This window comes from Catenibacterium sp. AM22-6LB (assembly GCF_003435615.1).
GTDB lineage: Bacteria > Bacillota_I > Bacilli_A > Erysipelotrichales > Coprobacillaceae > Catenibacterium > Catenibacterium mitsuoka_A.
The window spans coordinates 1-55429 of record NZ_QTUM01000003.1 but is presented as its reverse complement, the minus strand read 5'-3'; the positions used below and the strand labels follow the sequence as shown (position 1 = coordinate 55429).

Here is a 55429-nt window from a genome sequence, read left to right as displayed (position 1 = left end):
AAATGATTCAAAAGGGTGAAATACCTGATAATGAGATTACTCGTTTATTAAGTAATAAGGGATTTAATTTAAGTCTTATTAAACAGGCTTATTCTTTGACTACTATTAGAAGAGATGTCCCTTTTGATTCAGGTATGTTATCTCTTGATGAAAATCATTATAACGGAATCACTGATTATGAATTAGAATTTGAAGTGAATGACGAAGAAAAAGGACTTAAACAATTTGAAGAATTATGTCAAACATATCATCTACAGTATAAAGAAAACTGTGCAAGTAAGATTGCGAGAGTTCTAAGCGCATTAAAAGCAGGCCTATAAGCCTGCTTTATTATTACGATGATAGTCTTCCACAAGTGTAGATGCGCTGAATTGTGGACAGTTGTCAAACTTCTGACATTCTGCCAGCTTTCTTAATTCTCTTGGAATAAATGCGCGAATTTCTTCTGCATTATAACCTACCTGGAAACGTCTTTCATCAATCATAATAGGACGTTTTAAAATAGATGGATTCTTCTGAATAAAATGAATTAATTCATTGGTAGACATATCTTCAATGTCTACTTTATTCTCTTTGATGATCTTAGAACGTTTAGAAATGATATCATCCGTACCATTCTCGCTACGTTCTAATAGTTCACGTAGTTCATCTTCTCTTAATATTGTAGAAAAGATATTCTTTTCTACATAAGGAATATCATGTTCTTTGAGCCATGCTTTGACTTTTCTGCATGATGCACAACTTGGTGCGGTGTAGATTCTAATCATGATTTCACCTCTTTCTTTTGTTTATTATACATCATTTTCGTAGGTTGTGTATGTTTATTGGTTGCATTCACATAATTTTGTATTATAATGGAAGAGGCAATGAACAGAAATAAGTAGTTTTTTATACTATGGATAGAGAGCTCATGGATGGTGGAAATGAGTCATAGATACTAAATGAATTGGGTTCTGGGAGCTTTTCTAGCATGAGTTAGAAACGTCTGCTGTCGTTACCAGCACAAATACACATTGGTGGCACGTCCTTTGGACGTGCCTTTTTTATTTAGGAGGATGTAATTATGAAAAGAATGCTAAGTGGTATTAAACCTACAGGACGTGTTACTTTAGGTAACTACATTGGCGCTATTAAGCCATTTGTACAGTTCCAGAATGAATATGAAATGATTATCTTTGTCGCTAATCTTCATTCAATGACTATTTACCAGGAACCTAAGGATTTAAGAAAGAATACAAAAGATTTAATCGCATTATATATTGCAGCTGGATTAGATCCTGAACAGGTAACTTTATTCCTACAGAGTGATGTCTTAGAACATGCTCAGCTTGGATGGTATTTAGGATGCATGGTCTCTATGGGTGAATTATCACGTATGACTCAATATAAATCAAAGAAACTTGAAGCAGAAGAAAAAGGCGGACATATTGGTGCTGGTATCTTCAACTACCCTTCTTTAATGAATGCGGACATCTTAATGTATGATCCAGATTATGTACCTGTAGGAGAAGACCAAAAACAGCATGTAGAACTTGCTAGAAATGTAGCAGAACGTTTTAATAGCCGTTATAGTGATACTTTCAAGCTTCCTGAACCTATCATTCCTAAAGTAGGTGGACGTATTATGGACTTACAGGATCCTACTAAAAAGATGAGTAAATCATCACCTAATGGTAAAGGATGTATTTATGTATTAGATCCAATTAATGTATCTAAGAAGAAGATCTTATCTGCAGTGACTGATAGTGATTCACATGTGAAGTTTGACCCAGAAAATAAGCCTGGTATTTCTAACCTACTTGAAATCTATTCTATTATTTCAGGTAAAACTATTGAAGAACTTGAAACAATGTATGAAGGTAAGGGTTATGGAGATTTCAAGAAGGATCTTGCAGAAGTTGTCGGAGATGAACTTCAGAGAATTCAGGATCGTTATAATGAAATCCTAGACGGTGATTATCTTGATAAGATTCTTGAAGCAGGAGCAGAAAAAGCAAGAAGAATCGCAAGAAAGAAACTTGCAAAGGTTGAAAGAAAGATTGGTATTACAATTAAGAAAAAATAAAACAATGGCTCGCGCCATTGTTTTTTATTTAATGATGAAGAAATATGCAAGTACTAATAGTCCTAATACAATTCTATACCATCCAAATACCTTGAAGTCATGCTTCTTGATATAGCTCATTAAGAACTTGATGATTAAAATTGATGATACAAATGCGACTAGCATACCAAGTCCTAATACTGCAAGCTGTGAAGCTGTAAATGCAAGACCAAACTTAACTAGTTTTAATAAGCTTGCGCCAAACATAACAGGAATAGCTAAGAAGAATGTGAATTCTGCAGCAACTGTACGACTAACACCTAACATTAATCCACCAAGGATTGTCGCACCAGAACGAGATGTACCTGGGAAAATAGCTGCAATTAACTGGAACATACCAATTAAGAAAGCAGTTTTACCATTGATAGCTTTTAAAGAGTTAATCTTAGGTCTTAATGATGCATTTCTATTTTCAATTACGATAAATCCAATACCAAAGATAATTAATGCTAGAGCGACACATGGTGGATTATAGAATAATGCTTCAAATACATCATCAAATAATAATCCTACTACTGCAGCTGGGATACATGCAAAGATGATCTTAAGCCATAAGTCAAAGATATCTCTATCTACATATTTAAAGAAACCTTTTACCATTGGATTTGTATTCTTCTTAAATGGCCAGATCTGATTCCAATAGATAACTACTACTGCAAGAATAGCACCTAACTGAATTACAACCTGGAACATAGAATAGAAATCTTTAGAAACATCTAATTTCACAAATTCATTTAATAAAATCATATGTCCAGTACTACTGATAGGTAACCACTCAGTGATACCTTCTACAATACCAAACAAAATAGTTTTTAAATAGAGTAACATATTAATCTCCTTTTTTATTGTCTTTTTGATTATGGCACAATTCTCATTATTTTCAAGGTTTTAAGCATAAAAAAAAGACTTTCTCGGATGAGAAAGCCTATTTTACTGCAACGACTTCAACTTCTAGCAAAGCACCTTTAGGAAGTTTAGCAACTTCTACAGCACTTCTTGCTGGATAAGGTTCTTCAAAGTATTCAGCATAGATACCATTCATAGTTGCAAAATCATTAATATTATCTAAGAATACAGTTGTTTTCACAACATTCTTGAATGTAAGATTCTGACTTTCAAGTAAACCTTTTACATTATCTAATGCACGTCTAGTCTGTGCTTCGATACCTTCTGGCATCACGCCTGTTTCAGGATCTAATGGAATCTGTCCTGAGAAGAAGATCATATTGCCAATATCAATTCCCTGGCTATATGGTCCAATAGCACCTGGTGCTTTGTCTGTTTTTACTACTTTAGTCATTTGTACATCCTCCTAATGCCCTCATTATAACATTCTTATACACTAAAGTGAAACATAAGATATTGTCATAAAGGGTAGAATTTGCTACAATATTTAAGCGGAGGCATACAAGAATTATGAAAGATTTTATCAAGAAATTTGCACGTGAAATCAGTGTTTTTGGATTAGTACTTGTTGTATTCCTTGGATTATTTATTTATCGTCAGGCAACATATGCAACATATACAACTTTATCAAACACTAAGTTTGAACAGAAGATTGAAAACAAGGATAGTTTCATTCTTGTTGCAGGTAATAGTTCTGATAATACTATGAAGTCTTTCCAGGAAGTAATGACTACTTACCAGACAAAGAATAGAAAAAATAAAATTTATTATGTTGATACAAAAGGAAAGTCTTCTAATTACCTTACCAAGAAATTAAATGTCAATGTCTCTACACCTTGTACATTTATTATTAAAAAAGGTAAAGTGACTGCAAAATATCCAGGTGCTCTACAGTACTACTATTTCAAAGATTTTATAAATGCAAACCTATAAAAGAGATTGCCCGAAAGGCAATCTTTTTACTTGTAAAGTTTTTTATTAATATATATATGAAGTTTATATTTTGTATAATCTCCATAATTAATGGAGGTATGGATATGAAATATGCTTATATTAGAGTTTCTACTAAAGACCAGAATATTGATAGACAGGTAGAAGCAATGAAAGAGGCTGGTATTGATAAGAGTAAGATGTTTATTGATAAGCAGTCAGGTAAAGATTTTGAACGTAAGAATTATAAGAAGATGTTAAGAAAGCTGAAGGCAGGTGATGAAGTGTATATTAAGTCTATTGACCGACTTGGTAGAAATTATGATGAGATTATTGAACAATGGAGAATACTGACAAAAGATAAGGATGTAGATGTGAGTGTATTAGATTTTCCACTTCTTGATACAAAAAATAAGATCAATGGCTTAACAGGAAAGTTTATTGCAGATCTTGTATTACAGATACTGTCCTATGTTGCCCAGATAGAAAGAGAAAATATTAGACAAAGACAAGCTGAAGGTATTAGAATCGCAAAAGAAAAAGGTGTGAAGTTTGGTAGACCAGTCATGGATATTCCAGAAAATTTTGATTCTATTTATCAGCTTTGGGAGAATAATTTAATTAGTTTAAGAGAAGCAGGAAGAATGCTGGAAATAAGTCATACGACATTCCAGAGACTTGCAAAAAGATATAATAATAAAGATGTCAGCCGTTAAGCTGACATCTTTTTACTTCTTGAATTCTATTTCATTAAGTGGTACATCATTTTTTAACTTATGGTTACAATTAGGACATCTCTGTTCTACACCAGTCACAAAACTTCTAGACTTTGTAAAAATATCAACATGACCACATGAGTCACAACGACATCTTTTCATTAAAGTAAAATTATAAGCCATAAGTAAGATATAAAGCACAACAGTCCCAATAGTTCCAGGTAAACCCCATGACATAAAGAAGCTGACTAATATACCAATAATTAATAAGAAGTTAGAACCGATTTCTATTCTTCTAATTGTTTTCGCATATTGATTTCTACTTTTCATATATTCTCTCCACTCTTGGTGAAATGAGACAGATGATTTCATAAGGGATTGTATTGATTTCTTTAGCCATTTTCGCAAGTGAGATATGTTCTCCAAAGATTTCCACATCATCCCCAGGTTTTACATTTTCATCTACCTTCACCATGCACTGATCCATACATACTCTTCCTACTACAGGATAGTAATGACCATTAATATAGACTTCTCTACCCTGATTAGCACGTGTAAATCCATCTGCATAACCAATTGGTAAAGTCGCAATATATTGGTCCTCATCAGCTGTATAAGTCATACCATAACCAATCTTTTCACCTTTAGGTACAACTTTAACCATAGCAACTTTTGTATAAAGACTCATAGCTTGTTTTAAATCACTATTTTCTTCACCACGTGGATCTACACCATACATCGCAATACCAATACGTGTCAAATTACCATAGTCTGAATGATGGAACATCATAGCAGCTGAGTTATCACAATGAATATATTTAAAACGGTTATTACCTACAATAGATTTAAATAAAGCCAATTGTTTTTCATATTCATCATCTTGAGAGAAATCATCTGCTGTCGCAAAATGAGTAAAGATTCCTTCTACATCAATTTTAGAAGAATCAATCATTTCCATAGCCTTTTCAAATTCTTTTTCTGTCTTAAAACCAATTCTGTTCATTCCTGAATCAATGCTTAAATGAACCTTAACAGGAGCATCATAGTGATGCATCTCATTAATCTTATTTAAGTAATCAAAAGAGAATAATGCAAGGCTGATATTCTTCTTAATCGCAATATCTAAGTCTTCTAGTGGTATTGCACCTAATACTAGAATATCCTGCTTTACACCTAAGTCTCTTAAGTCTACAGCTTCTTTTAAAGTAGCTACTGCAAACATCTGAATAATAGATTCATCCTTTAAAACAGAAGCAACTTCCTTATAGCCATGTCCATACGCATTTGCTTTAATGATAGCCACCATAGGCTTTTTAGTTTTTTTATATAATGTTTCTACATTTTCTTTAATATAATCTAAACGTACTTTTGCATACGTATCACGATAACGTGTCATTTTATATTCCTCTTTTCCTCAAGTAAAAAGTATAAACTAGAGATTTATACTTTTCAAGAACTGTTTGAAAAAGCAGCACTCACGTGCTGCTTAAAAGTCTGATAAGTGACCATCTTTTCTATCGACACGATAACGGTAACGGCATAATTCCAGCATTGGAAGATCAGAATTAGAATCAGAATAACCATAAGAATGATCATAATCTATTTCTAAATCATGTTCCTTCATATACTGATTAATTCTAGTCACCTTTGCTTTACCTTTACAGTTCTCACCAATAATACGAGATGTATAATGTCCATCCTTTATTTGTGTCTTTGTACCCATTAACTCATCACAAGGAAGTGTATTAAAGCGCATATAAGCTTCAGCACTGGCAGTGACAAGGAATACTAAACATCCTTCTTCCTGTCTCTTCTTCATCTCTTCAACCATATGAGGGTAATAAGTAGGTACGATATCCTTTTCATAACAGTCTTTGATTTCTTCTTCAGTGAGTAAATCTAAAGGGAAATGAACCCATGATTTCATTGATTCCATAGAACAGATATGTAATACATAACCAATTCCATATGGAATAAGTGGAAGAAAACGGAATACTGATAAAGGATACTTCTTTAAAGTATAAGACAATAGCTTCCTAATAGAATCACCATGAGCTATTGTATAATCAAAATCAAAAAATGCACACTTCTGTTTCATCAAGCAATCTCCAATGCGACTTCCATCATTGCAGTAAATGTCTTTTCTCTTTCTTGGGCAGTAGTTTCTGGTTCATCATTGACTAAAGAATCAGAGATTGTAAGTAGCGTTAAAGCATTCTTACCTAAATAAGCAGCTGTTGCAAATAATGCATAAGATTCCATTTCTACTGCTAGCACACCCATTCTAGACCATTTTTCTACAGAAGTGGTATCTGCATGATAGAAAATATCAGATGCTAATACATTACCTACATGGTAGTTGATCTTCTTGTCTTTTGCGAGTGTAACAGCTTTTTCTAATAATGAATAAGAAGAAATAGCTGAGAAAGTACCTGGTAATTCATATTGATGGGCAAAGTTAGAGTCTGTACATGAACCCTGAGCAATAATCACATCTCTAATATGTACATTCTTCTGCATAGAACCTGCACTACCGATACGAATGATGTTTTCTACGTCATATTGTGTGAATAATTCATAAGAATAGATACCAATAGAAGGCATACCCATTCCTGAACCCATAATAGAAATCTTCTTTCCTTTATAAGTTCCTGTATAACCAAACATATTTCTTACAGCGTTGAACTGTACAACATCTTCTAAATATGTTTCTGCCAGATATTTTGCACGTAATGGGTCTCCTGGCATTAAGACTGTTTTTGCGATATCACCTTTTTTTGCTTCATTGTGTGGTGTTGCCATAATTCGATCTCCTTTTATAATAATTTTTTAGATTTGGTTTCTTACCTAATATGATTGCTTTTTTGAGTACCTTATATTCTTTACTAGAATAACCTGCTTTCGCAAATGACTCTGTCATTATGACAGGAGCCTGGTTATCACTCAAACCATCATATAATGCGATATCTTTCTTATAGGCTAAAATATGTGTATCAATATCAATCATATGCAGCTGGATGTTTTCATCATCCTTGAAATCATCTATTAATATTCTACAATTTCCACAGGACTTAAGTCCATAGACTTTTACAGAATATATATTCTTTTTACATGATGTACTACTTAACAGTAAACCTACGATTATTAAAATCTTGAGTAGGTTTCTTTCCATTCGTGACACGTTCAATATCTTTTGCGAGTATTTCTTCATCATCTGTTTCATATCCTAGTAAGGCAAAATAACCTTTCACATAAATAAATGGACCTAAACCATAATATTCATCATCAAAATCCTTTAAAGAATTGATTGCTTGATTATAATGGTCTGTTGTTTTTGTATCATCCATATCATACATCTTGATTGTAATATTCTTATAACGTTTCTTTAAATAAGGTATCGCATTTTTCTTAAAAGCGATACATTCAGAACATGTCTTAACTGAATAAAATTCAATAGTGACAGGTTTAGGTAATGCAACCTTCTTTTGTGTACATCCTGTTACTAATAATAAACTTAATAGACATACGATCCATTTCTTCAAATACATCACTCCTCTAATACATCAGCGCATTCTTTTAAATATTTGATGATAGGTAACTGTTGTGGACAAACACCCTCACATTGCCCACATTCTATACATTCAGATGCTTTCGCACTCTTTTGAACAGTGCTTTCATAACGATCCTTGGCTTTATCCTTCATACTATAGATCTTATACCAATTCATTGCCTTGAAAATATCTGGTATTTCAATACCCATTGGGCATCCCGGTGTACAATAACGACATGCAGTACATGGAATAGATTCAATGGCATCTAATGCCTTTTGTGCTTCCTTAATCGTATTTTGTTCTTCTTTACTTAACGGTTTAAAATCTTTCATATAAGAAATATTATCTAGTACCTGTTCCATTGTACTCATTCCACTAAGTACTGTAATAATACCATCTAGCGATGCCACATAACGTACAGCCCATGATGCAATAGACATATGAGGATTCGCATTATGTAGTATTTCTCTGACTGATTCAGGTGGTGAGGCCAGTGTACCACCCTTAATAGGTTCCATTACAACAATAGATTTCTGATGCTTTCTCGCAATTTCATAATTGGCACGTGATGTAATAGCTGGGTTTTCCCAGTCTGCATAGTTTAATTGTAATTGTACAAATTCTACATCAGGATGCTTAGTGAGTAATTCATCTAATAATTGTGGTGTCCCATGGAAAGAGAAACCATAATGTTTAATAAGTCCCTTTGCTTTTGCATCCTTCACAAAGTCCCATATATGATACTGATCATATAAAGCCACATTGGCATCAGATAATGCATGTAGAAGATAATAATCAAAATATCCTGCACCAGTTCTCTCTAAGCTGACCTTTAATTGTGCCTGACAGCTTTCTTCATCATGACACATCATCTTTGCATTGATTTTAGACGCTAGTGTATAACAATCTCTAGGATAACGTTCTACAAGTGCCTTTCTAGTTGCTTCCTCTGATCCTTCATAAACATAAGCTGTATCAAAATAAGTCAGTCCAGCATCCATAAAGGCATCTACCATTTTCTTTGTTTCTTCAATATCAATTTGTCCATGAGTGCGTGGTAGACGCATCATACCAAAACCAAGCTTTGGTGTATGTTCTCCAAAATAAGTCATGTTCTCAACTCCTTTACTCTATTTTATCACAAAAAGCTTCCCAACTAGGAAGCTCTTTTCGTAAATATAAATGCAACACCTATATCTTTATTTTCAGCATGAATATCATAGCCATACATATTCGCAATTTTTGCGACAATAGAAAGACCTAAACCAAACTGTCCTTTCACCCCTTTAACATAAGGGTTGAAAAGATCCTCTTTCTTATCTTCATCAATAGGATCCCCATCATTATAAATAATGAGTGTATCTTTCTTTAATGTAATCATAATCACAGATTTCATATAACGTGATGCATTATCAATAATATTTTCTATCGCTACACGCCAATGTTCTTCATTACCAATAAAAGCCACATCATCTAAGTCTGTTTCTATATGGATATGCTGCATTGCTTCCATTTGCATGACGATATGTTCAATTAAGTCTTTGATAGGGAAAGGTTTTAATTCACTTTCTTCAGCACTTAAGTAATCTAATCTATTTAAATAGAGTAAGGATTTTACTTTATGTTCTAAACGATCCGCATTTTCTAGGATAATATCCATAGAACTGTCCTTATCACCATATGGGTAGATATCATCCTTCACACTCTGTCCATATGTCTTAATAAGTGCAATAGGTGTTTTTAGGTCATGAGAAATATTATGAATCATTTCTTCTTTGACTTTTTCCTGCTTCATGAGTTCATCTTTCATTGTGACAATCGCATTTCCTACAACACCTATTTCATCTTGTCGATCCATAACTAGAGTCGCTTCTTCACGATTTGCGATAGAATCCACATATGTTTTAATCTTCTTTAAAGGACGAATAAGAGAAATAACCCATAAGACGAGTACTAATGCGAAAATAGTGAGTACTGCATAAAGAATATAAATAATACGATTACGGATATCTGTGATCAGCTTATCTGAATAAGAATTAGACATAATAGAAATCAAATACTCATTATCTACCTTCATAATACGATAATAATAAGTTTCTCTTGCATAAGTCCCTTTACTTTCTATAGTATTATGTCTACTACTATTCACAACCTTCTCTAAATCACGTCCAAATAAATAGTTATATAGTAATGTCAATGTAGTGGCATCTCCATGAAGATTACTAAATGTAAAGGCATTTTCTGTAGGATCATAAACAATTGTATAGATTGCCTTCTCTTTATTATTAGAAGGCATAAAGTCATATTCTACAGAATCTCTTTGTGATGTCTCTAGCTTTTCATACATCTGATCATCAATAATATCATGCACATTAGAATCTACAATAGGCATTACAACAGCCACTAACATGATAGCTAAACCAAGTATTACTACAAGAAGCTGTTTTAATAAAGAAAAAGATTTAAACATTAGTCTAGTCTATAGCCAAAACCATAGATTGTCTTAATATTGATATTTGGCATCTTCTTTCTTAAACGTCTTAAAGTATCATCTACAACACGGTCACTGCCAAAATAGTTTTCATCCCAGACACGTGTTAAGACCTGTTCACGAGAAATCGCAATACCTTTATTTTTCATAAAATAAAGAAGCAATTCATATTCTTTAGTAGTCAGATCTATTTCATGGTCATTTTCTAATACTTTACGTTTAGATTCATCCACCATATAACCATCAATATCAATCATTTCAGTATCTTTATAGACACGCTTTAAAACGTTATGAATACGAAGAATCACTTCCTTCATATTAAATGGTTTTGTGATATATTCATCACAGCCCTTTTCTAAGCCAATGATTCGGTCAAAGTCCTGGTCTCTTGCAGACATAAAGACAATAGGCATATCAGGACGCTTTGATTTAATAGCTGTCAACAAATCAAATCCACTATTCTTATCAAGCATAATATCTACTAACCATAAATGTACATCATCATCACAATGCATTAAAGCTTCATCATAAGTATAGAAAGAAGTACATTCATATCCTTCTTTTTCTAAATATGTTCTTACTATATCATTCAAGTGTTTCTCATCATCAATAATATTAATTTTGTATTTCAAGAGACTCACCTCCCATATTTCATTATAAAGTGAAAATATTGCCACGAAAGTGGCAATATTTTGTTAGATTATGTGATTATTTAACGGCATAGCCTTTTTCTTTAATAAGATTTACTACCTTAAGTACATTCTCATGACAAATTTCATCTGTCTGTGCTTCAACCATGACACGAATTAATGGTTCTGTACCAGATTCTCTTACTAAAATACGACCATCATCACCTAATGTTTCTGTCACTTCTTCAATTGCTTTCTTAATATCTTCATCATTTAATACTGTAGCTTTATCACTTACACGTACATTGATTAATAACTGTGGATAAATAGTTACTGGTTCAGTTAACTGAGCTAATGTCTTTTTATTTTCAATACATGTTTCAAGAATCTTTAATGATGTTAAGATACCATCACCAGTTGTTGCATGTTTAGAGAAAATAATATGACCAGACTGTTCTCCACCAATCACGTTACCATTAGTGACCATATTTTCATATACATACTTATCACCAACAGCAGTTTTAGCATAACCAATACCAATCTTATCTAAAGCCTTATAAAGACCAATATTACTCATGATTGTAGTAACGATTGTGTTATTCGCTAATTCATTGTTTTTCTTTAATTCCTGACCACATACATAAAGAATTAAGTCACCATCTACAACTCTACCAAATTCATCTACAGCTAAACATCTATCAGCATCACCATCAAATGCGAAACCAATATCTAAACCTTTTTCACGTACAAAGTTCTGTAATGCTTCCATATGTGTAGAACCACAATCAGTATTGATGTTTACTCCATCTGGATGATCATTGATAACATATGTTTCAGCTCCTAATGCATCAAATACTGCTTTTGCGATATTAGATGAAGCACCATTCGCACAATCTAAACCAACACGGACATTTCTAAATGCACGTTTAGGAATACTCATTAAGTAACCAATATATCTATTTCTACCCATAGAATAATCAAATGCACGACCAATTTCATCTTTAGTTGCATATGGAAGTTCATCAGTTAAACCATCAATATACATTTCAATCTGCTTTTCTACTTCAGCATCAAACTTCTGACCCTTATCATTGATTAACTTAATACCGTTATCATAATAAGGGTTATGTGATGCAGAAATCATGATACCACAATCAAATCCATCAGTTCTTACAATATAAGATACTGAAGGAGTTGTAGTTACATGAAGAAGATATGCATCTGCACCACTTGCAGTTAAACCTGCAACTAATGCATATTCAAACATATAGCTTGAACGTCTTGTATCCTTACCAATAACGATTTTTGCTTTATGGTTACGGTTATAATACCAACCTAAATAACGACCTACTTTAAAAGCATGTTCTACTGTTAAAGTCTTATTTGCTTCTCCTCTAAAACCATCTGTTCCGAAATATTTACCCATTTTTTTGTCCTCTCTATTTCTTTTCAATAAACATAGTCACATCTACAGTTGTCTGTGACATCTTATTTATCTTGTCATTCCCCTGTAACGCAATACCGGATAATGTTGTTGATCCTGATAAATTAGAAACATCTACCTGACAAGTAATATAGTTAATATCACTAATATCAGTACGCTTACCATAAATAGTTACAGTAGAGCTAGATAATTTATAATTTGTCATTTGATAGCCATCCTGCAATTGGCCAACAAATTCTGGTTTAACTGGCACTTCCTTAGAATAAGAATCTACATGACAACTAACATTGACCTTTTCTGGTGCGATTGTACATTGTACTTCATTGCCATCGGCATCATATGCTTTAATTTCACATGCCTGCTGGAATGCTTTTGTCTTGCCTTCTACATCAATAAGCGCCTGGACCTTATCAATCTTATCCAGATTATTTTGTGTCGCTGTTATTGTAACACGTTTTGTAGATATTGTATCGACTGAAACGCTATATTTTTCATTTAATTTATCTTGGTTAATAAACTTATATCCTAAATCAAACTTCGCATCTACTTTAGGTAGAATCTTAATAGTCACTGTCTCAGGAATCAACATAACAGTCAAATCACTATCAAAATTTCTTGTTTTTAAAGTCACATGATGTGTTCCTTCATTATATTCAGATAAATCACAATAAACCTCATAATTACTAGTCAATTTAGTTGTATAGATATCCATAGAAGGACCAATTAATCCTATTTCTACTGTTGCAGGAAGTCCTGATACCTCATAACCTTCCTTTAAACCTTCTACCTGTACAGGTACTTTCTTTAAAGTTGCCCCTGCAGTAGTAGAATTCATGACATCTCCACCAGAGAATGAAACAAATAAAAATATTGCAAGCACAAACGAAAGAATACGTACAGAGTGCTTATTGGCAAGAAGCTTATCTAATAGCTTATTAAAGTAGTTATAACCTGAAGAAAACTTCTCTACTGTTTTAGTATAAGTCTGTTCTCTTTCTTCTTTTTTAGCTTCTGTCTTCTCTTTATCAGACTTTTCTTCTTTCATAAACTGTAAGAAAAAATCCGTAGTAGAATCCGTCTGTTTCTTTTTCTTAGGATCACTCATGGTCTTCACCACCTTCATCATACCAGTTCAACTCTGCAATCAATTTAGAACGTAACTCATTTAAGTTAATTCTTGTAAGTTCACCATTAGCTGCAAAGCTAACATTTCCTGTCTCTTCTGACACAACCACTGTCAAAGAATCAGTGATTTCACTAATACCAATGGCCGCTCTATGTCTTGCTCCATACTGTGAAGGAATTTCCTTATTAGTAGGAGGATAGAAACAGGCAGAAGCCACAATCATATCATTCTTAATAATAGTAGCCCCATCATGAAGAGGTGTACCTTCATAGAAGATTGTAGTAAGAAGTTCTGCTTTAATAGAAGCAGACACTTTAACACCTGTATTAATGAAGTCCTGTAAAGACTGACGACGCTCAAATGTAATTAATGCACCTGTTTTATCCTTAGACATAGTTGTAATAGATTCAACAAGTTCATCCATAGCACGTTCTCTTTCATCATCAGATAAACGATGCTGTACTTCATTTTTAGTTTGTCCCATCTTCTCTAATAAAACACGTATTTCTGGTTGGAAAATGACTACAATAGCCAATACTCCCCATGTAATGACTGCATCTACAATAGTACCAAGAGTCACAAGTCCTAGAACACTCGTAATAGCCTTAACAAGAAGAACTACAATAACTCCTTTAAATAACTGCATAGTACGCATGTTTGTCTTAAACATCATGATACCATAGTATAATAAAACCCATACTGCCAATAAATCAATAGCCGATTTTACAAACTTCCAAATTATTGGTAATTCCGACGTAATAATATTAATCATAACATCAACCTCACTTACAAATATTATAGCAGTTTTAGAAATTAATGAAAACAAACATTGATGTGTTACACTTATACTAATTTGTAAAGTAAGCCTTTTCAAAACAAGAAAAAGGGTGTAAAATACGTGACTAGGAGGCAGATTATGAATAACAAGATTATTATTGAAACTTCAGCTAGACATATTCATTTAAGTCAGGCTGATTTAGAAACTTTATTTGGTGAAGGTTATGAATTAACTAAGAAGAAGGATCTTTCTCAGCCAGGTCAGTTTGCATGTGTTGAAAAAGTAAAGGTAGTAGGAACTAGAGGAGAAAAAGCTATGTCTGTTCTTGGTCCTGTTAGAGATTATACTCAAATTGAATTAGCTCTTACTGATGCAAGATCATTAGGTTTAGAAGCACCTGTAAGAGGTTCTGGTGACCTTGCTGGTAGTGGTGCTTGTAAATTAGTTGGTCCTAAGGGTGAAGTTGAATTAACTGAAGGCGTTATTGCTGCAAAACGTCATATCCACTTCTCTCCAGAAGATGCAAAAGCTATGGGTATTAAGGATCGTCAGATTGTTAAAGTAGAAGTTGAAACAAATGGTCGTTCATTAGTATTTGGTGATGTTATGTGCCGTGTTAAAGATACTTATGCTACATTCATGCATATTGATACTGATGAATCAAATGCTGCTGGTGGACCTAAAGAAGGTACAATTATTGTAGACTAATATTAAAGGAGAAGCGTACTTCACTTCTCCTTTTTATTTTGTTGCATAGTTTTCAATTCTCTTGATCTTTTGTGAGAATAATTCTATTTCATGATTATCAAAATTCTCAAAGATATTCACATGATGTTCTTTAGGAATAACAGGTCTATTCTTATTCATCAGTGCAAGAACCATCTTTTCCTGAATACTTAAATCAGGATAATAAATAGCCCCACCTAGTCCTGCCATTGTCGTTACATTCTTTAAAATAGAATAATCAAATTCTTTTGTAATATAGCTCATGAATTCAGTATGGAATAAAGCTGTAATATAAATAGAATAATGCTTTTTAATCAGTAATCCCTGATTCTTTTTAATAAAATCCACCATTTTTGGATCAAGCGCACCATAATAAACAGGAACACCTAATACAATCGTATCTGTCTTTTCTAAGACAGCCATATCTAATTCATCTAGGTTCATTAATGTACATGTATGATCAAGATATGTATTAATGACACGTGCTATTTTAGCTGTTGCGCCATGTTTTGATGTATAGAGTATTGTAATCATCATCACCACTCCCCTTTACATAATTCTAAACTAAAAAAAACAAATAAAAAAGTGCCGAAGCACTTTTTTAATATTATTTATTTACTGCATCTTTAAGTGTAGAACTTGCTTTAAAAGCTGGTACCTTGCTTGCAGCGATTTCGATTGTTTCACGAGTTCTAGGATTAATACCAGTTCTCGCTTTTCTTTCTCTGACTTCAAAAGTTCCAAGACCTTTTAAAGCAACCTTATCACCTTCAACAAGTGCTTCTGATACTGCACTCACTAACGCATTGATTGCACGTTCTGCATCTGCTTTAGTTAATGAAGCACCTTCTGCAACCTTTTCTACTAATTCATTTTTCTTCATGAATAGATACTTCCTTTCTTTTTGACTTGTTCCATTATACCATCTTCAAACGGTCACGTATACACTTATAACAAATATTGATTATAGAGTAAACCATAACGCAAATAGACAATATTAAAGAATGAAACTGTATCAATAAAGCCAGAAATAGAAGACTGTGTATAATCACTTTCTTCACCATTAAGATGATAGTAGTAATCTACTTCAGGATTTGCATAATCCTCATTCATAGTCACAATCAAAATACGTGCCTTCTGTTTCTTAATACGTGTAATAAGTGAATCAATCAATTCTTTTCTAGCACGTACTGTCACAATAATAACCAAGTCATTTTCTTCAATGAGATCAAGTCTCTGTACTTCATCTCCTCTATTCGCAAAAGCATAGAGGAATTTTTCAAGTTTCAACATCTTTAACTGGAAATCCTGACAGGCAATACGTGAGAACTGATAACCAATCATAAATACCTGAGGCGCATCATGAATAAGTTCACAAATATGATCAATATCTTTAATATCTATTTGTGCCTGTCCTAATTCTAATGATTTCTTTGTATCATCATATACCTTATTAACAAGATATTGAGGATCCTTCTTAATCTTAAAATCATCATCCATAGAGAAATGAATTTCATCATGGGCAATCTCTAACGCAATTGCCATTTCTTTCTTAAATGTCGCAAAGTTACGACAATTTAAGTCTTTACAAAATCTAGAAATAGTTGCAGGAGATGTAAAACATAGTTCTGCAAGATCGTTAATTGAAATACTAGGAATCTGTTCAAGATGTGTAAGTATTGTTTTCGCTATACTATAATACATATCCTGTCCAGATGAAAAGTTTACATATGTCATAAGAAGATATAGAATATCTGTCTCGTTATAATCTCTAAATGGTTGATCCATAATTACTCCTTTCCTTTTAAATAGTCCTGACGACCTATTTCATAAAGATCATGTCCTTCACTATCAATGACTACAGTGAGTGGAAGATCTTCTACTACTAAACGACGTACTGCTTCAGGACCAAGATCTTCATAAGCAATGATTTCACATGATTTGATACATGAGGCAATAATTGCGCCTGCCCCACCAATCGCACCAAAATAAACACCTTTATATTGTTTCATTGCTTCTTTTACATCATTATTTCTTCTGCCTTTACCAATCATTCCTCTTAATCCCTTTGACAACATTGTAGGAGAATAAGCATCCATACGATAAGAGGTTGTAGGTCCACAACTGCCAATAATATGACCTGGCTTAGTAGGTGTTGGACCAACAAAGTAAATGACTTGATCATAAGGATCAAATGGTAATGGTTCATTATTTTTTATTGCTTCTACAAAACGTTTATGTGCTGCATCACGCCCTGTATAAATAGTACCGCTTAATAATACCTGATCACCTGCATGAAGTGATTCAACCTTTTCAATAGTAAGAGGTGTTTCTAATTTAATCATAATGTCACCTCCTGATGACGTGATACATGACAGCATATAGCTACTGCGCAAGGTAAGCCGGCAATATGTGTTGGACATGTTTCTACATGTAAGGCAAGTGCTGTTGTCTTACCACCAAAACCTGCTGGTCCAATACCCGTTGCATTCACCTTTTCCAACATTTCTTCTTCTAATGCACGATAACGAGGATCTGGATGATGTTCTTCAATCTTCTTAATCATTGCCTTTTTCGCAAGATAAGTAACATAATCAAATGTACCACCTATGCCAACACCTATCACGATTGGGGGACATGGGTTAGGACCTGCATCTTCTACAACCTTTAAAATAAAGTCCTTAACGCCTTCAATTCCATCACTTGGTTTAAGCATTTTAACCTGACACATATTTTCACTGCCAAATCCTTTAGGTGCTACAGTGATTTTAAGTTTATCACCAGGAACGATATCATAATGAATGATTGCTGGCGTATTATCTTTTGTATTGATACGGTCAAAGACAGGATCATCGACAACACTCTTTCTTAAGTATCCTTCAGTATATCCCTGTCTGACACCTTCATTAATGGCTTCTGTAAGGTTGCCATCCACATAGACTTCCTGACCTATTTCCACAAAAATACAGGCCATTCCTGTATCCTGGCAGATTGGTTCCTGGTTACTCGCTGCAATGTCCGCATTTTCCTTTAATATTTCTAATGTGTGTTTAGAAACAGGAGAATCTTCTGTAGATATAGCTTCTAATAAACGGTTATAAACATCTGTAGGAAGATGACAAGCACCTTTAATACATAACTCTTTAATTGTTTCTGTAATTGTTTCTGATTCAATTATTCTCATATGATCACCTATACCAATTTCTTCTTCATCGACTTGAGATCTGGACAAAACAAACTATAGTAACGTAAGCTCATAAGCTGTACTGCAGTTAATAATGCATGCTTGGTTGTCTTGTTTTTAAGTGAACCACCGACTAATACCTTATATTCCACAGGAATACCTAGATTATCTTCATGAGTAGAAGTAATCCATACAATATGACATTTAGATTTATTTAGATACTGTAAGACCTTATGTCACACATGCTCAAAATTACCATTTAATGAAATCACAATTGCGACAGAATCCTTAGTCATCTGTTTTGCACATTCTAATTGTCTTTCTGAATCCATATATGCAATCGTAAACTTTTCTAACATCAACAAGTCTGTCTGTAATAGAATAGCGGCACTTGTAGAAAACTGAGTTCCAAAGAAAGCAACTTCTTCATGATCATGAATTAAATGAAGTACTTCATCCAATATTTTCCAATCAAGGATTTTTGAAATTTCTGCTGTAGATTCAATAATCTGCTGTGCAAATTCTTCTGTTGCTTTTTCTGGTGAATGTGCCATACATTCTAAATCAATATTAATTAAATTATTGAACTTCTTATTATTAGAATGAAAACTATTGCATTCTTGTTTTAAATGTGCAAAGTTTTCATATCCTAAAGCACGACAGAAACGTGAAATGGTTGCTGGAGACACAAAACATTCTTCTGCAAGTTCACTAATACGCATATCGGGGATACGATAAAAATTATTAGCCATAAATAAAGCTATAAAATAGTTTGTATCTGTTTCACTAGCTGTATCTAGATAGATCATCAGGCGATAAAATAAATTTTTCATATTTTCTCTCCTTCACGTTATTTATCTATATTATTATATAATATTTTCAGAATAAAAAAAAGAATGACATATGCACTATTTAGTAGAAATATGAATTGTATTCATATTAGGTTCACAATTCTCCGTTATATTCTTATATGTAGTTCACGGATACTCCCAAGTGACTACATAACTTCTCCCCCAAAAAGTTATTAAAAGGAAAATGACAGGCTTCCCCATCATATACGGCCTGTCATTTTTTCTATTTCAAGATTTCTCTATAAACACGTAATACGTTTTTATAAAAGACTTTTTCTATTTCTTCAGTTGTAAGTCCTGCGTCTTTAAGTGCCTGTTCTAATTGAGGTAAGTAAGACGCATTTTTCATTTCTAGATTTTGTGAAATACCATCAAAATCAGAACCCAAACCAATACAATCAATACCTGCTAAGTCCTTGATATAAAGAATGTGCTTCACCATATCTTCAATACGTGATTTTTCTGCATTCTCACCTAAGAATCCTGCAGCATAATTAAGCCCCATCACACCACCACGATGAGCAAGCTTTAAAATCATATCATCACTCATATTGCGTGCATGTGGACATACAGAACGTGCATTAGAATGAGATGCCACAAAAGGCTTCTTAACGATATCTAATACATCATAGAAACATTTATCTGACATATGAGAGACATCAATGATCATTCCTAGATCTTCCATTTCTTTAATATAGGCTTTTCCTGCATCAGTGAGACCATGTACATCATCATATGTATGATAGCCATGTGTATCATCATTCATATCAAAGTCAGGATATGTGAGTCCATTGATATGATTCCAGCTTAATGCGACCATACGTACACCTAAACGATAATAATTTCTTAAATAAGAAAGGTCTTCATGAATCACAGCACCTTCTTCAATAGTAAGAAGTGCACTCATGACACCATTATGTGAATTGTCCATAATTTCATCATAAGTAGTGACAGGCTGAATCTTATCCTTATTCTTTCTCATTTCCTGATAGAAATAATCAATACATTTCATAACATGATCCACTGGATCTGCAGTTTCTTTTAATTCAGTAAAGATGGCAAAGTTCTGTAGAAGATAATCTCCTTCTTCCATCTTTTTTATATCAATATTTAAGTTATTTTCACTTAATGAGAGGTGATTCTTTTCCAACTCATAAAGTGTATCACAATGCATATCTACTACTTTCATTACTCTACCTCAAAAGGAATATCCAAAGTTTTATAGGCTTCTGTTTTATCCTGTGTTTCCTTAAGCCATGCAATGGCTTTTTTTAATTCTTCAGGGTCTTCTTCTACAATACCCCCTACTGATACTTGCACAATATCATAAATAGACTGCCATAAATCATCAAAACTATGTGAATCCTGATCAGCCATTTCACTATCTACATATACATCTAAATCTCTACCTGTTTCATATGCTTCTTTTAATGTCATTTTCCTCTACTCCTTTATATATTCAAAATGAATACAAGCTTTATAAATACCATCATCATCAATATCTGCAGTTACATAATCTGCTTCCGCTTTAGTCATTGCATCACCATTCCCCATACAAATTGATGTTGAGGCATGCTTCATCATTTCTATATCATTTTGTGAATCACCAAAACATACATAATGATCACTACCTAATACCTTACCTAATTCCATAATACCTGTTGCTTTAGATACACCTGCAATGGCGACATCCGCAAAACAAGATAAGCCAGGCAATACTGAAATACCTTCTAAATCAAGAAATGGTTTATAGTCCCACCCTTTAGGTCCATAGATAATCATCATATCAACAAGATCAGTCCCGTTATACTTTTCAACCGGTCCTATCTGGTTTCCAAAATAACGCTGTGTCTCTAAAACATACTCGTCTGGTTCCTTTGTAATAATACGATGTTCTTTCTTTAATGTCACTGCAAGATTGAGTTCATCTGCTTTCGCAATTGTACGAATAACATCCTCATTCTTAAAATGATGGGCATTGATTACATTTCCTTTTCCATCAGTAATCAACTGACCATTATTAAATACAAAGCCATCCCAGTCGGCAATATCCTGTATACCAGTACGTAAGAAAGAGTCTCTTCCTCTTCCTGTTGAAACAACGATTGGATATCCTGCTTCTTTTAATTTCTTAAGTGCAAGAATCGTTGAATCATATACTATATGTTCATCTGTCGTACCTCTAATAGTACCATCTACATCAAAACACATCATTGGTTTCATACCATCAACTCCTTACGCCTATTATACATAAAAAAGAAAAAGAATGCATCATGCATTCTTTATCCGATAATACCTAATTCTTTCATTTTTTCATGTACTGCTTTAATACCTGTTTCTTCATCTTCTCCATCGGCAGTAATCACAATTTTTGCCTTTGTTGGAATACCTAATGAAAGAACGCCCATCATCGATTTAAGATTCACAGTTTTACCTGAATAAGTTAAGGTAAAATCACTGTCGAATGTCTTTGCGACTTCGATAAGATCCATTGCAGGTGTCGCATATAAGCCCACTGGATCTGTTACGATACATGCTAAAGTTTTTGCCATAAATTGTAACCCCTTTCATAATTATATTATATCACAATAAAAGGGGCATTAAATTAATAAATATAAAATTAAATAAAAAAACGAACAAATGAATGTTCGTTGTTTACAGATGGCAGGGGCTACAGGAATCGAACCCGTATCAACGGTTTTGGAGACCGATGTTCTACCATTGGACCAAGCCCCTAAGTTAAACTGCTTTTTTATATTACCATACCAATTTCTAAAAAGCAATAGTAAAATACATAAGAAAATGATATTATTGTATAAGTGAGGTGAGCCTATGTTTTTCAAACGCAAAGAAGTAGTAAAAACAATTGAATTTAATCATGCTTATGAAGAATTTCAAAATAATATGAATATTATTCTTTTATGTGTAGATGATGATTTGAAGTTTGATGTCAGACATCCAGTTGATGCACAATGTTATCCTGCGAGACTAATTGATCGGCATGCTAAAAAGGATCTTGATCCTACTGCAACATATTATGTTTATGCACTTGCAGCTGGTACAGCACATGAAGGAGCAAGAAAATTAGTCAAAGCTGGATTTAAGGTCTATGATTTAGGATCTTTAGTAGATTTCAGAGGACCTGAAGAAGGTAATTCTGTCAAACAGAAAAGACATAAACATTAAAGAAGGACTATAAAATTCATAGTCCTTCTTTTTCATATTATTTTAAATCTTCACCATTTGTTTTGATGACTTTCTGATACCAGTAGAAAGATTCTTTTCTACGTCTAGAGAAGTCACCTGTTCCATCATCATATCTTTCTACAAAGATGAAACCATAACGTTTAGCCATTTCACCAGTAGAAGCTGATACTAAGTCAATACATCCCCAAGGAGTATAACCTCTTAAATCAACACCATCTAATACTGCTTCATGCATCTGTTCAATATGACTTCTTAAGTAATCGATACGATAGTCATCACGTACTTTACCATCTTCATCAATCTTGTCATATGCACCTAAGCCGTTTTCTACGACAAAGATAGGTTTCTGATAACGATCCCAGATTTCATTTAATGAATATCTTAAACCAATTGGATCAATCTGCCAGCCCCAGTCACTTGCTTTAAGATATGGGTTTGGTACACCACCTAAGATATTACCTAAACCTGCTTCTTTACTCTTATCTGCTGTCTGACAGTTAGACATATAATAAGAACATGTATAGAAATCAACTGGACCTTCCTTTAAAATATCTTCATCACCATCTTCCATAACGATGTTGATATTATTTTCTTTAAAGTATCTCTTGATATAGTTTGGATAAGCACCACGACACTGTACATCTGAACAGAACCAGTTCATTAAGTGATTTCTTTCCTGGTTTACAATCTGATCCTGAGGATCACATGTTAATCCATAGCTTGTTGCCATAATCTGCATACAACCCACCTGATAATTAGGATCAATTTCATGAGCCATCTTCACTGCAAGTGCACTTGCCACAAACTGATGATGTAATCCCTGGAAACGATTCTGAGGATTATCTACCTGTTCCATGAAATTCATTGTCTTGATTTCATTTAAAATACCCTGTGATAAGAATGCCCCCATCGCAGTAGTTGCTGAGTTAATTTCATTGAAAGTCAACCAGTATTTTACTTTACCTTTATATCTAGTAAAAATTGCTTTACAGAAGTTTAAGTAGCAGTCAATCATACGACGATCTGCCCAGGCATTCCATTTCTTAGTTAAGTTAAATGGTACTTCATAATGTGAAATAGTAATTAATGGTTCAATATTGTATTTACGACATTCATCAATTAATTCTTCATAGAACTTTAAACCTTCTTCATTAGGTGTTTCTTCATCCCCATTAGGGAAAATTCTAGTCCACGCAATTGAGAAACGATACATCTTGAATCCCATTTCTGCAAATAATGCGATATCTTCTTTAAAACGATGGTAATGATCAATCGCATCATGTGAAGGATAGAAAGTTCCTTCTTCTAATACTGGTGTAATGCGTTTACTTACTGTTGCACTTCCTCCAGTACATACGTCAGGACAGGAAATACCTTTTCCGCCTTCCTGCCATCCACCTTCTAGCTGGTTGGCTGCAGTTGCGCCACCCCAATAAAAGTCTTTTCTAAAACTCATGATTATGTCCTCCTTGTTTTCAAGAGTATACTATCAAACATTGAAAGATTATGCTTATTATTTTCATAATTTGAATTTTATATTGCACAGTGTTATATACTGTTATATACTGTTTATAGGAGGAAGAGATATGCATATTATCATTAATCATTCGTCAATGATTCCTATATATGAACAAATTGTAGAAGCCATTAAAGAAGCAATACTCTCTAATCAGTTATCTCCTAATGAAGCACTCCCTTCAGTACGTGCTTTATCTAAAGAATTAAAAATCAGTGCTTTAACTGTGAAAAAAGCCTATGATTTTTTGGAAAAAGAAGGCTATACAACAACTGTTCATGGAAAAGGAAGCTATGTATTAGAGGTTTCTCAAAATGAAGTAAAAGAAAATTGTTTAAGAGAAACGGAAGAACTATTATCTCGTGCTATAGAAAAAGGGAAGCGTTCTGGCATTACTTATCAAGAAATGCAGGACATGTTATCTCTTATTATGGAGGATGTTTATGATTCACATTGATCATTTAAAAAAGAGTTATGACTCATTTTCTCTTGAATGCAGTTTAGATATTCCTAAAGGTGTGATTACTGGAATTATAGGAATGAATGGTGCTGGTAAGAGTACATTATTCAAAAGTATTCTTGGTATTAATCCTATTGATGAAGGAAACATCCAGATACCTGATAAACAGGATATTGGTGTCGTATTAAGTGAAACAGGATTCAGTGAATTCTTTACTGTATCCGATATAATCAGTATTCTTAAATGTACTTATAAACATTTTGATGAAGATTTGTTTCGATCTTATTGTCAGCGTTTTGATATCCCTTTAGATAAGAAAACACGTACATTCTCTACAGGTATGAAAGCAAAACTCAATATCATTATTGCCTTAACACATCATGCAAAATTGCTGATTTTAGATGAACCAACTGCAGGACTTGATGTTCTTACTAGAGATGAAATACTTGATATACTAAGAGATTATATGGAACAGGAAGATTGTACTATTCTTATATCTTCTCATATATCTAGTGATTTAGAATCATTGTGTGATGATCTTTATATTATTGATCATGGGAAGATCATCATGCACGAAGAAATGGATACACTTCTTTCTCTTTATGGCGTGTTAAAGGTATCTAAAGAAGATTATAAAAACTTAGATAAAGATTATCTGCTGGAAGTAATGAAAGAACCGTTTGGTTATTCATGTCTAACTAACGTTAGACAGTTCTATAGTGAAAACTATCCTACTATTGTGATTGAACAGAATCATATTGATACAATGATTCCTATTCTATTAAAAGGAGAGCGCTTATGAAAGGACTACTCAAAAAAGATTTATTATTACTCAAGTCTCAAATAAAGTATATTGTAACGATTGTTGTAATCTGTCTGATTATGGCTTATGCAAATTCTGGATTTGCGTATATTTCTAGTTATCTTACATTTATGGGAACAGGACTTGTCTTCAATTCATTTTCTTATGATATGTATCACAATGAGATGACTTATCTCTTTGCCCTGCCTTTTAGTAAGAGAGAATACTGTTTAGAGAAATATATCTATGCACTCACTGTTACATTCATATCATGGCTCATTGCTTTCCTTATAAGTTCCGCAACTCATATTAACTTAGAAACAACAATTGTCCAGCTTGCCATGCTCTTTTCCGCATTCATATATATTTCTATCACGATTCCTGTAATGATGAAGTACGGTCGTGAAAAGGCAACTATTATTGTCTTAATGTTGATGCTTGTTTTATTTCTTGCAGTTGCAAGTGGTGCGACTTCAGTAGGCATGTTGATGAGTCAAATTTCAGCATTCCTACTCATTGGAATATATGCCTTCATTGTACTCGTTGTCTTAATCATCTCATATAGAAGTACAATCTCTATTCTTAACGATAAAGAACTATAAGAAAGAACCGCTACATCTTGTAGCGGTTCTGTTTGTTTATATATTGTCCAATCATGATTCCAAGTAATGATGGAAATACACCATATAATACTATTTCTGTACTTGGTGCAAGAATCTTTTCTATATCAGTTAATGATACATGAATAAAACTTAAGTAACAGCCAAGTAGCTCCATCATACCAAAGAATAATGTAAGTAAGTAAATAGCACGATGATCTGACTGACCATAGAGTACTGATATAATAAAGGCTGATGCAGGCAATACTAAATATAAAATAAATAATGACACTTCAATAATCTGTCCTGGATGTGTTCTTGACCAGGCAAATAATATATATAAAGACCAAATCATCATATAAATGAGAAATGGAATCCCCTTTTTTAACTTCTTCATACTAACCACTCCCTAATACTATTATATTACAAAATATATGTAATAGTTATGAAATTGATACTTGATCACTAGGAAGAGCTAATAAGAAGATTGTCACAAGAATCATCGCAAAACCAATGAGATCAATGCCCTTAAACGGTGTAGATAACCATACAAAGGCAAATAATGTAGCTGAAACAGGTTCAATACTTGCAATCATACTTGCTTTGACTGGTCCAATATCTACAACTCCCTGTAAATACAATGTAAAGGCAACAGCTGTACCAATGACTATAATACCTATTGTCGCAAGTACTCCAGCTAAGTCTAATGCAGGTACAAGAGTCCATGTCTTGCCTGCACATAATAGCACAATACCACCAAATAACATTCCTATACCTGTGACTGGTACACTACCATAAACTGCCATCAAACGCTTAGGATAGATAGAATATGTAGCAGCTGTAAAGCCACAGAATATTCCCCAGAATAATCCTGTTGGAGTAAGTGCTAAGCCATTTAAACGACCATGTGTCGCAATCACGAAGGCACCACCTAAAGCTAAGACAATACATAATGCTTCAATCTTATTTGGTAATCTCTTTGATGTAAAACAAACGAAGATCATAATATAAATTGGTGAAAGATACTGCAATACTGTAGCCGTTCCCGCATTAGATGTATTAATAGCCTGTAAATAGGTAAACTGACACAACATTAAGACAAAACCAAAACCAAATGTCTTAAGTAGGTCTTTCTTTTGACTTACTAAACGTTTCATCGCTTCTTTTTGTGTCAATGCACCAAATAGTGTAATCAATAATCCCGCAAAACACATACGCATAGATGTGAGCCACATAGGATTAGCTTGATAATGAGTAAATAAGAACTGTCCGCTTGCACCTGAAAAGCCCCAGCATGTTCCACCAATTAAAGTGAGAAGTACTCCTCTTTTAAAATGTTCCATAATGTTTCCCCCGAAAATACGTTCATATATCATAACACAAACAAATTAAAAGAGAAGTAAAAAAGGCAGATTTATCTGCCTTCTCTGCCTTACTTATTGAACTTGAATGTCTTAATACCAGGATAAACTGCACTATCACCTAAAGCTTCTTCAATACGAAGTAACTGATTGTATTTAGCCACTCTTTCAGTTCTACTTGGTGCACCCGTCTTGATCTGACCTGCATTGAGTGCAACAGCTAAATCTGCAATAGTTGTATCTTCAGTTTCACCAGAACGGTGAGAAACGATTGCTGTCATGTTTGCGTTATGAGCCATCTTAATAGCTTCTAATGTTTCAGATAGAGTACCAATCTGGTTTAACTTAATAAGGATAGAATTACCTGCTTTTAATTCAATACCTTTAGATAAACGTTTAGTATTAGTAACAAATAAGTCATCACCTACTAGCTGTACTTTGTCTCCTAATTCCTGAGTCATAAGTGTCCAGCCTTCCCAGTCTTCTTCATCTAAACCATCTTCTAATGAATAGATTGGATACTTTTCAACTAAAGACTTCCAATGTGCAATTAACTCTGCAGATGTATAAGTCTTACCTGACTTAGGTAATTTATAGAAGCCTTTCTTATCTGTCTTCCATTCACTTGATGCAGCATCAATTGCAAGTACAAAGTCTTTACCTGGTTCATAACCTGCATTCTTAACTGCTTCTAGAATAGTTTCAATTGTTTCTTCATCAGTTGATAAATCTGGCGCAAATCCACCTTCATCACCTACTGAAGTAGCGAGTCCCTTAGACTTTAATAATGACTGTAGTGCATGGAATACTTCAGTCGCCATTCTTAAGGCATCTTTAAAGCTATCAGCACCTACTGGCATAATCATGAATTCCTGTACATCTACAGTATTAGTAGCATGTGCACCACCATTTAAGATATTCATCATTGGCACAGGAAGCTTATTCGCATTCACACCGCCAATAAAACGGTATAAAGAAATGCCTTCACTCTTAGCTGCAGCCTGAGCAGCTGCTAAAGAAACAGCTAGAATCGCATTGGCACCAAAATTAGATTTATCTTCTGTGCCATCTGCTTCAATCATTAGTTTATCAACATGATATGTATCTCTTGCATCTGCACCAATGACTGCTTTCGCAATTTCATTATTCACATATTCAACTGCCTTAGAAACACCTTTACCACCAAACTTCTTAGGATCGTTATCTCTTAATTCTAATGCTTCAAATTCACCTGTAGAAGCACCACTAGGGCTTGCAGCACGTCCTACTGTACCATCTGCAAGAGTCACTTCTGCTTCTACTGTAGGATTCCCACGAGAATCAATAATTTCGCGTCCATATACTTTCTCAATTAAATATTTGTTCATTATTTACCTCCGAGTTAGATTTCTCTAACTGTAGTTAGTTTAACATAACTCTGATTATTAAACAAGTAAAATGACCTGGAAAAATTTATTTAATATATTCATTGCATTTACTCTATGTATATGATAATATCTAGTTAGTTACTACTAACTAGTAACTAAAAAAACATATCCTTACAATCCTTAAGAAAAGAGTGGCCACGGCCACTCTTTTTACTTGATATTTAATTGTTGTGAGAGACGATGGGATGCAAGCATCACTCTTGTCATTGGTAGATCATGATTAACTGGAGAATCTACACCAAAGTAGACCTTCATGACCATAACCGCAAAGGCATTGGCATCGATAACATATTCAAGATCATGGAGTTGTTTCATATTTGTATAATCCTGATAATAACGTCTTAATTCTGTAAATAACGCAAATAAGGATTTTCTACCTTCCTTCTTAAAAGCATCGATATCAACATATAAGCATCCTTGCTTTCCTGGTATATATTTCACTAAATGATAGTTCTGACCTTCTGGCATTTCATAACTAACATCAACGCGAGGGACATCCTGAAGACTACAGCCAAAAGAGATCAGTTTCTCTAAATAACGTTTCAACATGAGTCTTACCTCCTTCAACATCACGCTTGTGATGTTGGTAGTATTTTACACCAAAAATCAAAAAAAGCAAGAATATCACTAGTAATATTTAAGTAGCAAAATCAAGGAATTATCATTATATATGCTTTTTTAGTGCCTCCATATAAGCTTCTCCATAACGTGAAAGAATCATGTTCTTTTGTGTAATAGTACCTACTCTCATGATTTCATCCACTAATAAAGGAACAGAAATAATTGTTTCACCATTTAATTCTTTAGAGATAATACCAGTAGATACTGTATAACCATTTAACCCTATTAATAAGTTAAAGAGTGTCGCACGGTCTCTTACCTTAATATTTCTCTTTCTATCTAATGTACTTAATACTTCTTCTGAGAAATAGAAAGAATTATATTCTCCCTGTTCAAAAGAAAGATATGGGTAATCTTCTAAGTCTTTAAGAGTTAATGTCTTCTTATAAGCAAGAGGATGGTGGTAAGAAATAAAGACATGAGGTTTTGCGACAAAGAGTTCTTTAAATTCTAAGTTATTCTGTCTGATCATCTTCATGATGACTTCTTCATTCTTAGGGCATGTATAAAGAACACCTATTTCACTTTTCATAGTAGAAACATCTTCGATAATTTCATGTGTTTCTGTTTCTCTTAATGTAAAATCATATTGGTTAACACCAAACTGTCTAATAACATCTACAAAGGCATTAACTGCAAATGAATAATGCTGGCAGGATACACTAAAATGAGGACTTTGATGTTTATCATTCATATAGCGTTCTTCAAGTAGATCAGCTTGATCTAATACCTGTCTTGCATAACTTAAGAATGTTTCTCCTTCTCTAGATACAATAACACCTTTATTGGTACGTCTAAAGATTGTGATATGCATTTCGCTTTCTAATTCTTTAATCGCATTTGTAAGAGAAGGCTGTGAGATAAATAGTCTTTTAGCCGCCTGAGTAATGCTTCCTGTTTGTGCCACCATGACGACATAACGTAATTGATTGAGTGTCATGAAATCCTCCTTTTCCTGGGAAATTATTTTGTTTTAAGTGTCAGTTCTGCAATCTTTGTCTGACCATCCTGTAAATAGAGTGGTAATGTACGTGACGATGATGTAATAGAATCCTTGTCTGTTTTCTTTAAATAACCTTTAATCCCATCTTCACTTTCTGCAAGAATGAGATCAGGAACACTACCTACATAGTCTGATAAATCAGGACCATAAGTCTGCCCTGATTCATTTTTAGGATAGCCTTTTTCAATGATTTCCTGGCTATCAGGAATAATCAAATGATTATTAATATAGGCAATCTCAGAGCGAGACATATCATTTGATATATTTTTCTGAAAATAAAGAACACCACATATAGAAATTATAAAAAAGAGGGGAATAACCCAAAGTATTTTATATTTTGACATCCATTACTTCTCCTTCTTGTGTAAATGAGAGAACCTGATCTTTATGATCATATTCTTCTATAAATCTTTCAATGACATCATATTTATTCCAACAATGCATTGGGATAATGTAACGCGTATGACATACTTTTAAGAAGTCTGTAATACCTTCATGATAATTATCTTCTAGACGAGGATCTAAAGGAATAAAGGCTACATCTATATCAAAGTCCTTCATCTTTTTTAATTCTGTATGATAAAGGTTCTTCTGCCAATCAAGCCACTCTTTATCTTCCCCAACCCAATCCCAGTTATTGAAATCTCCAGCATGATAAAGAGTATAACCATCTACTTGTACCATAAACGCAATACCTTCATCATTTGATAAATAAGTACTCACTTCTATATTAGAATCAAAATAGACAATATCATCCTTTAAATAAGAGATAGAATCATCTTCTATTTTCTCTATATCACTAGATAGTAAATAATGAACATCTTTGTATTCATTCTTTAAGTCAAAGATCTTCTTAGAATAATGATCACCATGTCTATGACTTGCAAAAACATAAAGTTTCTTTCCTTCAGGTACTTTTGGAATAGTCCCTGTATAATAATCAAATAACAAGCATGTACGATCTGTTTCTATAAAGAAACTGCTATGTGTTATATAAGTAATTTTCAACATAATACCACCTCTATTTTTGTATTATAACACCTTTGATTCTCTCTTCCATCTATTTTATAATACATGAAAAAGGAGGAAAATATTTGACAGCATGTTTATATGTCGGTATGGGTGGTTTTATTGGTTCAGTACTTCGTTATTTAGTAGGTTTGATTCCTTTAAAGACAACACATGGATTTCCATTACTGACTCTATTTATTAATATTCTTGGTGCATTTTTAATAGGTTTTATTAGCACTATAGCTTTAAAGAAGTCTATGAATCCTCACTTAGTTCTATTACTTAAAACAGGATTATGTGGGGGATTTACTACCTTCTCTACATTTGCGTTAGAATCTATTACTTTACATAAGAATGGCAATACAACTCTTGCAATGATTTATATAGTTTTAAGTATAATACTTGGACTAAGTGCAGTCATTCTAGGTGATTATTGTGCACACTAAAAGGCAGATTTCTCTGCCTTTTTAATTATTTGATTGCTTCTTTTAATGCATGTGCAAACTGATCTGCACAAGATGTATTTTTCATACCACAAGTATTGCCTTCTAGAATAGCTACGATTTCTTCTGCTTCTTTACCTTCTACAAGTTTACCAATGGCTTTTAAGTTACCATTACATCCTCTAGTAAATACAACGTTATGAATTGTATGACCTTCTAAGTCAAAATCAATAGCAGTTGCACAAGTTCCTTTAGTCTTATAAGTAAAATGTTCCATAACCATATCCTCCATCTCTTATATTAACAAAGGAAGGAATAATGTGGCAAGACCTAAAAAGAAGAAAAAGCCCATACAGTCTGTCACAGTTGTGACAAATACACCTGATGCAAGTGCTGGATCGATATTTAAGCGTTTTAAGATAACTGGTACTAAATAACCTGCAATATTAGCTGCAAGCATATTTAAGATCATAGCCAAACCTGCGACTAAACCAAACCATGGGTTACTAGCAAACCACCAAGCACCAATAGCCACAATAATACCAATCACAATACCTGATAATAAACCAACAGTGATTTCTTTACAGAAGATCTGGAAGGCATTGTCTTTATCCACTTCGCCTAAAGATAAACCACGACATAAGATAGTAAGTGACTGTGTCCCTGCATTACCACCCATTCCAGTAACAATGGACATAACTGAAGATAAAGAGACAACCTTGGCGATTGTAGATTCAAAGTTTGCGACAACTGCAGCAGCCATAACAGCTGTAAATAAATTGACAATAAGCCAAGGAATACGGCTCTTTGCAGATTCTAATACTGTAGAATCTACACGTTCTTCACCACTCATACCAGCCATTAAGTTGATATCTTCTGTTGTTTCTTCTTCCATAACATCCATAACATCATCAATTTCAATCACACCAAGCATACGATACTCTGAATCAACAACTGGCATCATATAGAAGCCATATTTCATAAACTTCTTAGCCACTTCTTCCTGGTCCATATTAACATCTACTGTCTTTACATTAGGATTCACAATATCCATGATTGGTGTATCAAAAGGAGAAGAGACAATATCTCTTAATGAAATAACACCTTTTAATACCTTTTCTTTATCTAAAACATATAAGTAATAGGTTGTATCTTCTTCAACCTGAGTCTGTAAGTATTCTAAAGTTTTTAATACTGTATTATTGGCTTTAATAGAGATAAACTCTGTTGTCATAATACCACCAGCAGTGCTTGGATCATATTTCAACAGACTCTCAATATGTGTCTTATCCTCTATATCTAATTTAGATAATACATCTGCACGTTCTTCTGGATCATCTAGTTCACCAATCAAATCGGCTAATTCATCATCACTCATCTCATCTAAGATAGCACTCTGACGATCTTTAAGGAATGTTTTAAGGATTTCATACTGTTCATCCTCATCCTCTTCTTCCTCAATAACATCCGCAATAATATCATTTGGAAGTTTAGAAAGAATATTATTTAACTGACTATGATGGTCCTGTAATACATCAAGAATATCCGCGGGGTGAATATCATCTATCGCTTCCTGAATCTGTTCTGAAGTCCCATTTATTAAGAGACTAGTAAGATGTTCTTTTGTCATCTTATCCATGTTATTCACCCTCCTTGTATATATAAAAGTCCTTTGCCATTTTATCATTTTTTATGTTAAATCTAAAGTCTTATAAGGTAAAAACTAGTACAAAAAAAGTCATCGTTTAGATGACTTTCATAGCGCCCTGCTGTCTGATATGAGTGACATAGCAACAATGTTTACCCATATACTTTTCTATTTCATTCTTATACTTTCTCGCATAATCATTTTCTACAAATACCTGGATAGTACCTTCAAAACCAGGACCATGTACTCTTACTACACCCTTATCTTTAAGAATCTTTTCACTCATACAAATTGCGAGAGAAATATTCTGATGAGAAGGATCTTTTGAAGAATAAACATTCTGTAAATATTCAAATGAACTATTACCTGAACGTCTGATTTGAATCTTGAATTCAGTAAAGTTACCATCTCTTAATGCCTTTAATTCCTTATTTACACGCTTTTCTTCACTATAGAAATGCATAGCACGTAAAATGGCTCTATCTGAACATACTTTACGCATTGGAATAATATGATCATAGAATTCATTTTCATTTACTTCTCTTAAGAATTCTTTACCAAAATATTTGGCTACTGATCTCATTTCTTCAATAATAGCACGATATTCTTTAGTTAAGTTAGCTGGTACATCTTTTGTATCTACGATACATAAAGAATGATTAAACTGTTCAAACTTAATCATCTGTTTCTTAATAAGTGGTTTCTTAGGATCCTTGAAATCAATCTTGATTAAGCCACCAATCGCACAAGCTGCCTGATCCATTAAACCACATGGTTTACCAAAATAGATATTTTCAGCATACTGTGCAATCTGTGCAATAATTAATGAGCTAATTGAACCACTATTATATAAACCGTTAAGAATAGTGGCAAGAAGAACTTCTATTGCAGCACTTGATGACATACCTGAATAAAGTGGTACTTCACTTGTAATATAAGCTTTAAAACCACCTACTTCATAACCTAGTTTCTGGAACTGAGATACAATACCTTTAATTAAAGATTCAGTTGTACCCTGTTCGTCAAAAGCTAATCTTAATCCTGCTTTACTAATTGTGATAGGGCGAATATCTGGGAATCCTTCAGAAGTAATTCTTACGACATTATCATCTGTAGGTGTAACAACCGCAATAATATCACGGTTAACAGCACATGCAAGCATCTTACCATGCTGATGATCTGTATGCATACCACAAATTTCACTACGTCCTGGTGCACTATAGATTTCTACTTCTTCATCACCATATAATTCAATAAACTGTTTTAAAGCAGTGACATAACGATTCTTCTGCTTTGTAAGTCTGGCATCTTCTGTATAAAGATCCTTGATTAGTGCTTTATATTCCCCTTTGTTAAATCCTGTAATAATCTTACTTGCTTTTTTCACTTGAATCACCTCGAATATATATATGAAATCATTGTTAGTTATCTATTAAGATTTTAACATTTCTTACCATAGTTGTACACTTCTAGACAAATGAATATTCGAAATTAATCACACAATAGTATGTAGTGTTCATTTCTTTGACCTTAGAAGTAATTAATTTATTAAGTTCCTTCTTACTATATTTATCATCCTTCATTAATACATCAAAAACAAGGTTTGTATGTGTAGGACCTGTCACTATTCTAAAGTCATGGATAGAAAGTGATGAATCAATAGTTTCTACAATACTAGTCACTTTATCTCTTAATTCATTTGTGAGTGTGTCATGGATATCAATAGGATCCATATGGATTGTAGTAAGAATATGGAACTTCTCCATCATTGCACGTTCAATATTATCTATTTCATCATGTGTTGTCATCATATCAATAGAAGCATCTACTTCACAATGAACAGTTAAATAACGACGTCCTGGGCCATAGTCATGCATCATTAAATCATGTATACCCATAACACAATCATAACTCATTAAATAGTCTTCTATTTCTTTAATTGTTTCTGGATCTGGTTTGATACCAAGAAGTGGATCAATGGTTGATTTTGCGATAGAGATACCAGAAATAACAACAACAACAGAGACTGCCGCACCAATGAGACTATCCACTGGCAGATCAGTAACTAAAGAAGCCACTAGAGCCACAATAGTGGCAGAAGTTGCCATAACATCATTCATACTATCCTGGGCAGCTGCTTCTAATGCGGTTGAGTTAATTTCTTTACCTGCTTTACGATTAAAGTAACCCATCCATATCTTAACTAATACTGAGAATATCAAAGCAATAAGTGCAGGAACACTGAACTTAACTGCTTCTGGATTAAATAGTTTTAAGACTGCATCCTTTAAACTCATTAAACCTACTAAAATAATTAAAAAAGAAATGCCTAAACCTGTAATATATTCAAAACGTCCATGACCATATGGATGTTCTGCATCAGGATGCTTATTCGCAAGCTTAAAGCCAAAGAATGTCGCAATGTTACTTCCTGCATCAGATAAGTTGTTGTAACCATCTGCGACAATAGAAACAGAATGAACTAATGTTCCAAAAATAAGTTTAAATACTACAAGTACGATATTACATACTATAGAAATAATAGAACAGACTGTTCCATATTGTTCTCTTACATGTGCATCTTCTGTATTCTTATAATCACGTACAAATGTCTTTATTAATAACTGGTACATAAATACTCCCCCTAACTATTAAAAAAGAGAAAGGAACCTTTCTCTAAAAAATTGAAACAATTTTTCTAACGTAAACGTTTCTTCCATCACGTCTTACAAGTTCTAATTCATCCATTTCATCAAGATAGCCTTCAATCTTTGCGGCATTGACTTTCTTATTCGCAATCTTAACTAACATCTCAATAATTGCAGGAGAATCATCTTTTACATAGGCATTATTATCCTGATCATAATGTGGTTTATTCAATAATGTATTTAATACAGCCACATAAGCCCATTTGACTTCTAGTCTTATAAGGTTATACTGCATCCCATTAAATAATTCACCAGGAATATAGTATTGATCATTTTTTTCGCTATTTAGTTCTTCTACATCATCTTTTGTAAGTATTTCTATCATCTTTATCTCTCCCATCTCGCCTATTATAACATAGACTTAATTATCTTTCACTCTTTTTGTGAATGTAGTTACATCGTCAAATCCAATTTCCTGATATTGTTTTAAAACATCTTCTACATGTTCTCCTACACGATCACTTGTATGAGAATCAGTACCCACTGTAATTATTGTACCACCTAGTTCTTTATAACGCTTCACAATATCAAAATTAGGGAAACCACATGTCTTATTTAATGCATATCCTGATGTATTGACTTCAATACCTTTACCCTTTTGAATAAGTGTCTTTAAGATTTCATCAATAATATCCTGATATAACTCATGTTCTACATGTTTATCTTCATAGGGACCATAACGCATAATATAGTCTAAATGACCTAAACAGTTGAAACAGTCAAATGTCTGTACACATTTTAATGTTTCTTCAAAGAATTCTCTATGTGCTTCTTCTTTTGTTTTACCCTTGAAGAATTCTCCATAGTAGAATTCTGTATGATGAATGACATGAATAGAACCAATAACATAATCAAAAGGACATTGTGCTACAAACGTGTTGATTTCATCAATATGATCCATGTCTAATCCAACTTCTACACCAATCTTAATAGTAATACGATCTACATATTCATTCTTCAAGGCACTCAGTTCCATGAAATAAGCATCTGTATCGAGATCAAATGTATCAATAGGATAATCAAAATCACGATGATCAGTAAAACATATTTCATCTAATCCCATTCTAATTGCCTGTTCAATATGTTCACGAGGACTTGCTTCACTATCACCACTAAAATGCGTATGCATATGATAATCAATCTTACGCATTAAGTCCACGCTCCTTCTTATATTCCTCTAATACTTCTGTTTCAGAGAAATGGCGTGTCACTTCATCTTCACCTATCATATAAGTTTCATGACCTTTACCAAGTAATAAAACCACATCACCCTTACTAGCCATATCTAATGCATGATAGATGGCTTCTTTACGGTCAGGAATAATCGTATATTCACCATGATACTTATCAATACCCACTACGATGTCCTTGCAGATATCCACAATCTTTTCTCCTCTTGGGTTATCTGCAGTCAAGATAGAATAACCACCATGTTTAGCGACTACTTCACCAGATTCATATCGTCTTGTCTTAGAACGTTTTCCTCCACTGCCATAAACTACAATTAACTTATTAGGATTATACTGTTCTACAGTAGAAATAATACTTTCAAAAGAGACACCATTATGAGCATAATCGATTAATACACTATAATCAGGTGAGACATGCATGACTTGTCCTCTACCTAATACATGAACCTGTGGTAATGTATTTTGTATATCCTTTGTAGGGACATCAATTAAATAACAGATCATAATTGCAACTAATGCATTATAAGCATTGAACTTACCCGGCATAGAAGCTTTAAAAGAGGCATTAATTAATCCCTTTGTATCAAAGGTAATACCTAATTGACCATTCTCATTATAAAGTTCAATATGGAGAGCTTTAAGGTCACTGTCTTTTTCAATGCTGTATGTTAATACTTTACAAGGAACATCCTTTGTGAACTCTTCAAAATGTTCATCATCCTTATTAAATAAACCAACCTGACAGAAATCAAATAAATGTTTCTTACATGCCATATATTCCGCAAAATCCTTATGTTCATTAGGGCCAATATGGTCAGGTGAAATATTTGTAAAGACACCATAATCAAATTCAATACCAGCCACACGGTTCATCTTTAAAGCCTGGCTTGATACTTCCATGACACAATATTCACAATCATGTTCTACCATTTTTCTCATGATACGCTGTAATTCATAAGATTCTGGTGTTGTATTGGCTGTAGGTTCATGGATATCTCCAATAAAAGTACCATTTGTCCCAATAATACCAACCTTCTTACCTGCATGCTCTAGAATAGACTTAATCATTAATGAAGAACTCGTCTTACCCTTTGTTCCTGTAATACCAACAACCTTTAATTCTTTACTAGGATAATTAAAATACGCACAAGATAATAAAGCCAACGCAATACGTGTATCCTTGACTCTAATATAAGTCATCCCCTCTTTTAAAGGGACATCCTGAGAAATCACAATCGCATGGGCTCCCTTTTCAATCACCTGATCAATAAAATCATGTGCATTAAAAGCAGCACCAACCATACAGACAAATAAACTGCCTTCTTCTACTTTACGTGAATCATAAACTAATGTTGTAATATCTACATCTTTATTCCCAATGATTTCATATTCAAAACCATTTAATAACTTTTCTAATTTCATACAAACACCTCTCTTACACGATTATACCAAAAAAAAAGAGAGAATTAAATCTCTCCTCTTGTATGGAATACTTTTTTGTTGCCTGTCACCTTATGTCTTTCCTTTAATTTATCCAAAACATCGTCTACAGTTAAGCCATAGGCATTCATTAAGACTAATACATGATAATATAAATCACCGATTTCACCAATCAAATCTTCTTTAGAAGTATTTTTAGCTGCAATAACTGTTTCAGTCGCTTCTTCTCCAACCTTCTTACAGATTTTATCAATACCTTCATTTAATAAATAGTTTGTATAAGACTTTTCTACTGGATGTACTTTTCTATCTTCAATAAGATCATAAAGTTCATGCGCAAAATCACTATTGTCATAAGGAATTACTTCATTAAAGAAGCAAGAATAAGAACCTGTATGACAAGCAGCACCGACCTGTTCTACATAAATAACGATTGTATCTAAATCACAATCTAAATAAAGACCTTTAATATGCTGGAAATGTCCGGATTCTTCTCCTTTATGCCATAGTTTATTTCTTGAACGTGAATAGAACCAAGTATCCCCTGTTTCTAACATCTTTTCATATGCTTCTTCATTTACATAAGCTAGCATTAATACCTGTTTAGTCTTGACATCCTGTACAATTGCAGGTACAAGACCATTCATTTTCTCAAAATCTGGTTTCATCACATATTTCTCCTTACTGGAATACCTGCCTGTGCACAGGATTCCTTAACTTCATCCACTGTAGCTTCACCAAAGTGGAATAAACTTGCAGCTAATGCAGCATCGCAGTCTGTTTCTTTAAAGACATCAACGATATCTTCTTTACCACCACAGCCACCACTTGCGATAACTGGAATATTAACTGCTGCCACTACTGCTTTCAACATATCGATATCAAATCCATCTCTTGTTCCATCCGCATCCATACTTGTAAGAAGTATTTCACCAGCACCAAGAGATTCACATTTCTTAACCCATTCTATTAAATCAAGTCCAGTATTTGTACGTCCACCTGCGACATAGACATCCCATCCAGAATGATCTTCTCTTGCTTTCGCATCTACTGCCACAACAACACATTGAACACCAAACTCATCACTGGCTTCCTTAATAATATTTGGATTCTTGACTGCAGCTGAATTAACAGATACCTTATCTGCACCTGACGCAAGAATCATACGGAAATCTTCGACAGTACGAATACCGCCACCCACACATAGTGGAATAGAAAGTTCATCAGCCCCTCTTTGAATGAGGTCCTTGATGATGTCTCTATTTTCATATGTGGCAGTAATGTCTAGAAAGACAACTTCATCTGCACTTTGACGGTCATATTCTTTTGCTAGTTCAATTGGGTCACCAACATCCTTCAGGCCAACGAAATTAACACCTTTTACAACCTTCCCATCTTTAATATCTAGACAGGGAATAATTCTTTTAGCCAACATTTTCAATGACCTCCTTTAGATTAATACGCCCTTCATAGTATGCTTTACCTACAATACAAGCATAATAATCACGTTTATTTACTTCATAGACATCTTCATCATCCTTTACACCACCAGAGACAACAAAGTTAATCTGAGAATTAGCGTGTATTTCTTCATAAAGAGGGAAAGAAGGACCTGTGAGGGTACCATCTTTAGAGATGTCCGTACATACTATGTATTTCACACCTCTTTCTTCTAATTGATGAATAAATGTCAAATAATCTACATCACTTGTTTCAAGCCACCCGGCAATACTGACCTTTCTATCTCTTACATCTACTCCTACGACTATTCTTTCTGGTCCATACTTTTTTAATGCTTCATCAAGAAAAGCAGGATTCTTAATTGCAGCCGTACCAAGAATCACACGATCTACCCCAATCTCATCTAAATACATAGAGACTGTATCCATGTCACGAATACCTCCTCCTAATTCCATGGGAATAGAAATAGAAGCATGTATTCTTTTAATCGTTTCTTTATTAGTTGCATGAGCATCTTTTGCACCATCTAGATCTACTACATGGAGATACTTTGCACCCATCTTCTCAAATCCTGCTGCTAATTCTTCAGGATGTGATGAATAAACAACTTTCTTATTGTAATCGCCCTTATAAAGACGGACTGCTTCTCCATCTTTTAAATCAATGGCTGGAATAACTAACATAATACCAACTCCTTAAAGGCACGTAAGATCTTCTTACCAATCTCTCCACTCTTTTCAGGGTGGAACTGTGTACCCATAACATTATCTTTATATACAAAAGCAGTAATCTTCTTACCACCATAATTCACATAAGCCCCAATCTCATCTTCTGGACAATGAGCACTATATGAATGTACAAAGTAGACATAATCGCCTTCTTCTACATACTTTAATAAAGGATGAGACTGTTTAATAGCTAACTGGTTCCATCCCATATGAGGAAGTTTAGCATCGACTTCCATTTTATCGACAGACCCCTTTAAGAATCCTAATCCTTTTGTATGTCCATTCTCACTGCCTTCTTCAAATAAAAGCTGCATACCAATACAAATACCAAGTATTGGTGTTCCCTTGTCCTTCACTTCATTAAGTACAGGTACAAGATGACATGCTTCTAAATTACTCATAGCTGCAGGAAATGCGCCAACACCTGGAAGAATAATGCCATCTGCCTGACGAATAACTTCAGGATCATTTGTGACAACTACATCCATACCCTGTCTTTTACAGGCATTTGTGACTGAACCGAGATTTCCTACATGATAATCAATAATCACAATCATTTATAACACCCCTTTACTTGATACTACCTGACCCTTGTGGGCTTCATCAATTGTGACAGCCTCCTTGATGGCACGTGCCATAGATTTAAATATTGCCTCTATAATATGATGTGTATTCTTACCATAATGTTCATTAATATGTAAAGTCATGAAGCAGTTATAGGCAAATGCACGGAAGAATTCTTCTGTCATTTCTACTTCATAATTACCTAGATGAATATTATCTAGTTCTACATTAAAAACTAAATAAGGACGTCCACTGAAATCTAAGTCAGTCGTCACAAGTGCTTCATCCATAGGGATAGTGAAATGACCATAACGGGTAATACCACGCTTATCACCTAAAGCTTTATTGAAGCACTGTCCTAAGACAATCCCTAAATCTTCTACAGTATGATGAGAATCAACCTGTAAATCACCCTTACATCTTACCTTTAAATCAAAATTACCATGGAAAGCAAAAAGCTCAAGCATATGGTCCATGAACCCTACACCTGTATCCACATCTGCTTCTCCTTTACCATCAATATTTAAAGAAACATATACATATGTCTCTTTTGTCTGTCTTTCTATTTCTGCCTGTCGCATAATTTAATCCTCGAAACGTACCTTGATACTATTAGCATGTGCATCTAAACCTTCTAGATGTGCAAACTTCATAATATCATCTTTGAATGTACCAAGTACTGCCTGTGGATAATAGCTGAAAGCTGAATGCTTTATGAAATCATAAACACCTAAAGCACTATAGAACTTAGCAGTACCACCTGTTGGTAATACATGGTTTGTACCACTCATATAGTCACCTAATGGTTCTGGTGTATATTCACCTAAGAAGATAGAACCAGCGTTCTTGATATTTGGTAATTGTTCTAATGGGTTATCTACTAATACTTCTAAATGTTCAGGTGCAATCTTATTAGATAAGTTAATACCTTCCTTGATACTATCTACAATAACAGCACCACCATAGTTATCTAATGAAGACTTGATGATGTCTTTACGAGGTAAATCTTCTACCTGTCTAACTAATTCTTTATCTACATTCTTTACTAATTCTTTTGAAGTTGTAATAAGAATCGCACTGGCAAGCTTATCATGTTCAGCCTGACTCATTAGGTCAGCTGCGATATATTTAGGATTTGCGTTCTCATCAGCGACAATAAGAATTTCACTAGGTCCGGCAATCATATCAATATCAACGACTCCATAACATAACTTCTTTGCAGTTGCAACAAAGATATTACCTGGGCCCACAATCTTATCTGCCTTCGTAATTGTATCAGTTCCATAAGCAGCAGCGGCAACACCCTGTGCCCCACCACATTTATAAATCTTAGTAATACCAGCCACATAAGCAGCAGCTAAAATAACATCAGAAACCTTACCATCCTTCTTTACTGGTGTAATAATATATAGATCTTCTACACCCGCAAGTTTTGCAGGTACAGCATTCATCATAACAGTAGAAGGATAAGTAGCAGTTCCACCTGGTACATATAAAGCCACTGTGGCGATAGGACGCACTAATTGTCCCATGACAACACCATTATCTTTATACATAGTCCATGATTTTTCAATCTGGTTCTTATGATATTCAGTGATCTGATCCTTTGTGCGTTCTAGAATCTTCATGAATCCAGGTCCTACCTTAGTAATAGCATCCATGATTTCCTGTTTAGAAACGATGAAATCATCCTTTCTAGATACATGGAAACCATCAAACTTAGCACAGTATTCCTTTAATGCATCATCCCCATTTTCACGTACATTATTAATGATCTCACTAACTGCTTTATTGACTTCTTCAGATATTTCAGTTTTTCTTGTATGAAGTTTATTTTCTAGTTCTTCATAGTTTCCTTTATAAATCAATTCTTTTAACACTTTAATGATCCCCCTTCTTTAGTGCATCCACTAGTTTAAATATTTCATCCTTCTTATATTTTAAAGCTACTTTATTCACAACCATTCTTGTAGAAATATCTGAAATCTTTTCAATCACTTCAAGACCATTGGCCTTAAGTGTAGATCCTGTTTCTACAATATCTACAATCGCATCAGATAAACCAACAACAGGTCCTAACTCTACAGAACCTTCCAGTTTAATAATTTCTACATCCTCCTGTTTAGATGCGAAATATTCTTTTGCGGTCTTTGTATATTTAGAAGTAATACGTTTACGACGATTAAATGTCTTTGTGCGGTATTCTGGATAAGCAGCTAACGCAAAATAACATTTACCAATCTCTAAATCTAATAACTCATAATAATCATCAAAATCAGATTCATCCAAAGTATCCTTACCGACAAATCCAACATCCACAATACCGTGTTCTAGGAAAGTCAATACATCATTTGCTTTCGCAAAAATCATTGAAATACCATCCTTTGTCTCTATTAATAACTCACGGTCTTTATTAAAAATAGGATCCATATCAAAGCCCTGCTGTTGTAATAACTTACATACCTGCTTTTCTATTCTTCCTTTAGTAATCGCAATCTTAATCATTGGCTTCATTCTCCTTTCCTATTGCATCCAATACATTATTCAAATGATATGAGAATCCAATAGAAGGTACGTTCTTATAGAAATGATCAAACAAATGGTCATAACGTCCTCCCTGGAGAATTGGATGGGCACTATAATAAGAGAATCCCTTCATCATAATACCTGTATAATAACTTCTCTCAGGTACCATACATAAATCAAAGATAATATTCTCTTTATGCTTAGAGAACTCATACAATGATTCCATCTCTTCAATAGCCTCTAAAAGTTCTTCATCCTTCACAATCTCTTTTACTTCTCTTAAACATTTAATATTCCCAAAAGCACTAGGAAGAATTAATAAGAGTTTATTTAAATCTTCATCAAAACCATGTGCTTCTACTAAATGTTTCATATCAGAACTTTTCTTTTTCTTTAAGATATCAGTGAGAGAACGATCCATTACAAGAGCCATTAAACGCTTATAGAACTTTGCAGAACCAAGTTCTAGTTTTAAATCACTTAAACCAATATTCTGCATTGTTTCTTCAATAAGTGATAAGCATTCCTGATCTCCCTCACGTCCTGGAAGACCAAACAACTCAATACCACCCTGGAACAATTCAGAACTTCTACCTTTATGTCGTGCCTGGGTACGATATACCTTACCAAAATAACTATAACGTCTTACTTCATCTGTATGAGCATTACTATAGATACGTGCAATAGGTACAGTAAAGTCAGTTCTTAAAGTGATACGCTTTCCTTCATGGTTTATGAACTGAAACATTGTTTCTTCATTTGTCCCAAAACCACTTAACAAGTCTGCATATTCAAATGTAGGTAATAATAACTCCTGGTATTCATGTGCATTGAATGTTTTTCTTAAATGTTCTTCAATCGTACGCATTAAAGAAGCGTCCATTCTAGTTGCATCATTACTTTCTTCAGGAATCAGATATTTAAATTCTTCCAAAGTTATGTCCCCCTTATATATAAAAAGGAACAGGTCCAATGACCTGTTCCGTTATGTCATTGTTTCGTGTCCGTTTTTTTGAGTTGTATGTCAAAACGGGCTGTATCAAATTGATATAACCCTAACTAGAACCACGATGGTGATGGTGTAAATTGTTGACAAAAATTGTATTTTTCATAAATAATCACCTCAGTTTTTAATATACTACCACATTTTACTTATAAAAAAAAGCATTTTAATACAAAAAAGAGCCTTAAAAAAGGCTCTCAATTATAAAATGAAACTGGAATTAAATTTTTATATAAATCTACCATGTAAAAATTGGTATCTTTTCTAAAATAACTGTTTAACATAATCTTGCAGGCGATGTAGTATTCGTACAATCAAAATAGTTTCTTTAGAAATTTGATAAAATATAATGTAATTATCACATGTTAAAAATCGAAATCCACTATCAATATTATTTTCTAAATACCATACTGGTCCAAGTCGGGGGTATTCCTTAAGTTCACCAATTTTATTGAAAATTCCTTTTACTGTTTTTTCTGCTGCAATCGGATTATTCAAATCATCATAGATATAATCATAAATTCTATCCAAATCTTTTCTTGATTTTGGTGAATAAAATATTTTAATCATTGTTGAATCTCTTTTCAAAATGTTTTAGCATTTCATCTTCAGCAATCCATCCTTCTTCATTAGCAGAAACAACACTTTCATTTAACATGCTCATAAGTTTCATCTCAGCAACAAGTTTATCATACTTCATTGCTTTTTCATACATTTCCTCCTGTTCATTAATATCCATAATCGTATAACAACCATGACCATTTTTTGTCAAATAAACAGGTGAACCAACAGATACTTTTTCTAGCACTTGATTATAATTTCTTAAATCTGAAATAGGTTTAATAACTGGCATAGCAATCACTCCTTACATCATTATTATACGTATTTATTAAGAATAATTCAAAGTAATATTTTTAGAAGAATTCTACTAATAATTGGTTTTCCATTCTTTTATCTAAATGAAAACGGCAGAAATGACTACATGAATAAGACTGCACGCAGGGTGATTGATTACTGTATCAATCATGATATTAGAACATAGGCAAACTTTTGGGATAAGGATGTAATACCAGTCTATAAGAGGATGATACTGAAGAATACCATTTCAGTGGAAAGAGAATAAATCGTGGACAAATTCTGAATGAAGATGTGAATGGTGCATTAAATATCCTGCGTAAAAGTAGCGTTGTGAATGTAAACATCCTATACAGTAGAGGCGAAGTGGACACGCAATAAGAATACAGAGTATTAAGTCGAGGTAGTTCACAAGTAGAAAATGTCATGTCCCTGTTGACATAACATATAAGCGACTGCCTATCGCAAAAAAAAGAACCTCATAATGAGATTCTTATAAGAAAGTACTTTCATATTATCTAGAAGAACTTATATTCCTTTAATAGGGCTTCTAGATCAGAGCCCTCTATTCTTTTTAATAACTCTTTTAAGACAAGACGTTTTGTGAATGACTGACTTTCCATGAAAGTCTCATCACCATATAAAGATGAGAAGACACTTAAATAGTCTTCAATAGAATAACGATAAGCAGGAATACTTCTTGTGATATGCAATAAACTATACACTGCATTCATTGCGGTATGCACAAGATAATCTAAGCTACCTGGATATTCATAAGGTAATGAAACTCCTTCACCTATATAAGCATAGTTTCTTCCATTGATGTGTGCTTCACAATGAGTATTAGTATGAGTATAAGGAACGGTAGAAGCAGACATCAATGAGAGTTCATTGATTTTATTCTGTGGAATACCTAAATGATAAAGCCATTCTGCACATATCTCATAGCCTTTACTTTCTAACATAGACTTTTCTACATAATCACCCGTCTTTTCTGGATGTAATCCATGAAGGAGAATAACACATTCATTCTCTTTCTGGTTCTTATAGTAAGGCTGTCTTGGTATTGTCCAGTTGAGTTCCCAGGCTGATTCATTAATAGGAATCACACCACCTGTAATATCTTCACCAGAAAGCGGGTCTTTTTGAAGAATATTTCTTAAGTAATGGATGATCTTCTCATCCTGAGTTGTAACAACTGCATGAACTATAGAATCTTTACTTTGACTTGTATGAATAAATAGAAGATCCTGGTTTGTCAAATCTATAGTTTCTTCCATACCTTCACTCTTAATTGTAAAAGCAGTGGCTTTATCGTCTTCTATTTCTACATGAGTCACTTCAGTATTGAAATGGAAGACAACATGATGTGCATCTAAGTATTCTATAATAGGTACAATCACTGATTCATACATACAGTACTTAGGAGAAATCATGCTGTGAGAGGTCAATATATGCATATAACGATGTAATGTCACTTTAAATGAATAAGCATCATTGACTGGAAATAAAGCATGCCAATAATAGTAGAAATCAGATTCCATAAAGTCCTGACTGAATACATCTTTAACCTGTTTACCTTCTAATTGTTCATCTGGAGTAAAGAAGAAATGAACAAGTTCTGATATTAATTGATCACTTAATTGTATATTATGAACAGTCTTCATAGGTGCATCATGATTCAAATAAATCATTTCATCTAAAACAGTGAGTCCTTCTGTTTCTATAGAAGGTATAGAACGTAATATATCCCATAAATAGAGACTACGATTATCTACAAAGGAAAGATAAGACTCATAATGATGAAATGAATCTACTGAATCAATAATATGAATATGTTCACCCTTTAATGAACCATCTCTCAACAAATAACAGGCAGCCACTAAGCTAGTAAAGTCACTTCCTAATATATATGCATTATGTGCATCAATGTTTTCTCTTTTTCTTGGCTTCACAAATAAATCCATGGCAATCCCCCCTATCCTCATAGTATAGAAAAAATAAAATATAAAAAAATAAACATCCCATACAAGATGTTTATTCTTTATACATTATAGTGTTTTTGTTTAAAAGGTTTCATAGCGTTTTAAGGCCGCTTTGATGTTTCCTTTGATTGCTTTATCTAGTTTACGGATAATAAGTTCTGGGTCTTGTCGCATATCATTATTGATCCATTCTAATGTAAGACCTACAAAAGAATACTTATAGAAATTCGCAAGGAACGCTTTGTCATCTTCTCTAACATTCATTCCTACAGCCTGTTCATCTACAACATCCTTTAATAACTTATATACAATTCTATAAAGATATGTTTCTACATGTTCACGACTAACAGAACGATAAACATTAGTGACAAATGATTTGTTGTCTAAGATAGCACCAAAGAGTGCATAGAGACCTTCTTCCCATGTATCAGATGTTTTATGGCCCATCATTACTTCTTCAGCATCCTGAATACATGACCATTCTACGAGATCATAAATATCCTGGAAATGATAATAGAAAGTCATACGGCTGATACCACAGTCTTCTGCAATATCATTAATAGTGATCTTATCAAGAGGCTTCTTTAATAATAAATGTTTCAAAGACGCTTCAATAGCGCGTTTCGTAGTTTGTGACATTTTGGCCCTCCTTATATTCACTATTATGCACGTTGTTCATACTTTTTACAACAAAAACGTATAGACGATATTAATGATTGGCATAGTAATAATACATAAAAGAATAGATAATGCGTTAATAACTGAACTTTCAAAAGCATGATTATCATATAATTGCGCAAACTGAGTCACAGTAGATGCAGAAGGACCACTGGCCGCAAGTAATGAAATCATTAATACCTGTGATGCACTTGGGAATAGTTTTGTCATACCTGTAAAAATAAAAACTAATAAAATAATTGCTGGGAATACAACTAAACGAAGGAAACATACGACATAAGCACGGACATCGGTAAAGACTTCCTTCATATTCATACCAGCAAGTAACATTCCTACTACAAACATACTCAATGGTCCCATTAAGCTGCCCATCCCAGATATAGCACTCTGAAACATCGTAGGCAATTTAATCTGTAAGAAGAACATAATGATACCTGCTGCAATCGCAATCATATTGATGTTCAAGAGGATCTTCTTTAAATCAAAGTGTGTATCTTCACTAATAATGAGCTTACAATGTGTCCACAATAATATAGTCTGTACAATCATATACCCTGAACAATAAAAAACCATTTCGTTCCCTAATACGATAGAAACAAGAGGAAGAATCAAGTTTCCACAGTTAGGATACATGATAGACATTGATTCAATCGCATTAAAATGACATTTCTTTGTGAGTATCTTAGCCAGTATATAATAAATAATATGTATAAGAATAGCTGCACCAATAGATAGTAAGAAACCTTTTAGCTTTTCTTCTGTTAAGTCAATTTGGAATGAATTGATGATTGCACAAGGTGCAGAAACATATAATACAATCTGTGATAAAAGTTTAGATTCTGATATTGTACATATATCTGTTTTAATTAGTACATATCCTACTCCTATCATAATAAATAAAGCTCCAATTTGTGTAGCAAGTGAAATAGCTAAATCCATATCTTTAACCCCCTAGAAGGCATCATACACTTATTATCTTCTAAAAGCATCTTTTTGCATAAGATGAAAAAAGTGATTGCAGCAATGATGTGATTTATTTAATCTAGTTATTCAAACATATACTTTCGTTAATATTATTATGATACAATATATTTGTGGATAGTTTATAGTATCTAAATCTTCAAACATAGAAAAGGAGGAAAATTATGACTACAACTATTATTTACTTCTTAATTGTATTGATTCTACAGTTACTCTTATTCCTATTTATCAAACGTAATCATAATAATAGCGTGCTTCTTGTTTTGATTTCTTTAGGTATTTCTATATCTGCTGCAATATCTTTCTGGAACACAGCTATTCTTATAGATGAATTGGGTATAAGTTCCAGTAGTCTCGATACATTATTCTTTGGTATATCTATCATATTATCTTTAATTAATATGTATACTGTACTCAAAGAGAAATAATCAGACCATATAGTCATATATACGACTATATGGTTTTTTAGTAAAAGAAAACACCAAATAGATGCCCATTTGGTATTTCACATGATTTTACATATTCTCCTGTTCTTTCGCAGATTCCTGTAATAATTGATAGTTTTCCATGAACTCTTCACTATTACTCACATAAGCATAAGAAATATACTTATGCGCAATCTTGATCTTATGTTTACTTACTGCCTTGATTGATTTAATATCCTTTACTTCAATCATTTCTGGAAGTAATGCGACATATTTCCATGTATATATCATGATAATATCGCTATATAAGTGAAGATTATAGCCAGCAAGACAGATTAATGCGATAGTAATAGTCATAATAAGAGCTAAGACAAAACGCATCTGTGAATGCCATACAACTTTGGAATAAATAGATAATGCGAGTAATGCAGGAATCATAATAATCATAAATACTGTTACTCTAAAATCTTTGAATTTTTTCATTTATATCACCTTTTCACATTCTACATGGATTAAGGTCATTTGACAAGTTGTTGAATTTGTCTTACACTCATTTCATAAAAATATTGGAGGTATTCAATGAAAATCAAGAAATTTCTATCCGAACTACTTGGTACTTTCCTACTTGTATTTCTAGGTACTACAGCTTATGCATTACTTGGATCTACAGGATTAGGTTCTACATATAGTACAGTAGCAGGTATTATCGGTATTGCAGTTGTATTTGGTCTTGCAATGACATTCGTTTATTATATGTTCTCTTCTATTTCAGGAGCACATGTCAATCCAGCAGTGTCTGTCGCAATGTATTTTAATGGAGCTATCTCTCTCGTAGAAATGATCCTTTATATTGTGGCACAACTATTAGGTGCACTTCTTGCAAGTGGATTACTACTTGGTATTCTTAAATGTATTCCTAGTGTATCTATTATAACTTTAGGTGTTGGACAGACAGGATATAGCTCTTTAAGTATGATTTCATTAGATATAAAGGGTGCTATTCTTATAGAAGCTGTATTAACTTTTGTATTTGTATTAGTGTACTTACATGTAGTAAATGATGAAAGATTAGAAAAACTATCTGGATTATTAATCGGTGGTGCTTTAACACTTGTCACTATTTTAGGTATCCCATTTACTGGTGCTTCTATTAACCCTGCAAGATCATTTGGTCCAGCAGTTATTATGAAGATACTTGGCAAAGGCACTGCACTTAATCAGTTATGGGTATTTTTATTATCACCACTTATTGGTGCTTTAGTCGCTTATATCGTTTATAAGTTATTAAAAGGTGAAAAGATTGCATAGCTAAACTGATTCAAAAATCTAGGGGCTGTAACGAATAGACAGTATTGACTACTACCTTGAGCGTTACAGCCCTTTTTCGTATATACTCTCCTAAAAAGGTTATTCTCTTTTGCATGATGAATACTTTTTCATATTTTAGACGCACTTAAAAACATTAGAAAAGAGATAGCTTCCGCTATCTCCCAGCCCCCCCGCTATAAGTATGGGACCAAATTCACCAAGATTATTATGTATATACTAGTAATTCGCTTTTTTATTATAACCTAGAATTTGAAGAAGTTTTTAATTTCATCCTTAAAGAAGTAGATAAGTAACACTGTATTTCCAACAAAAGGAGTTAAAAGACATGAGTGGAAAAATGTTGGTATTGAAACAAACTCAAATAGCGTATCTGCGATAGGGATTGCCACAATTGTTTGATCAGGATAAAAAGAAACTGCAATAAATAAAATCACATAGATAACAAAACAGAAAAGAAATTTTATTGTTTTAGTACTCATAAAATTATACCTCTATACATTAAGATTTAGATTTAACATCAATATAGGATGCTGACGTCTTTTTGGAAATGTAGTTATATGAATCATATAATCCACTTGAATCAAAGTAATCTGTTCTCATATGTTTTACCAAGAAATCTCCAGATATTCCAAGACGACTATATTTTTATATTGAGGTGGGGGTTTCTGCCGTTTTCACTTAGATAAATGTAAACGTTTTCTACACTATATATTATACTGATACAAATAATATTAGTAAATAATTTACCAATTTTTATATATAAATTGTTTTCAATAATCACAATCCTAAAGTGTACTCACAAAGTGTAGTTAATGCTTTTTATTACCTTAATCCTAGCTTTATCTTTGTGATAATAATTTCTTATTTTATAGAAATTCTATCATTCGCATAATATAATTAATTTAAGGAGGATTTCGTTATGAAATATGTTGATAAGGTTTTAACAGAATTAAAAGAAAAGAATGCTGATCAGCCAGAATTCATCGAAGCGGCTACAAACATCTTAAAGAGTTTGGAACCAGTTATTGAAGCACACCCTGAATATGAAAATATGGCGATCCTTGAAAGATTTACTGAACCTGAAAGAGTTATTATGTTTAAAGTCCCTTGGGTTAATGATGAAGGTAAGACTATTGTGAACAGAGGTTACCGTGTACAGTTCTCTAGCGCAATCGGTCCTTACAAAGGTGGTTTAAGATTCCATCCTTCAGTAAACCTAGGTATTATTAAATTCTTAGGTCTTGAACAGATCTTAAAGAACTCTCTTACAACTTTACCTATTGGTGGTGGTAAAGGTGGTTCTGACTTTGACCCACAAGGTAAGAGTGATGCTGAAGTAATGCGTTTCTGTCAGTCATTCATGACTGAATTATACCGTCATATCGGTCCTAGCGTAGACGTACCTGCTGGTGATATCGGTGTAGGTGGAAGAGAAATCGGATACTTATTTGGACAGTATAAGAGAATTAAAGATGCTTATGAAAACGGTGTTTTAACTGGTAAAGCTTTACCATTTGGTGGAAGCTTAATTCGTCCTGAAGCTACTGGTTTTGGTGCTGTTTATTATGGTAATGAAGTATTAAAACATTTCAATGACAGCTATGAAGGCAAGACTATTGCATGTTCTGGATATGGTAACGTTGCATGGGGTGTTGCTCAGAAAGCAACTGAATTTGGTGCTAAGGTTGTTACTATCTCTGGTAGAGATGGTTATGTATATGATGCAGAAGGTGTCAATACTCAGGAAAAATGGGACTTCCTTGTTGAAATCAGAACTAAGAACGATGTTAAGTTAAAAGACTATGCTGAAAAGTTCGGTGCTGAATTCCATCCAGGAGAAAAACCTTGGGGTGTTAAGTGTGATATGGCATTCCCTTGTGCAACACAGAATGAAATCGAAGAAGAAGATGCTAAGAAGTTAGTAGAAAACGGATGTAAGTATATTATCGAAGGTGCTAACATGCCTACTACTCCAGAAGCTATTGCATACTTCACAGGTCATGAAGGTACTTTAGCTCCTGCAAAGGCAGCAAATGCTGGTGGTGTTGCAGTTTCTGCACTTGAAATGAGTCAGAACTCAATGCGTTATAGCTGGACTAGAGAAGAAGTAGATGAAAAACTTCATACTATCATGGTAGATATCTATAATAACTCTGTTGCAGCAGCTGAAAAATATGGTTTAGGTTATGACTTAATCAAGGGTGCAAATATTGCAGGCTTTGAAAAAGTTGTAGATGCTATGATTGCTCAGGGTAACTATTAATATCTATGAGAGTTGTAATGAAATCATTACAGCTCTTTTTTTGTGCCTCAAAAAAAGGTGGATTAGATAAAAATTTGTTATGTCTTTTTCAAAATCATAGTGGACTTGCTCAGCGTATTTGGTGGACTTCTATTAGCGGAATTCTAACAATTGCTAATGATCAAATATCAATGTGAATGTACACATATCAAATATATATTCACTTATTAGTATTTTTTTGATAAAAAAAGAAACAAATGACTAAATTAGTATTTGTTTCCGTTTTTCATTAGATATTTTGAATTTAACGATGTTTTATTTTCTTTTATATCGTTTTAATGATTTTGGTTCTTCTGGTTGACCAAAAACAATATTACATGCACTATTAACACCAACAATTGCTAATAATGTCAATGTCCATGTAAATAAATTCAAAATGCCTTTTTTAAAACCATATGCCATATTTCATCACCTCAAAAATATCTTAACATTATTAAATTAAAATTTTAATGACTCATGAACAAAAAACAAGACAGATGAATAAGAAACAATTTTTGTTTGAAAAATTGAATATATATGAACAAAGTTAAGGTATAATGTAAATAGATACACTATTATAACAATTTATGTAAATTACAAACATTAAAAGAGCAATATAGTAATTTATATATAGTTAAGGAGAATAATTTTATGAAAAGTGCTACAAATAATGGTTTAAAACATGCAAGACTGAATAAGAAGTTATCAATTTCTGAATTAGCAATTGCAATTAATAAAGATACTTCAACAATTCATCTTTGGGAAGATGGTTTAAAAGCAATTGATTCTTTAATACTAGAACAATTATCAGATATTTTAGATTGTTCAACAGAATTACTTTTGTTTGGTGAAATAAGAGAAAGTTTGAATATTAATGATTTATCTTATGAACAGCAAAAAGTAGTTTATGATTTAGCAATGATGTTAAAACAATATAATAAGGAGAATGAAAATGGACTTCGCTGATAAAATTAAATTTTTAATCAAAAAAATTTTAGATATGACTCAAGTTGAATTAGCAAAAAGATTATGTGTAAGCAGAACAAGTGTTCATAACTGGGAAAATGGCGTATCAAAACCATCAACTGAAAATATAAAAACAATCTCCCTTTTATGTGGAATATCTACAGATTATTTAATTAAAAAAAATCATCCTTTAGAAATTTCTTTGTATAATATTGATGATCAAGCATATAAAATTTTAAAAGATTTAATAAACTATTTTGGAGAAAGGAATGAAAATGTAGAGAACTATGAAAAATAAATTATATAACTATCTTAAAAATAATAACGTAGATATTGAAAAAGATGTCTTCGATTATGGGTTTGCATTGTTTTATTCATATTCTATATATATATTATTTATAATACCTATTTCAATATTTAATGATTCGATCATAGAAGTATTTTTATTTATTCTTCTTTATATTCCTATAAGAAAAAACATAGGTGGGTTACATTTGAAAAATCAATATCATTGCATTATACTTTCAATCATTGTAACTTTACTTACCCCTTACATAAGAAAGTACATTCCAGTCAACTATTATTTTGCTACATTCATTATTGTTCTTAATTTTTTGTTATATAACCGATTTGTACCAGTAGATTGTAAAGAAAAACAACTGTCTGATGATGAAAAAAAATCTTATAGAATTTTTTCTTTAAAAATTCATTTAATATACTCTTTCGTATTATAGAACTAGAAGTTATTCAAGTAATAATTCTAGTTTTTTATTTT

General features: G+C 33.2%; 73 protein-coding genes and 1 tRNA gene (1 of these 74 cut by a window edge). 17 read left to right on the top strand and 57 right to left on the bottom strand.

Annotation, left to right across the window (positions count from 1 at the left end; all coding sequences use genetic code 11):
* A protein-coding gene (locus DW269_RS01810) for a CYTH domain-containing protein (protein ID WP_117458293.1) crosses the window boundary here: on the top strand, positions 1–320 show its 3' portion. The gene continues 247 nt to the left of window position 1, outside the view; the window shows 320 of its 567 coding nt (coding positions 248–567); the start codon falls outside the window, past its left edge; its stop codon occupies positions 318–320.
* Here the strand turns inward: DW269_RS01810 and spx are convergent.
* Positions 315–767, bottom strand: coding sequence for a transcriptional regulator Spx (gene spx, locus DW269_RS01805; RefSeq protein ID WP_117458292.1), 453 nt, complete (start codon positions 765–767; stop codon positions 315–317). The two genes, DW269_RS01810 and spx, sit on opposite strands and share 6 nt — an antisense overlap.
* A gap of 296 nt (positions 768–1063) precedes the next feature.
* On the opposite strand from spx, the gene trpS reads away from it, so the two are divergent.
* Positions 1064–2065 (top strand): tryptophan--tRNA ligase, encoded by a 1002-nt coding sequence (gene trpS, locus DW269_RS01800; protein ID WP_117458291.1) that lies wholly within the window; start codon positions 1064–1066, stop codon positions 2063–2065.
* 24 nt (positions 2066–2089) lie between these two features.
* Here the strand turns inward: trpS and DW269_RS01795 are convergent, their stop codons facing one another.
* Positions 2090–2932, bottom strand: a complete 843-nt coding sequence (locus DW269_RS01795) for an undecaprenyl-diphosphate phosphatase (RefSeq protein WP_022424467.1) — start codon at positions 2930–2932, stop codon at positions 2090–2092.
* A gap of 97 nt (positions 2933–3029) precedes the next feature.
* Positions 3030–3404 carry a RidA family protein gene (locus tag DW269_RS01790; protein WP_117458289.1) on the bottom strand — a complete coding sequence of 125 codons (375 nt, stop codon included), beginning with the start codon at positions 3402–3404 and terminating at the stop codon, positions 3030–3032.
* Between the two features lie 116 nt (positions 3405–3520).
* On the opposite strand from DW269_RS01790, the gene DW269_RS01785 reads away from it, so the two are divergent.
* Together DW269_RS01785 and DW269_RS01780 are read left to right on the top strand one after the other, a co-directional pair.
* On the top strand, positions 3521–3943 hold the full coding sequence (locus DW269_RS01785) for a hypothetical protein (RefSeq protein WP_117458288.1): 423 nt from the start codon (positions 3521–3523) through the stop codon (positions 3941–3943).
* A 104-nt stretch (positions 3944–4047) separates the two neighbouring features.
* Entirely contained in the window at positions 4048–4656 is a 609-nt protein-coding gene (locus DW269_RS01780; protein WP_022424464.1) for a recombinase family protein, read from the top strand.
* Positions 4657–4668: 12 nt separating this feature from the next.
* On the opposite strand, the gene DW269_RS01775 is transcribed toward DW269_RS01780, so the two are convergent.
* The 12 genes from DW269_RS01775 to cdaA all read right to left on the bottom strand — a co-directional run bounded on the left by DW269_RS01775 (position 4669) and on the right by cdaA (position 14669).
* The gene (locus DW269_RS01775; protein WP_117458286.1) at positions 4669–4986 is read right to left on the bottom strand and encodes a hypothetical protein; all 318 of its coding nucleotides are present in this window, start codon (positions 4984–4986) and stop codon (positions 4669–4671) included.
* Entirely contained in the window at positions 4976–6052 is a 1077-nt protein-coding gene (gene alr / locus DW269_RS01770) for an alanine racemase (RefSeq protein ID WP_117458285.1), read from the bottom strand. Before alr ends, DW269_RS01775 begins: the two co-directional genes overlap by 11 nt.
* A gap of 90 nt (positions 6053–6142) precedes the next feature.
* Positions 6143–6754, bottom strand: coding sequence for an HAD-IB family hydrolase (locus DW269_RS01765; RefSeq protein ID WP_117458284.1), 612 nt, complete (start codon positions 6752–6754; stop codon positions 6143–6145).
* Positions 6754–7458, bottom strand: a complete 705-nt coding sequence (gene deoD, locus DW269_RS01760; protein WP_117458283.1) for a purine-nucleoside phosphorylase — start codon at positions 7456–7458, stop codon at positions 6754–6756. The genes DW269_RS01765 and deoD overlap by 1 nt, the downstream gene beginning before the upstream one ends.
* On the bottom strand, positions 7439–7663 hold the full coding sequence (locus tag DW269_RS12540) for a hypothetical protein (protein WP_147321672.1): 225 nt from the start codon (positions 7661–7663) through the stop codon (positions 7439–7441). The genes deoD and DW269_RS12540 overlap by 20 nt, the downstream gene beginning before the upstream one ends.
* Positions 7664–7775: 112 nt before the next feature.
* Entirely contained in the window at positions 7776–8198 is a 423-nt protein-coding gene (locus DW269_RS01750) for a hypothetical protein (protein ID WP_117458316.1), read from the bottom strand.
* Positions 8199–8203: 5 nt separating this feature from the next.
* Positions 8204–9319, bottom strand: a complete 1116-nt coding sequence (locus tag DW269_RS01745; protein WP_117458281.1) for an aldo/keto reductase — start codon at positions 9317–9319, stop codon at positions 8204–8206.
* A gap of 44 nt (positions 9320–9363) precedes the next feature.
* Positions 9364–10677, bottom strand: a complete 1314-nt coding sequence (locus DW269_RS01740; protein WP_117458280.1) for a cell wall metabolism sensor histidine kinase WalK — start codon at positions 10675–10677, stop codon at positions 9364–9366.
* Entirely contained in the window at positions 10677–11330 is a 654-nt protein-coding gene (locus tag DW269_RS01735; protein WP_022424455.1) for a response regulator transcription factor, read from the bottom strand. Before DW269_RS01735 ends, DW269_RS01740 begins: the two co-directional genes overlap by 1 nt.
* A 76-nt stretch (positions 11331–11406) precedes the next feature.
* Complete coding sequence (gene glmM / locus DW269_RS01730) at positions 11407–12753, bottom strand: phosphoglucosamine mutase (RefSeq protein WP_117458279.1); 1347 nt, start codon at positions 12751–12753, stop codon at positions 11407–11409.
* Between the two features lie 13 nt (positions 12754–12766).
* A complete protein-coding gene (locus tag DW269_RS01725) occupies positions 12767–13876 on the bottom strand; it encodes a YbbR-like domain-containing protein (RefSeq protein ID WP_117458278.1) in 1110 nt (369 codons plus the stop codon).
* Positions 13869–14669, bottom strand: a complete 801-nt coding sequence (gene cdaA, locus DW269_RS01720) for a diadenylate cyclase CdaA (RefSeq protein ID WP_226793489.1) — start codon at positions 14667–14669, stop codon at positions 13869–13871. Before cdaA ends, DW269_RS01725 begins: the two co-directional genes overlap by 8 nt.
* A gap of 144 nt (positions 14670–14813) precedes the next feature.
* Here cdaA and pduL point away from each other — a divergent pair, with 144 nt between their 5' ends.
* A complete protein-coding gene (pduL, locus tag DW269_RS01715) occupies positions 14814–15383 on the top strand; it encodes a phosphate propanoyltransferase (RefSeq protein ID WP_117458276.1) in 570 nt (189 codons plus the stop codon).
* Positions 15384–15416: 33 nt separating this feature from the next.
* Here pduL and DW269_RS01710 read toward each other — a convergent pair whose 3' ends face one another.
* From DW269_RS01710 to DW269_RS01660, 12 genes are all read right to left on the bottom strand, one after another.
* Positions 15417–15938 carry a flavodoxin domain-containing protein gene (locus DW269_RS01710; protein ID WP_226793486.1) on the bottom strand — a complete coding sequence of 174 codons (522 nt, stop codon included), beginning with the start codon at positions 15936–15938 and terminating at the stop codon, positions 15417–15419.
* Between the two features lie 70 nt (positions 15939–16008).
* Positions 16009–16284 (bottom strand): HU family DNA-binding protein, encoded by a 276-nt coding sequence (locus DW269_RS01705; RefSeq protein ID WP_117458275.1) that lies wholly within the window; start codon positions 16282–16284, stop codon positions 16009–16011.
* A gap of 65 nt (positions 16285–16349) precedes the next feature.
* Positions 16350–17189, bottom strand: coding sequence for a MurR/RpiR family transcriptional regulator (locus tag DW269_RS01700; RefSeq protein ID WP_117458274.1), 840 nt, complete (start codon positions 17187–17189; stop codon positions 16350–16352).
* 2 nt (positions 17190–17191) lie between these two features.
* On the bottom strand, positions 17192–17746 hold the full coding sequence (locus DW269_RS01695; RefSeq protein ID WP_117458273.1) for a Fe-S-containing hydro-lyase: 555 nt from the start codon (positions 17744–17746) through the stop codon (positions 17192–17194).
* Complete coding sequence (locus tag DW269_RS01690; RefSeq protein WP_117458272.1) at positions 17743–18585, bottom strand: fumarate hydratase; 843 nt, start codon at positions 18583–18585, stop codon at positions 17743–17745. The genes DW269_RS01695 and DW269_RS01690 overlap by 4 nt, the downstream gene beginning before the upstream one ends.
* An 8-nt stretch (positions 18586–18593) precedes the next feature.
* Complete coding sequence (locus DW269_RS12885) at positions 18594–18737, bottom strand: hypothetical protein (RefSeq protein WP_233502402.1); 144 nt, start codon at positions 18735–18737, stop codon at positions 18594–18596.
* A gap of 84 nt (positions 18738–18821) precedes the next feature.
* The gene (locus tag DW269_RS01685; protein ID WP_233502403.1) at positions 18822–19418 is read right to left on the bottom strand and encodes a MurR/RpiR family transcriptional regulator; all 597 of its coding nucleotides are present in this window, start codon (positions 19416–19418) and stop codon (positions 18822–18824) included.
* Positions 19419–19659: 241 nt separating this feature from the next.
* A complete protein-coding gene (locus DW269_RS01680; protein ID WP_117458271.1) occupies positions 19660–20625 on the bottom strand; it encodes a dipeptidase in 966 nt (321 codons plus the stop codon).
* Positions 20625–20873, bottom strand: a complete 249-nt coding sequence (locus DW269_RS01675) for a hypothetical protein (protein ID WP_022424443.1) — start codon at positions 20871–20873, stop codon at positions 20625–20627. The genes DW269_RS01680 and DW269_RS01675 overlap by 1 nt, the downstream gene beginning before the upstream one ends.
* Positions 20874–20879: 6 nt before the next feature.
* Positions 20880–21659 (bottom strand): HAD family hydrolase, encoded by a 780-nt coding sequence (locus DW269_RS01670; RefSeq protein WP_006506072.1) that lies wholly within the window; start codon positions 21657–21659, stop codon positions 20880–20882.
* Between the two features lie 59 nt (positions 21660–21718).
* Positions 21719–21988, bottom strand: a complete 270-nt coding sequence (locus tag DW269_RS01665) for an HPr family phosphocarrier protein (RefSeq protein ID WP_117458270.1) — start codon at positions 21986–21988, stop codon at positions 21719–21721.
* Between the two features lie 110 nt (positions 21989–22098).
* Positions 22099–22172, bottom strand: a tRNA-Trp gene (locus DW269_RS01660).
* 96 nt (positions 22173–22268) lie between these two features.
* On the opposite strand from DW269_RS01660, the gene DW269_RS01655 reads away from it, so the two are divergent.
* Positions 22269–22622 (top strand): hypothetical protein, encoded by a 354-nt coding sequence (locus tag DW269_RS01655; protein WP_117458269.1) that lies wholly within the window; start codon positions 22269–22271, stop codon positions 22620–22622.
* 37 nt (positions 22623–22659) lie between these two features.
* Here DW269_RS01655 and DW269_RS01650 read toward each other — a convergent pair whose 3' ends face one another.
* The gene (locus DW269_RS01650) at positions 22660–24099 is read right to left on the bottom strand and encodes a glycoside hydrolase family 1 protein (RefSeq protein ID WP_117458268.1); all 1440 of its coding nucleotides are present in this window, start codon (positions 24097–24099) and stop codon (positions 22660–22662) included.
* Positions 24100–24229: 130 nt separating this feature from the next.
* Here DW269_RS01650 and DW269_RS01645 point away from each other — a divergent pair, with 130 nt between their 5' ends.
* Genes DW269_RS01645 through DW269_RS01635 form a run of 3 tightly spaced genes read left to right on the top strand, consistent with a single transcriptional unit; the run spans position 24230 to position 26023 of the window.
* The gene (locus DW269_RS01645) at positions 24230–24616 is read left to right on the top strand and encodes a GntR family transcriptional regulator (RefSeq protein ID WP_117458267.1); all 387 of its coding nucleotides are present in this window, start codon (positions 24230–24232) and stop codon (positions 24614–24616) included.
* Positions 24603–25421 carry an ABC transporter ATP-binding protein gene (locus tag DW269_RS01640; protein WP_117458266.1) on the top strand — a complete coding sequence of 273 codons (819 nt, stop codon included), beginning with the start codon at positions 24603–24605 and terminating at the stop codon, positions 25419–25421. The genes DW269_RS01645 and DW269_RS01640 overlap by 14 nt, the downstream gene beginning before the upstream one ends.
* Positions 25418–26023 carry an ABC-2 transporter permease gene (locus DW269_RS01635; RefSeq protein ID WP_117458265.1) on the top strand — a complete coding sequence of 202 codons (606 nt, stop codon included), beginning with the start codon at positions 25418–25420 and terminating at the stop codon, positions 26021–26023. Before DW269_RS01640 ends, DW269_RS01635 begins: the two co-directional genes overlap by 4 nt.
* Positions 26024–26033: 10 nt before the next feature.
* Here DW269_RS01635 and DW269_RS01630 read toward each other — a convergent pair whose 3' ends face one another.
* The 7 genes from DW269_RS01630 to DW269_RS01600 all read right to left on the bottom strand — a co-directional run bounded on the left by DW269_RS01630 (position 26034) and on the right by DW269_RS01600 (position 31443).
* Positions 26034–26417, bottom strand: a complete 384-nt coding sequence (locus tag DW269_RS01630; RefSeq protein ID WP_117458264.1) for a hypothetical protein — start codon at positions 26415–26417, stop codon at positions 26034–26036.
* Positions 26418–26463: 46 nt separating this feature from the next.
* On the bottom strand, positions 26464–27363 hold the full coding sequence (locus DW269_RS01625; RefSeq protein ID WP_230310190.1) for a DMT family transporter: 900 nt from the start codon (positions 27361–27363) through the stop codon (positions 26464–26466).
* Between the two features lie 89 nt (positions 27364–27452).
* Positions 27453–28748, bottom strand: coding sequence for a phosphopyruvate hydratase (eno, locus tag DW269_RS01620; RefSeq protein ID WP_117458262.1), 1296 nt, complete (start codon positions 28746–28748; stop codon positions 27453–27455).
* A 210-nt stretch (positions 28749–28958) separates the two neighbouring features.
* Positions 28959–29357 carry a hypothetical protein gene (locus DW269_RS01615; protein WP_117458261.1) on the bottom strand — a complete coding sequence of 133 codons (399 nt, stop codon included), beginning with the start codon at positions 29355–29357 and terminating at the stop codon, positions 28959–28961.
* Between the two features lie 115 nt (positions 29358–29472).
* On the bottom strand, positions 29473–30369 hold the full coding sequence (locus DW269_RS01610; protein WP_117458260.1) for a LysR family transcriptional regulator: 897 nt from the start codon (positions 30367–30369) through the stop codon (positions 29473–29475).
* Between the two features lie 23 nt (positions 30370–30392).
* Positions 30393–30776, bottom strand: a complete 384-nt coding sequence (locus DW269_RS01605; RefSeq protein WP_117458259.1) for a hypothetical protein — start codon at positions 30774–30776, stop codon at positions 30393–30395.
* Entirely contained in the window at positions 30763–31443 is a 681-nt protein-coding gene (locus DW269_RS01600; RefSeq protein ID WP_117458258.1) for an MBL fold metallo-hydrolase, read from the bottom strand. Before DW269_RS01600 ends, DW269_RS01605 begins: the two co-directional genes overlap by 14 nt.
* 83 nt (positions 31444–31526) lie before the next feature.
* On the opposite strand from DW269_RS01600, the gene crcB reads away from it, so the two are divergent.
* The gene (crcB, locus tag DW269_RS01595; protein WP_117458257.1) at positions 31527–31889 is read left to right on the top strand and encodes a fluoride efflux transporter CrcB; all 363 of its coding nucleotides are present in this window, start codon (positions 31527–31529) and stop codon (positions 31887–31889) included.
* Between the two features lie 25 nt (positions 31890–31914).
* Here crcB and DW269_RS01590 read toward each other — a convergent pair whose 3' ends face one another.
* The 20 genes from DW269_RS01590 to DW269_RS01495 all read right to left on the bottom strand — a co-directional run bounded on the left by DW269_RS01590 (position 31915) and on the right by DW269_RS01495 (position 49611).
* Positions 31915–32163 carry a TIGR03905 family TSCPD domain-containing protein gene (locus tag DW269_RS01590; protein WP_040389980.1) on the bottom strand — a complete coding sequence of 83 codons (249 nt, stop codon included), beginning with the start codon at positions 32161–32163 and terminating at the stop codon, positions 31915–31917.
* Between the two features lie 18 nt (positions 32164–32181).
* Positions 32182–33525 carry a magnesium transporter gene (gene mgtE / locus DW269_RS01585; RefSeq protein WP_117458256.1) on the bottom strand — a complete coding sequence of 448 codons (1344 nt, stop codon included), beginning with the start codon at positions 33523–33525 and terminating at the stop codon, positions 32182–32184.
* A gap of 106 nt (positions 33526–33631) precedes the next feature.
* Complete coding sequence (locus tag DW269_RS01580; RefSeq protein ID WP_117458255.1) at positions 33632–34921, bottom strand: galactokinase family protein; 1290 nt, start codon at positions 34919–34921, stop codon at positions 33632–33634.
* A gap of 82 nt (positions 34922–35003) precedes the next feature.
* On the bottom strand, positions 35004–36167 hold the full coding sequence (locus DW269_RS01575) for a cation diffusion facilitator family transporter (RefSeq protein WP_117458254.1): 1164 nt from the start codon (positions 36165–36167) through the stop codon (positions 35004–35006).
* A gap of 43 nt (positions 36168–36210) precedes the next feature.
* On the bottom strand, positions 36211–36567 hold the full coding sequence (locus DW269_RS01570; RefSeq protein WP_022425662.1) for a hypothetical protein: 357 nt from the start codon (positions 36565–36567) through the stop codon (positions 36211–36213).
* A 36-nt stretch (positions 36568–36603) separates the two neighbouring features.
* Positions 36604–37392, bottom strand: coding sequence for a histidinol-phosphatase HisJ family protein (locus DW269_RS01565; RefSeq protein ID WP_117458252.1), 789 nt, complete (start codon positions 37390–37392; stop codon positions 36604–36606).
* Positions 37385–38854 (bottom strand): UDP-N-acetylmuramoyl-L-alanyl-D-glutamate--2,6-diaminopimelate ligase, encoded by a 1470-nt coding sequence (locus DW269_RS01560; protein ID WP_117458251.1) that lies wholly within the window; start codon positions 38852–38854, stop codon positions 37385–37387. Before DW269_RS01560 ends, DW269_RS01565 begins: the two co-directional genes overlap by 8 nt.
* Positions 38855–38898: 44 nt before the next feature.
* Positions 38899–39540, bottom strand: a complete 642-nt coding sequence (gene hisIE / locus DW269_RS01555; RefSeq protein ID WP_022425664.1) for a bifunctional phosphoribosyl-AMP cyclohydrolase/phosphoribosyl-ATP diphosphatase HisIE — start codon at positions 39538–39540, stop codon at positions 38899–38901.
* The gene (gene hisF, locus DW269_RS01550; RefSeq protein WP_117458250.1) at positions 39540–40307 is read right to left on the bottom strand and encodes an imidazole glycerol phosphate synthase subunit HisF; all 768 of its coding nucleotides are present in this window, start codon (positions 40305–40307) and stop codon (positions 39540–39542) included. The genes hisIE and hisF overlap by 1 nt, the downstream gene beginning before the upstream one ends.
* Complete coding sequence (gene hisA / locus DW269_RS01545) at positions 40297–41016, bottom strand: 1-(5-phosphoribosyl)-5-[(5-phosphoribosylamino)methylideneamino]imidazole-4-carboxamide isomerase (RefSeq protein WP_117458249.1); 720 nt, start codon at positions 41014–41016, stop codon at positions 40297–40299. Before hisA ends, hisF begins: the two co-directional genes overlap by 11 nt.
* Positions 41010–41618 carry an imidazole glycerol phosphate synthase subunit HisH gene (gene hisH, locus DW269_RS01540; RefSeq protein WP_117458248.1) on the bottom strand — a complete coding sequence of 203 codons (609 nt, stop codon included), beginning with the start codon at positions 41616–41618 and terminating at the stop codon, positions 41010–41012. Before hisH ends, hisA begins: the two co-directional genes overlap by 7 nt.
* Positions 41619–42206 carry an imidazoleglycerol-phosphate dehydratase HisB gene (gene hisB, locus DW269_RS01535; RefSeq protein WP_117458247.1) on the bottom strand — a complete coding sequence of 196 codons (588 nt, stop codon included), beginning with the start codon at positions 42204–42206 and terminating at the stop codon, positions 41619–41621.
* A gap of 3 nt (positions 42207–42209) precedes the next feature.
* The gene (hisD, locus tag DW269_RS01530) at positions 42210–43505 is read right to left on the bottom strand and encodes a histidinol dehydrogenase (protein WP_117458246.1); all 1296 of its coding nucleotides are present in this window, start codon (positions 43503–43505) and stop codon (positions 42210–42212) included.
* A gap of 1 nt (position 43506) precedes the next feature.
* The gene (gene hisG / locus DW269_RS01525; RefSeq protein WP_055233264.1) at positions 43507–44130 is read right to left on the bottom strand and encodes an ATP phosphoribosyltransferase; all 624 of its coding nucleotides are present in this window, start codon (positions 44128–44130) and stop codon (positions 43507–43509) included.
* Complete coding sequence (locus DW269_RS01520) at positions 44123–45085, bottom strand: ATP phosphoribosyltransferase regulatory subunit (protein ID WP_117458245.1); 963 nt, start codon at positions 45083–45085, stop codon at positions 44123–44125. The genes hisG and DW269_RS01520 overlap by 8 nt, the downstream gene beginning before the upstream one ends.
* A 333-nt stretch (positions 45086–45418) precedes the next feature.
* Entirely contained in the window at positions 45419–45724 is a 306-nt protein-coding gene (locus DW269_RS01515) for a type II toxin-antitoxin system RelE/ParE family toxin (RefSeq protein ID WP_117458244.1), read from the bottom strand.
* Positions 45717–46007 (bottom strand): hypothetical protein, encoded by a 291-nt coding sequence (locus DW269_RS01510; protein WP_117458243.1) that lies wholly within the window; start codon positions 46005–46007, stop codon positions 45717–45719. Before DW269_RS01510 ends, DW269_RS01515 begins: the two co-directional genes overlap by 8 nt.
* A 520-nt stretch (positions 46008–46527) precedes the next feature.
* On the bottom strand, positions 46528–47976 hold the full coding sequence (locus DW269_RS01505; RefSeq protein ID WP_158546281.1) for an oleate hydratase: 1449 nt from the start codon (positions 47974–47976) through the stop codon (positions 46528–46530).
* Positions 47977–48075: 99 nt separating this feature from the next.
* Positions 48076–48633, bottom strand: coding sequence for a TetR/AcrR family transcriptional regulator (locus DW269_RS01500; protein WP_117458241.1), 558 nt, complete (start codon positions 48631–48633; stop codon positions 48076–48078).
* 45 nt (positions 48634–48678) lie between these two features.
* Positions 48679–49611, bottom strand: coding sequence for an AEC family transporter (locus DW269_RS01495; RefSeq protein ID WP_117458240.1), 933 nt, complete (start codon positions 49609–49611; stop codon positions 48679–48681).
* A gap of 206 nt (positions 49612–49817) precedes the next feature.
* Between DW269_RS01495 and DW269_RS01490 the strand changes: the two genes are divergently transcribed.
* Positions 49818–50081, top strand: coding sequence for a hypothetical protein (locus DW269_RS01490; protein ID WP_117458239.1), 264 nt, complete (start codon positions 49818–49820; stop codon positions 50079–50081).
* Positions 50082–50168: 87 nt separating this feature from the next.
* On the opposite strand, the gene DW269_RS01485 is transcribed toward DW269_RS01490, so the two are convergent.
* Positions 50169–50561, bottom strand: coding sequence for a hypothetical protein (locus DW269_RS01485; protein WP_117458238.1), 393 nt, complete (start codon positions 50559–50561; stop codon positions 50169–50171).
* Between the two features lie 96 nt (positions 50562–50657).
* Here DW269_RS01485 and DW269_RS01480 point away from each other — a divergent pair, with 96 nt between their 5' ends.
* The 3 genes from DW269_RS01480 (at position 50658) to DW269_RS12565 (ending at position 53846) form a co-directional block, all read left to right on the top strand.
* Positions 50658–51386, top strand: coding sequence for an MIP/aquaporin family protein (locus DW269_RS01480; protein ID WP_117458237.1), 729 nt, complete (start codon positions 50658–50660; stop codon positions 51384–51386).
* A gap of 940 nt (positions 51387–52326) precedes the next feature.
* Positions 52327–53670: an NADP-specific glutamate dehydrogenase gene (gdhA, locus tag DW269_RS01470; protein ID WP_117458235.1), complete on the top strand. Its 1344-nt coding sequence runs from the start codon at positions 52327–52329 to the stop codon at positions 53668–53670.
* Between the two features lie 17 nt (positions 53671–53687).
* A complete protein-coding gene (locus tag DW269_RS12565; RefSeq protein WP_158546280.1) occupies positions 53688–53846 on the top strand; it encodes a hypothetical protein in 159 nt (52 codons plus the stop codon).
* A 118-nt stretch (positions 53847–53964) separates the two neighbouring features.
* Here DW269_RS12565 and DW269_RS01465 read toward each other — a convergent pair whose 3' ends face one another.
* Complete coding sequence (locus tag DW269_RS01465) at positions 53965–54111, bottom strand: cyclic lactone autoinducer peptide (protein WP_117458234.1); 147 nt, start codon at positions 54109–54111, stop codon at positions 53965–53967.
* Between the two features lie 228 nt (positions 54112–54339).
* On the opposite strand from DW269_RS01465, the gene DW269_RS01460 reads away from it, so the two are divergent.
* Genes DW269_RS01460 through DW269_RS13170 form a run of 3 tightly spaced genes read left to right on the top strand, consistent with a single transcriptional unit; the run spans position 54340 to position 55388 of the window.
* Positions 54340–54654, top strand: coding sequence for a helix-turn-helix domain-containing protein (locus tag DW269_RS01460; RefSeq protein WP_117458233.1), 315 nt, complete (start codon positions 54340–54342; stop codon positions 54652–54654).
* Positions 54641–54952 (top strand): helix-turn-helix domain-containing protein, encoded by a 312-nt coding sequence (locus DW269_RS01455; RefSeq protein ID WP_158546279.1) that lies wholly within the window; start codon positions 54641–54643, stop codon positions 54950–54952. The genes DW269_RS01460 and DW269_RS01455 overlap by 14 nt, the downstream gene beginning before the upstream one ends.
* Positions 54942–55388: an accessory gene regulator B family protein gene (locus DW269_RS13170; protein WP_117458231.1), complete on the top strand. Its 447-nt coding sequence runs from the start codon at positions 54942–54944 to the stop codon at positions 55386–55388. The genes DW269_RS01455 and DW269_RS13170 overlap by 11 nt, the downstream gene beginning before the upstream one ends.
* Positions 55389–55429: the final 41 nt, after the last annotated feature.

Excerpts from the sequence above, each read along its gene's own strand:
- hisA (WP_117458249.1), bottom strand. The coding sequence starts at position 41,016 with ATGTTAGTTATTCCAGCCATTGATTTAAAAGATGGAGAAGCAGTCCGT.
- DW269_RS01630 (WP_117458264.1), bottom strand. The coding sequence starts at position 26,417 with ATGAAGAAGTTAAAAAAGGGGATTCCATTTCTCATTTATATGATGATT.
- DW269_RS01700 (WP_117458274.1), bottom strand. The coding sequence starts at position 17,189 with ATGGATCAACCATTTAGAGATTATAACGAGACAGATATTCTATATCTT.
- hisIE (WP_022425664.1), bottom strand. The coding sequence starts at position 39,540 with ATGAAACCAGATTTTGAGAAAATGAATGGTCTTGTACCTGCAATTGTA.
- hisG (WP_055233264.1), bottom strand. The coding sequence starts at position 44,130 with ATGATTAAGATTGCGATTACTAAAGGAAGAATAGAAAAGCAGGTATGT.
- DW269_RS01515 (WP_117458244.1), bottom strand. The coding sequence starts at position 45,724 with ATGATTAAAATATTTTATTCACCAAAATCAAGAAAAGATTTGGATAGA.
- DW269_RS01670 (WP_006506072.1), bottom strand. The coding sequence starts at position 21,659 with ATGAAACCAATGATGTGTTTTGATGTAGATGGTACTATTAGAGGTACG.
- DW269_RS01790 (WP_117458289.1), bottom strand. The coding sequence starts at position 3,404 with ATGACTAAAGTAGTAAAAACAGACAAAGCACCAGGTGCTATTGGACCA.
- DW269_RS01565 (WP_117458252.1), bottom strand. The coding sequence starts at position 37,392 with ATGCGTAAGATTGATTATCATATGCATACGCATTTTAGTGGTGATAGT.
- DW269_RS01710 (WP_226793486.1), bottom strand. The coding sequence starts at position 15,938 with ATGATGATTACAATACTCTATACATCAAAACATGGCGCAACAGCTAAA.
- DW269_RS12565 (WP_158546280.1), top strand. The coding sequence starts at position 53,688 with ATGAAATCATTACAGCTCTTTTTTTGTGCCTCAAAAAAAGGTGGATTA.
- DW269_RS01575 (WP_117458254.1), bottom strand. The coding sequence starts at position 36,167 with ATGTACCAGTTATTAATAAAGACATTTGTACGTGATTATAAGAATACA.
- DW269_RS01650 (WP_117458268.1), bottom strand. The coding sequence starts at position 24,099 with ATGAGTTTTAGAAAAGACTTTTATTGGGGTGGCGCAACTGCAGCCAAC.
- DW269_RS01765 (WP_117458284.1), bottom strand. The coding sequence starts at position 6,754 with ATGAAACAGAAGTGTGCATTTTTTGATTTTGATTATACAATAGCTCAT.
- alr (WP_117458285.1), bottom strand. The coding sequence starts at position 6,052 with ATGACACGTTATCGTGATACGTATGCAAAAGTACGTTTAGATTATATT.
- DW269_RS01655 (WP_117458269.1), top strand. The coding sequence starts at position 22,269 with ATGTTTTTCAAACGCAAAGAAGTAGTAAAAACAATTGAATTTAATCAT.
- hisH (WP_117458248.1), bottom strand. The coding sequence starts at position 41,618 with ATGATTGTGATTATTGATTATCATGTAGGAAATCTCGGTTCAGTCACA.
- DW269_RS01635 (WP_117458265.1), top strand. The coding sequence starts at position 25,418 with ATGAAAGGACTACTCAAAAAAGATTTATTATTACTCAAGTCTCAAATA.
- DW269_RS01640 (WP_117458266.1), top strand. The coding sequence starts at position 24,603 with ATGATTCACATTGATCATTTAAAAAAGAGTTATGACTCATTTTCTCTT.
- pduL (WP_117458276.1), top strand. The coding sequence starts at position 14,814 with ATGAATAACAAGATTATTATTGAAACTTCAGCTAGACATATTCATTTA.
- DW269_RS01605 (WP_117458259.1), bottom strand. The coding sequence starts at position 30,776 with ATGTCAAAATATAAAATACTTTGGGTTATTCCCCTCTTTTTTATAATT.
- DW269_RS01740 (WP_117458280.1), bottom strand. The coding sequence starts at position 10,677 with ATGTTTAAATCTTTTTCTTTATTAAAACAGCTTCTTGTAGTAATACTT.
- deoD (WP_117458283.1), bottom strand. The coding sequence starts at position 7,458 with ATGGCAACACCACACAATGAAGCAAAAAAAGGTGATATCGCAAAAACA.
- cdaA (WP_226793489.1), bottom strand. The coding sequence starts at position 14,669 with ATGATTAATATTATTACGTCGGAATTACCAATAATTTGGAAGTTTGTA.
- DW269_RS01455 (WP_158546279.1), top strand. The coding sequence starts at position 54,641 with ATGGACTTCGCTGATAAAATTAAATTTTTAATCAAAAAAATTTTAGAT.
- gdhA (WP_117458235.1), top strand. The coding sequence starts at position 52,327 with ATGAAATATGTTGATAAGGTTTTAACAGAATTAAAAGAAAAGAATGCT.
- DW269_RS01590 (WP_040389980.1), bottom strand. The coding sequence starts at position 32,163 with ATGGAACATTTTACTTATAAGACTAAAGGAACTTGTGCAACTGCTATT.
- trpS (WP_117458291.1), top strand. The coding sequence starts at position 1,064 with ATGAAAAGAATGCTAAGTGGTATTAAACCTACAGGACGTGTTACTTTA.
- DW269_RS01490 (WP_117458239.1), top strand. The coding sequence starts at position 49,818 with ATGACTACAACTATTATTTACTTCTTAATTGTATTGATTCTACAGTTA.
- spx (WP_117458292.1), bottom strand. The coding sequence starts at position 767 with ATGATTAGAATCTACACCGCACCAAGTTGTGCATCATGCAGAAAAGTC.
- DW269_RS01465 (WP_117458234.1), bottom strand. The coding sequence starts at position 54,111 with ATGGCATATGGTTTTAAAAAAGGCATTTTGAATTTATTTACATGGACA.
- DW269_RS01600 (WP_117458258.1), bottom strand. The coding sequence starts at position 31,443 with ATGTTGAAAATTACTTATATAACACATAGCAGTTTCTTTATAGAAACA.
- DW269_RS01460 (WP_117458233.1), top strand. The coding sequence starts at position 54,340 with ATGAAAAGTGCTACAAATAATGGTTTAAAACATGCAAGACTGAATAAG.
- DW269_RS01485 (WP_117458238.1), bottom strand. The coding sequence starts at position 50,561 with ATGAAAAAATTCAAAGATTTTAGAGTAACAGTATTTATGATTATTATG.
- DW269_RS01675 (WP_022424443.1), bottom strand. The coding sequence starts at position 20,873 with ATGACATTAAAAGAAGCATATGAAACAGGTAGAGATTTAGATGTATAT.
- DW269_RS01560 (WP_117458251.1), bottom strand. The coding sequence starts at position 38,854 with ATGAAATTAGAAAAGTTATTAAATGGTTTTGAATATGAAATCATTGGG.
- DW269_RS01725 (WP_117458278.1), bottom strand. The coding sequence starts at position 13,876 with ATGAGTGATCCTAAGAAAAAGAAACAGACGGATTCTACTACGGATTTT.
- DW269_RS01795 (WP_022424467.1), bottom strand. The coding sequence starts at position 2,932 with ATGTTACTCTATTTAAAAACTATTTTGTTTGGTATTGTAGAAGGTATC.
- DW269_RS01780 (WP_022424464.1), top strand. The coding sequence starts at position 4,048 with ATGAAATATGCTTATATTAGAGTTTCTACTAAAGACCAGAATATTGAT.
- DW269_RS01705 (WP_117458275.1), bottom strand. The coding sequence starts at position 16,284 with ATGAAGAAAAATGAATTAGTAGAAAAGGTTGCAGAAGGTGCTTCATTA.
- DW269_RS01685 (WP_233502403.1), bottom strand. The coding sequence starts at position 19,418 with ATGAAAAATTTATTTTATCGCCTGATGATCTATCTAGATACAGCTAGT.
- DW269_RS01505 (WP_158546281.1), bottom strand. The coding sequence starts at position 47,976 with ATGGATTTATTTGTGAAGCCAAGAAAAAGAGAAAACATTGATGCACAT.
- DW269_RS01775 (WP_117458286.1), bottom strand. The coding sequence starts at position 4,986 with ATGAAAAGTAGAAATCAATATGCGAAAACAATTAGAAGAATAGAAATC.
- eno (WP_117458262.1), bottom strand. The coding sequence starts at position 28,748 with ATGAACAAATATTTAATTGAGAAAGTATATGGACGCGAAATTATTGAT.
- DW269_RS01500 (WP_117458241.1), bottom strand. The coding sequence starts at position 48,633 with ATGTCACAAACTACGAAACGCGCTATTGAAGCGTCTTTGAAACATTTA.
- DW269_RS01745 (WP_117458281.1), bottom strand. The coding sequence starts at position 9,319 with ATGACTTATTTTGGAGAACATACACCAAAGCTTGGTTTTGGTATGATG.
- DW269_RS01695 (WP_117458273.1), bottom strand. The coding sequence starts at position 17,746 with ATGATTAAATTAGAAACACCTCTTACTATTGAAAAGGTTGAATCACTT.
- hisF (WP_117458250.1), bottom strand. The coding sequence starts at position 40,307 with ATGTTGGCTAAAAGAATTATTCCCTGTCTAGATATTAAAGATGGGAAG.
- DW269_RS01625 (WP_230310190.1), bottom strand. The coding sequence starts at position 27,363 with ATGGAACATTTTAAAAGAGGAGTACTTCTCACTTTAATTGGTGGAACA.
- hisB (WP_117458247.1), bottom strand. The coding sequence starts at position 42,206 with ATGCGACAGGCAGAAATAGAAAGACAGACAAAAGAGACATATGTATAT.
- DW269_RS01680 (WP_117458271.1), bottom strand. The coding sequence starts at position 20,625 with ATGAAAGTAGTAGATATGCATTGTGATACACTTTATGAGTTGGAAAAG.
- DW269_RS01690 (WP_117458272.1), bottom strand. The coding sequence starts at position 18,585 with ATGAGAATAATTGAATCAGAAACAATTACAGAAACAATTAAAGAGTTA.
- DW269_RS01570 (WP_022425662.1), bottom strand. The coding sequence starts at position 36,567 with ATGATAGAAATACTTACAAAAGATGATGTAGAAGAACTAAATAGCGAA.
- mgtE (WP_117458256.1), bottom strand. The coding sequence starts at position 33,525 with ATGGATAAGATGACAAAAGAACATCTTACTAGTCTCTTAATAAATGGG.
- DW269_RS13170 (WP_117458231.1), top strand. The coding sequence starts at position 54,942 with ATGAAAAATAAATTATATAACTATCTTAAAAATAATAACGTAGATATT.
- DW269_RS01615 (WP_117458261.1), bottom strand. The coding sequence starts at position 29,357 with ATGTTGAAACGTTATTTAGAGAAACTGATCTCTTTTGGCTGTAGTCTT.
- DW269_RS01785 (WP_117458288.1), top strand. The coding sequence starts at position 3,521 with ATGAAAGATTTTATCAAGAAATTTGCACGTGAAATCAGTGTTTTTGGA.
- DW269_RS01480 (WP_117458237.1), top strand. The coding sequence starts at position 50,658 with ATGAAAATCAAGAAATTTCTATCCGAACTACTTGGTACTTTCCTACTT.
- glmM (WP_117458279.1), bottom strand. The coding sequence starts at position 12,753 with ATGGGTAAATATTTCGGAACAGATGGTTTTAGAGGAGAAGCAAATAAG.
- DW269_RS01645 (WP_117458267.1), top strand. The coding sequence starts at position 24,230 with ATGCATATTATCATTAATCATTCGTCAATGATTCCTATATATGAACAA.
- DW269_RS12540 (WP_147321672.1), bottom strand. The coding sequence starts at position 7,663 with ATGATTGATATTGATACACATATTTTAGCCTATAAGAAAGATATCGCA.
- DW269_RS01610 (WP_117458260.1), bottom strand. The coding sequence starts at position 30,369 with ATGACACTCAATCAATTACGTTATGTCGTCATGGTGGCACAAACAGGA.
- DW269_RS01495 (WP_117458240.1), bottom strand. The coding sequence starts at position 49,611 with ATGGATTTAGCTATTTCACTTGCTACACAAATTGGAGCTTTATTTATT.
- DW269_RS01665 (WP_117458270.1), bottom strand. The coding sequence starts at position 21,988 with ATGGCAAAAACTTTAGCATGTATCGTAACAGATCCAGTGGGCTTATAT.
- DW269_RS01510 (WP_117458243.1), bottom strand. The coding sequence starts at position 46,007 with ATGCCAGTTATTAAACCTATTTCAGATTTAAGAAATTATAATCAAGTG.